General features: G+C 36.7%; 62 protein-coding genes, 4 pseudogenes and 1 other annotated feature. Of the genes and pseudogenes, 45 read left to right on the top strand and 21 right to left on the bottom strand.

All coding sequences use genetic code 11. The features are described from left to right. From AC0IXC_RS08355 to AC0IXC_RS08395, 9 genes are all read left to right on the top strand, one after another. Positions 1-1,823 (top strand): DNA translocase FtsK (locus AC0IXC_RS08355; protein ID WP_471652825.1); only part of this gene is annotated, 1,823 nt, incomplete at its 5' end. 61 nt (positions 1,824-1,884) lie between these two features. Continuing rightward, positions 1,885-3,003: a nicotinate phosphoribosyltransferase gene (locus AC0IXC_RS08360; RefSeq protein ID WP_002015597.1), complete on the top strand. Its 1,119-nt coding sequence runs from the start codon at positions 1,885-1,887 to the stop codon at positions 3,001-3,003. Positions 3,004-3,254: 251 nt separating this feature from the next. Next, a complete protein-coding gene (gene murC, locus AC0IXC_RS08365; RefSeq protein WP_002015598.1) occupies positions 3,255-4,565 on the top strand; it encodes a UDP-N-acetylmuramate--L-alanine ligase in 1,311 nt (436 codons plus the stop codon). A 121-nt stretch (positions 4,566-4,686) separates the two neighbouring features. Beyond that, complete coding sequence (locus tag AC0IXC_RS08370; protein WP_471652826.1) at positions 4,687-5,100, top strand: MerR family transcriptional regulator; 414 nt, start codon at positions 4,687-4,689, stop codon at positions 5,098-5,100. Continuing rightward, the gene (locus tag AC0IXC_RS08375) at positions 5,090-5,986 is read left to right on the top strand and encodes a DMT family transporter (RefSeq protein WP_372475028.1); all 897 of its coding nucleotides are present in this window, start codon (positions 5,090-5,092) and stop codon (positions 5,984-5,986) included. The genes AC0IXC_RS08370 and AC0IXC_RS08375 overlap by 11 nt, the downstream gene beginning before the upstream one ends. Before the next feature lie 64 nt (positions 5,987-6,050). Then, entirely contained in the window at positions 6,051-6,599 is a 549-nt protein-coding gene (locus AC0IXC_RS08380) for a GNAT family N-acetyltransferase (protein ID WP_137075984.1), read from the top strand. Continuing rightward, positions 6,596-7,087, top strand: a complete 492-nt coding sequence (locus AC0IXC_RS08385; protein WP_193652341.1) for a GNAT family N-acetyltransferase — start codon at positions 6,596-6,598, stop codon at positions 7,085-7,087. Before AC0IXC_RS08380 ends, AC0IXC_RS08385 begins: the two co-directional genes overlap by 4 nt. A gap of 77 nt (positions 7,088-7,164) precedes the next feature. Then, positions 7,165-7,569, top strand: coding sequence for a PH domain-containing protein (locus tag AC0IXC_RS08390; protein WP_002143426.1), 405 nt, complete (start codon positions 7,165-7,167; stop codon positions 7,567-7,569). Then, positions 7,566-7,748 carry a hypothetical protein gene (locus AC0IXC_RS08395; RefSeq protein ID WP_088293513.1) on the top strand — a complete coding sequence of 61 codons (183 nt, stop codon included), beginning with the start codon at positions 7,566-7,568 and terminating at the stop codon, positions 7,746-7,748. The genes AC0IXC_RS08390 and AC0IXC_RS08395 overlap by 4 nt, the downstream gene beginning before the upstream one ends. Before the next feature lie 50 nt (positions 7,749-7,798). Here AC0IXC_RS08395 and AC0IXC_RS08400 read toward each other — a convergent pair whose 3' ends face one another. After that, entirely contained in the window at positions 7,799-8,914 is a 1,116-nt protein-coding gene (locus AC0IXC_RS08400) for an aminopeptidase (RefSeq protein ID WP_002034367.1), read from the bottom strand. A 187-nt stretch (positions 8,915-9,101) separates the two neighbouring features. Here AC0IXC_RS08400 and AC0IXC_RS08405 point away from each other — a divergent pair, with 187 nt between their 5' ends. The 5 genes and pseudogenes from AC0IXC_RS08405 (at position 9,102) to ccpA (ending at position 12,997) form a co-directional block, all read left to right on the top strand. Next, positions 9,102-9,611, top strand: a complete 510-nt coding sequence (locus AC0IXC_RS08405) for a DUF948 domain-containing protein (RefSeq protein WP_012261840.1) — start codon at positions 9,102-9,104, stop codon at positions 9,609-9,611. A gap of 2 nt (positions 9,612-9,613) precedes the next feature. Further along, the gene (ytxJ, locus tag AC0IXC_RS08410) at positions 9,614-9,940 is read left to right on the top strand and encodes a bacillithiol system redox-active protein YtxJ (RefSeq protein ID WP_002067603.1); all 327 of its coding nucleotides are present in this window, start codon (positions 9,614-9,616) and stop codon (positions 9,938-9,940) included. A 113-nt stretch (positions 9,941-10,053) separates the two neighbouring features. Next, complete coding sequence (locus tag AC0IXC_RS08415) at positions 10,054-11,070, top strand: CamS family sex pheromone protein (RefSeq protein WP_002138665.1); 1,017 nt, start codon at positions 10,054-10,056, stop codon at positions 11,068-11,070. Between the two features lie 142 nt (positions 11,071-11,212). After that, positions 11,213-11,722: pseudogene (locus tag AC0IXC_RS08420) on the top strand (bifunctional 3-deoxy-7-phosphoheptulonate synthase/chorismate mutase). Between the two features lie 276 nt (positions 11,723-11,998). Continuing rightward, positions 11,999-12,997 carry a catabolite control protein A gene (gene ccpA / locus AC0IXC_RS08425; protein WP_002034370.1) on the top strand — a complete coding sequence of 333 codons (999 nt, stop codon included), beginning with the start codon at positions 11,999-12,001 and terminating at the stop codon, positions 12,995-12,997. Positions 12,998-13,031: 34 nt separating this feature from the next. Here ccpA and AC0IXC_RS08430 read toward each other — a convergent pair whose 3' ends face one another. Continuing rightward, entirely contained in the window at positions 13,032-13,394 is a 363-nt protein-coding gene (locus tag AC0IXC_RS08430) for a DUF4288 domain-containing protein (protein ID WP_002184820.1), read from the bottom strand. A gap of 15 nt (positions 13,395-13,409) precedes the next feature. Then, positions 13,410-13,517 (bottom strand): annotated as a pseudogene (locus AC0IXC_RS08435) (DUF3949 domain-containing protein); the annotation flags it as partial. Between the two features lie 111 nt (positions 13,518-13,628). Here AC0IXC_RS08435 and AC0IXC_RS08440 point away from each other — a divergent pair. Next, entirely contained in the window at positions 13,629-13,901 is a 273-nt protein-coding gene (locus AC0IXC_RS08440) for a DUF3917 domain-containing protein (RefSeq protein WP_000636592.1), read from the top strand. Between the two features lie 49 nt (positions 13,902-13,950). Here AC0IXC_RS08440 and mscL read toward each other — a convergent pair whose 3' ends face one another. The 3 genes from mscL to AC0IXC_RS08455 all read right to left on the bottom strand — a co-directional run bounded on the left by mscL (position 13,951) and on the right by AC0IXC_RS08455 (position 16,167). Next, complete coding sequence (gene mscL / locus AC0IXC_RS08445) at positions 13,951-14,352, bottom strand: large-conductance mechanosensitive channel protein MscL (RefSeq protein ID WP_002015591.1); 402 nt, start codon at positions 14,350-14,352, stop codon at positions 13,951-13,953. Between the two features lie 128 nt (positions 14,353-14,480). Then, positions 14,481-15,407 carry a Gfo/Idh/MocA family protein gene (locus AC0IXC_RS08450; RefSeq protein WP_002143411.1) on the bottom strand — a complete coding sequence of 309 codons (927 nt, stop codon included), beginning with the start codon at positions 15,405-15,407 and terminating at the stop codon, positions 14,481-14,483. Positions 15,408-15,486: 79 nt separating this feature from the next. Then, positions 15,487-16,167, bottom strand: coding sequence for an ankyrin repeat domain-containing protein (locus AC0IXC_RS08455; RefSeq protein ID WP_471652827.1), 681 nt, complete (start codon positions 16,165-16,167; stop codon positions 15,487-15,489). Between the two features lie 295 nt (positions 16,168-16,462). On the opposite strand from AC0IXC_RS08455, the gene AC0IXC_RS08460 reads away from it, so the two are divergent. The 3 genes from AC0IXC_RS08460 (at position 16,463) to AC0IXC_RS08470 (ending at position 19,001) form a co-directional block, all read left to right on the top strand. Then, on the top strand, positions 16,463-17,917 hold the full coding sequence (locus AC0IXC_RS08460) for a sensor histidine kinase (protein WP_471652828.1): 1,455 nt from the start codon (positions 16,463-16,465) through the stop codon (positions 17,915-17,917). 1 nt (position 17,918) lies between these two features. Continuing rightward, complete coding sequence (locus AC0IXC_RS08465) at positions 17,919-18,608, top strand: response regulator transcription factor (RefSeq protein ID WP_002034338.1); 690 nt, start codon at positions 17,919-17,921, stop codon at positions 18,606-18,608. 123 nt (positions 18,609-18,731) lie between these two features. Further along, complete coding sequence (locus AC0IXC_RS08470; RefSeq protein ID WP_088040250.1) at positions 18,732-19,001, top strand: hypothetical protein; 270 nt, start codon at positions 18,732-18,734, stop codon at positions 18,999-19,001. Between the two features lie 66 nt (positions 19,002-19,067). Here the strand turns inward: AC0IXC_RS08470 and AC0IXC_RS08475 are convergent, their stop codons facing one another. From AC0IXC_RS08475 to acuA, 4 genes are all read right to left on the bottom strand, one after another. After that, entirely contained in the window at positions 19,068-19,928 is an 861-nt protein-coding gene (locus AC0IXC_RS08475) for an alpha/beta fold hydrolase (RefSeq protein ID WP_471652829.1), read from the bottom strand. Positions 19,929-20,063: 135 nt separating this feature from the next. Continuing rightward, entirely contained in the window at positions 20,064-21,230 is a 1,167-nt protein-coding gene (acuC, locus tag AC0IXC_RS08480) for an acetoin utilization protein AcuC (RefSeq protein WP_341087249.1), read from the bottom strand. Further along, positions 21,227-21,871: an acetoin utilization AcuB family protein gene (locus tag AC0IXC_RS08485; RefSeq protein WP_000634567.1), complete on the bottom strand. Its 645-nt coding sequence runs from the start codon at positions 21,869-21,871 to the stop codon at positions 21,227-21,229. Before AC0IXC_RS08485 ends, acuC begins: the two co-directional genes overlap by 4 nt. A gap of 17 nt (positions 21,872-21,888) precedes the next feature. Continuing rightward, entirely contained in the window at positions 21,889-22,521 is a 633-nt protein-coding gene (gene acuA / locus AC0IXC_RS08490) for an acetoin utilization protein acetyltransferase AcuA (RefSeq protein WP_002138645.1), read from the bottom strand. 176 nt (positions 22,522-22,697) lie between these two features. On the opposite strand from acuA, the gene acsA reads away from it, so the two are divergent. From acsA to tyrS, 6 genes are all read left to right on the top strand, one after another. Beyond that, positions 22,698-24,416, top strand: coding sequence for an acetate--CoA ligase (acsA, locus tag AC0IXC_RS08495; protein ID WP_002034343.1), 1,719 nt, complete (start codon positions 22,698-22,700; stop codon positions 24,414-24,416). 100 nt (positions 24,417-24,516) lie between these two features. Further along, entirely contained in the window at positions 24,517-25,074 is a 558-nt protein-coding gene (locus tag AC0IXC_RS08500) for a maltose acetyltransferase domain-containing protein (RefSeq protein WP_002129424.1), read from the top strand. Between the two features lie 66 nt (positions 25,075-25,140). Next, positions 25,141-25,596 carry a hypothetical protein gene (locus AC0IXC_RS08505; protein ID WP_002143400.1) on the top strand — a complete coding sequence of 152 codons (456 nt, stop codon included), beginning with the start codon at positions 25,141-25,143 and terminating at the stop codon, positions 25,594-25,596. After that, positions 25,577-26,122, top strand: a complete 546-nt coding sequence (locus AC0IXC_RS08510) for an RNA polymerase sigma factor (RefSeq protein ID WP_002143399.1) — start codon at positions 25,577-25,579, stop codon at positions 26,120-26,122. The genes AC0IXC_RS08505 and AC0IXC_RS08510 overlap by 20 nt, the downstream gene beginning before the upstream one ends. Next, positions 26,103-26,348 (top strand): hypothetical protein, encoded by a 246-nt coding sequence (locus AC0IXC_RS08515; RefSeq protein ID WP_240380509.1) that lies wholly within the window; start codon positions 26,103-26,105, stop codon positions 26,346-26,348. Before AC0IXC_RS08510 ends, AC0IXC_RS08515 begins: the two co-directional genes overlap by 20 nt. A gap of 77 nt (positions 26,349-26,425) precedes the next feature. Next, positions 26,426-26,653, top strand: a binding site (T-box leader). A 70-nt stretch (positions 26,654-26,723) separates the two neighbouring features. Next, a complete protein-coding gene (gene tyrS / locus AC0IXC_RS08520; RefSeq protein WP_193652352.1) occupies positions 26,724-27,980 on the top strand; it encodes a tyrosine--tRNA ligase in 1,257 nt (418 codons plus the stop codon). A gap of 78 nt (positions 27,981-28,058) precedes the next feature. Here the strand turns inward: tyrS and AC0IXC_RS08525 are convergent, their stop codons facing one another. Next, a complete protein-coding gene (locus AC0IXC_RS08525; protein ID WP_341087256.1) occupies positions 28,059-28,361 on the bottom strand; it encodes a YjdJ family protein in 303 nt (100 codons plus the stop codon). A gap of 150 nt (positions 28,362-28,511) precedes the next feature. Between AC0IXC_RS08525 and AC0IXC_RS08530 the strand changes: the two genes are divergently transcribed. Beyond that, positions 28,512-28,640: a hypothetical protein gene (locus tag AC0IXC_RS08530; RefSeq protein WP_000050938.1), complete on the top strand. Its 129-nt coding sequence runs from the start codon at positions 28,512-28,514 to the stop codon at positions 28,638-28,640. A gap of 379 nt (positions 28,641-29,019) precedes the next feature. Here AC0IXC_RS08530 and rpsD read toward each other — a convergent pair whose 3' ends face one another. Continuing rightward, the gene (gene rpsD / locus AC0IXC_RS08535) at positions 29,020-29,622 is read right to left on the bottom strand and encodes a 30S ribosomal protein S4 (RefSeq protein ID WP_002015568.1); all 603 of its coding nucleotides are present in this window, start codon (positions 29,620-29,622) and stop codon (positions 29,020-29,022) included. Positions 29,623-30,020: 398 nt separating this feature from the next. On the opposite strand from rpsD, the gene megL reads away from it, so the two are divergent. After that, positions 30,021-31,199, top strand: coding sequence for a methionine gamma-lyase (gene megL / locus AC0IXC_RS08540; RefSeq protein WP_044442168.1), 1,179 nt, complete (start codon positions 30,021-30,023; stop codon positions 31,197-31,199). A 199-nt stretch (positions 31,200-31,398) separates the two neighbouring features. Here the strand turns inward: megL and AC0IXC_RS08545 are convergent, their stop codons facing one another. Next, positions 31,399-31,878 (bottom strand): GAF domain-containing protein, encoded by a 480-nt coding sequence (locus AC0IXC_RS08545; RefSeq protein WP_002138633.1) that lies wholly within the window; start codon positions 31,876-31,878, stop codon positions 31,399-31,401. A 147-nt stretch (positions 31,879-32,025) separates the two neighbouring features. On the opposite strand from AC0IXC_RS08545, the gene refZ reads away from it, so the two are divergent. After that, complete coding sequence (gene refZ / locus AC0IXC_RS08550) at positions 32,026-32,664, top strand: forespore capture DNA-binding protein RefZ (RefSeq protein ID WP_033709497.1); 639 nt, start codon at positions 32,026-32,028, stop codon at positions 32,662-32,664. 11 nt (positions 32,665-32,675) lie between these two features. Here the strand turns inward: refZ and AC0IXC_RS08555 are convergent. Further along, a pseudogene (locus tag AC0IXC_RS08555) lies at positions 32,676-32,753 on the bottom strand (EamA family transporter); the annotation flags it as partial. On the opposite strand from AC0IXC_RS08555, the pseudogene AC0IXC_RS08560 reads away from it, so the two are divergent. From AC0IXC_RS08560 to AC0IXC_RS08595, 8 genes and pseudogenes are all read left to right on the top strand, one after another. Beyond that, positions 32,752-33,045 (top strand): annotated as a pseudogene (locus AC0IXC_RS08560) (LysR family transcriptional regulator substrate-binding protein); the annotation flags it as partial. The pseudogenes AC0IXC_RS08555 and AC0IXC_RS08560 overlap by 2 nt on opposite strands. A gap of 248 nt (positions 33,046-33,293) precedes the next feature. Next, positions 33,294-35,003, top strand: coding sequence for a septation ring formation regulator EzrA (ezrA, locus tag AC0IXC_RS08565; RefSeq protein ID WP_033709498.1), 1,710 nt, complete (start codon positions 33,294-33,296; stop codon positions 35,001-35,003). Between the two features lie 274 nt (positions 35,004-35,277). Further along, entirely contained in the window at positions 35,278-36,420 is a 1,143-nt protein-coding gene (locus AC0IXC_RS08570) for a cysteine desulfurase family protein (RefSeq protein WP_033731427.1), read from the top strand. A 6-nt stretch (positions 36,421-36,426) separates the two neighbouring features. Beyond that, entirely contained in the window at positions 36,427-37,641 is a 1,215-nt protein-coding gene (gene thiI / locus AC0IXC_RS08575; protein ID WP_002034334.1) for a tRNA uracil 4-sulfurtransferase ThiI, read from the top strand. Positions 37,642-37,720: 79 nt separating this feature from the next. Beyond that, positions 37,721-37,915 carry an alpha/beta-type small acid-soluble spore protein gene (locus AC0IXC_RS08580; RefSeq protein ID WP_000168891.1) on the top strand — a complete coding sequence of 65 codons (195 nt, stop codon included), beginning with the start codon at positions 37,721-37,723 and terminating at the stop codon, positions 37,913-37,915. Positions 37,916-38,136: 221 nt separating this feature from the next. Next, the gene (gene mbcS, locus AC0IXC_RS08585; RefSeq protein ID WP_002034333.1) at positions 38,137-39,723 is read left to right on the top strand and encodes an acyl-CoA synthetase MbcS; all 1,587 of its coding nucleotides are present in this window, start codon (positions 38,137-38,139) and stop codon (positions 39,721-39,723) included. Between the two features lie 102 nt (positions 39,724-39,825). Next, entirely contained in the window at positions 39,826-40,257 is a 432-nt protein-coding gene (locus AC0IXC_RS08590; protein WP_088293498.1) for a VOC family protein, read from the top strand. An 87-nt stretch (positions 40,258-40,344) separates the two neighbouring features. Beyond that, positions 40,345-41,913 (top strand): amidohydrolase, encoded by a 1,569-nt coding sequence (locus AC0IXC_RS08595; RefSeq protein WP_215590248.1) that lies wholly within the window; start codon positions 40,345-40,347, stop codon positions 41,911-41,913. 221 nt (positions 41,914-42,134) lie between these two features. Here AC0IXC_RS08595 and AC0IXC_RS08600 read toward each other — a convergent pair whose 3' ends face one another. Beyond that, positions 42,135-42,938 (bottom strand): NAD kinase, encoded by an 804-nt coding sequence (locus tag AC0IXC_RS08600; protein ID WP_002015552.1) that lies wholly within the window; start codon positions 42,936-42,938, stop codon positions 42,135-42,137. Positions 42,939-43,142: 204 nt separating this feature from the next. Between AC0IXC_RS08600 and AC0IXC_RS08605 the strand changes: the two genes are divergently transcribed. From AC0IXC_RS08605 to ackA, 5 genes are all read left to right on the top strand, one after another. Then, positions 43,143-43,781: a DUF2953 domain-containing protein gene (locus tag AC0IXC_RS08605; protein WP_016106347.1), complete on the top strand. Its 639-nt coding sequence runs from the start codon at positions 43,143-43,145 to the stop codon at positions 43,779-43,781. Between the two features lie 12 nt (positions 43,782-43,793). Beyond that, the gene (ytfJ, locus tag AC0IXC_RS08610; RefSeq protein ID WP_000350005.1) at positions 43,794-44,189 is read left to right on the top strand and encodes a GerW family sporulation protein; all 396 of its coding nucleotides are present in this window, start codon (positions 43,794-43,796) and stop codon (positions 44,187-44,189) included. 134 nt (positions 44,190-44,323) lie between these two features. Then, on the top strand, positions 44,324-44,824 hold the full coding sequence (tpx, locus tag AC0IXC_RS08615; RefSeq protein ID WP_002015549.1) for a thiol peroxidase: 501 nt from the start codon (positions 44,324-44,326) through the stop codon (positions 44,822-44,824). Between the two features lie 211 nt (positions 44,825-45,035). Continuing rightward, positions 45,036-46,022: a class I SAM-dependent methyltransferase gene (locus AC0IXC_RS08620; RefSeq protein WP_002015548.1), complete on the top strand. Its 987-nt coding sequence runs from the start codon at positions 45,036-45,038 to the stop codon at positions 46,020-46,022. Between the two features lie 299 nt (positions 46,023-46,321). Then, positions 46,322-47,515, top strand: a complete 1,194-nt coding sequence (ackA, locus tag AC0IXC_RS08625; RefSeq protein ID WP_002015546.1) for an acetate kinase — start codon at positions 46,322-46,324, stop codon at positions 47,513-47,515. A gap of 28 nt (positions 47,516-47,543) precedes the next feature. Here the strand turns inward: ackA and AC0IXC_RS08630 are convergent, their stop codons facing one another. Beyond that, entirely contained in the window at positions 47,544-47,978 is a 435-nt protein-coding gene (locus AC0IXC_RS08630) for an NUDIX hydrolase (RefSeq protein WP_215590245.1), read from the bottom strand. Between the two features lie 71 nt (positions 47,979-48,049). Further along, a complete protein-coding gene (locus tag AC0IXC_RS08635; RefSeq protein ID WP_215590244.1) occupies positions 48,050-48,685 on the bottom strand; it encodes a DUF1796 family putative cysteine peptidase in 636 nt (211 codons plus the stop codon). Positions 48,686-48,822: 137 nt separating this feature from the next. On the opposite strand from AC0IXC_RS08635, the gene AC0IXC_RS08640 reads away from it, so the two are divergent. Then, entirely contained in the window at positions 48,823-49,656 is an 834-nt protein-coding gene (locus AC0IXC_RS08640) for an EcsC family protein (RefSeq protein WP_016102963.1), read from the top strand. Between the two features lie 30 nt (positions 49,657-49,686). On the opposite strand, the gene AC0IXC_RS08645 is transcribed toward AC0IXC_RS08640, so the two are convergent. Then, the gene (locus tag AC0IXC_RS08645; RefSeq protein WP_002015542.1) at positions 49,687-50,349 is read right to left on the bottom strand and encodes a YitT family protein; all 663 of its coding nucleotides are present in this window, start codon (positions 50,347-50,349) and stop codon (positions 49,687-49,689) included. An 855-nt stretch (positions 50,350-51,204) separates the two neighbouring features. Here AC0IXC_RS08645 and AC0IXC_RS08650 point away from each other — a divergent pair. Next, positions 51,205-51,399: a hypothetical protein gene (locus AC0IXC_RS08650; protein WP_002067549.1), complete on the top strand. Its 195-nt coding sequence runs from the start codon at positions 51,205-51,207 to the stop codon at positions 51,397-51,399. A 28-nt stretch (positions 51,400-51,427) separates the two neighbouring features. Here AC0IXC_RS08650 and AC0IXC_RS08655 read toward each other — a convergent pair whose 3' ends face one another. Continuing rightward, on the bottom strand, positions 51,428-51,745 hold the full coding sequence (locus AC0IXC_RS08655; protein WP_002034320.1) for a hypothetical protein: 318 nt from the start codon (positions 51,743-51,745) through the stop codon (positions 51,428-51,430). Positions 51,746-51,912: 167 nt separating this feature from the next. On the opposite strand from AC0IXC_RS08655, the gene AC0IXC_RS08660 reads away from it, so the two are divergent. Beyond that, the gene (locus AC0IXC_RS08660; RefSeq protein WP_002129394.1) at positions 51,913-53,118 is read left to right on the top strand and encodes an argininosuccinate synthase; all 1,206 of its coding nucleotides are present in this window, start codon (positions 51,913-51,915) and stop codon (positions 53,116-53,118) included. Beyond that, complete coding sequence (gene argH / locus AC0IXC_RS08665; protein WP_002143374.1) at positions 53,115-54,503, top strand: argininosuccinate lyase; 1,389 nt, start codon at positions 53,115-53,117, stop codon at positions 54,501-54,503. The genes AC0IXC_RS08660 and argH overlap by 4 nt, the downstream gene beginning before the upstream one ends. A 108-nt stretch (positions 54,504-54,611) precedes the next feature. Here the strand turns inward: argH and AC0IXC_RS08670 are convergent, their stop codons facing one another. After that, on the bottom strand, positions 54,612-54,791 hold the full coding sequence (locus AC0IXC_RS08670; protein WP_002034316.1) for a hypothetical protein: 180 nt from the start codon (positions 54,789-54,791) through the stop codon (positions 54,612-54,614). Positions 54,792-54,886: 95 nt separating this feature from the next. Between AC0IXC_RS08670 and AC0IXC_RS08675 the strand changes: the two genes are divergently transcribed. Then, on the top strand, positions 54,887-55,591 hold the full coding sequence (locus AC0IXC_RS08675) for a hypothetical protein (protein ID WP_326997478.1): 705 nt from the start codon (positions 54,887-54,889) through the stop codon (positions 55,589-55,591). A 41-nt stretch (positions 55,592-55,632) separates the two neighbouring features. Here the strand turns inward: AC0IXC_RS08675 and AC0IXC_RS08680 are convergent, their stop codons facing one another. Continuing rightward, positions 55,633-56,091 (bottom strand): universal stress protein, encoded by a 459-nt coding sequence (locus tag AC0IXC_RS08680; protein ID WP_001066676.1) that lies wholly within the window; start codon positions 56,089-56,091, stop codon positions 55,633-55,635. Between the last annotated feature and the right edge of the window lie 145 nt (positions 56,092-56,236).

Here is a 56,236-nt window from a genome sequence, read left to right on the forward strand (position 1 = left end):
TAGAACCACAAGCAGAAGAAAAGCCAATGCAGCAAGTGGTAGTAGAACCACAAGCAGAAGAAAAGCCAATGCAGCAAGTGGTAGTAGAACCACAAGCAGAAGAAAAGCCAATGCAGCAAATGGTAGTAGACCCGCAAGTGGAAGAAAAACCAGTGCAGCAAGTGGTAGTAGACCCGCAAGTGGAAGAAAGTCCAGTGCAGCAAGTGGTAGTAGAAGCCCAAGTGGAAGAAAAACCGATGCAGCAAGTGGTAGTGGAACCGCAAGTGGAAGAAAAACCGATGCAACAAGTAGTGGTGGCTGGACAAGTACAAGAGTCAATTTCAAGTACGGAAGTACAAGAGAAAGCATATGTTGTAAATCAAAAAGAGAATGATATGCGCAACGTACTACAAGCGCCACCGAAGTATGAACTTCCGCCATTAACGTTGTTGTCAATTCCACAGCAGGCAGCATTAGATAATACGGAGTGGCTAGAAGAACAGGAAGAATTATTAAATACGACATTTAATAATTTCCATGTTGGAGCACATGTTATTAATGTGTCACAAGGGCCGGCGGTAACTCGTTTTGAAGTACAACCAGACCCAGGTGTGAAAGTAAATAAAATTACAAATTTAAGTGATGATATTAAGTTAAGTTTAGCTGCGAAAGATATTCGAATTGAAGCGCCAATTCCAGGGAAGAGTGCAATTGGAATTGAAGTTCCAAACAAGGAAAGTAAGCCAGTATTCCTGCGTGAAATTTTAAGAAGTCCTGTATTTACAAAGAGTGAATCACCGCTTACAGTTGCGCTGGGGCTTGATATTTCAGGTGATCCAATTGTAACGGATATTCGAAAAATGCCACATGGACTTATTGCGGGTGCAACTGGTTCAGGGAAAAGTGTGTGCATTAACGCGATTTTAACGAGTATTTTATATAAAGCGAAGCCGCATGAAGTGAAGTTGATACTAATTGATCCGAAGATGGTTGAGCTTGCACCATACAATTCTGTTCCACATCTTGTAGCACCTGTTATTACTGACGTAAAAGCAGCTACAGCTGCGTTAAAGTGGGCGGTTGAAGAGATGGAACGTCGTTATGAATTGTTTGCTCATGCTGGTGCTCGTGATTTAACTCGTTACAATACGATTGTAAGTGGTAGAGAAATCCCAGGTGAGACATTACCTTATATTGTAATTGTCATTGACGAGTTAGCGGACTTAATGATGGTTGCTCCTGGTGATGTGGAGGAAGCGATTTGTCGTATTGCACAAAAAGCTCGTGCTTGTGGTATTCACTTATTAGTTGCGACGCAGCGTCCATCTGTAGACGTTATTACAGGTTTAATTAAATCAAACATTCCAACGCGTATTGCGTTTACAGTATCATCTCAAGTTGATTCGCGTACGATTATCGATATTGGGGGCGCGGAGAAGTTACTTGGTCGTGGTGATATGCTATTTTTAGGAAACGGCACATCTAAACCAGTACGTGTACAAGGTGTATACGTATCAGATGATGAGATTGAAAGAACAGTTGATCATGTGAAAAAGCAAATGAAGCCAAACTACTTATTTAAGCAAGAGGATTTATTAGCAAAATCAGAGCAGAGTGAGTCTGAAGATGAACTATTTTTTGATGCATGTCAATTTGTTGTAGAGCAAGGGGGAGCGTCCACATCTTCTGTACAGAGAAAATTCCGCATAGGTTATAATCGCGCGGCACGTCTAATTGAAGAGATGGAGTCGCAAGGGATTATTTCTGAAGGAAGAGGAACGAAACCGAGAGATGTCCTTATTTCTGAGGATGAATTCGCTGCTATGCAGGAAACAAATGTATAGGAAACGGTTTTGCTGTATACTAATAGAAAATGTTGGATAGTAAAGTAGGGAGTAAAGCGACATGAAAGAAATTGAATTAAAATTAAAAGGTGAAATAAATCGACTAACAAATAAAACATTTAAATTTGATGAACGTGTTGGAGAAGGCTGGTTCTCTGCCGTTTACTTTTTAAAAACTAGAGAAATCATTGAAGAATTTCGCCCGAAAAGTGTTGTAACAATGCAGTTTTTTCAAAAAGAACATGCAGTTCTTTGCGGAGCAGATGAGGTAATCGCATTGCTACAAACATTTGCCAAAAATCCTGAGGAATTAGAAATTCATTCTTTAAAGGATGGCGATAATATTAGTCCGTTTGAAACAGTTTTAACAATTCATGGTCCTTATGAATACTTCGGCTTTTTAGAAGGTGTAATTGATGGGATTTTAGCTCGTCGTACATCAGTTGCGACAAACGTATATAACGTTGTCCAAGCTGCACGTAGTGTAGATAAAGAAAAACCGGTTATTTTCATGGGAGATCGTGACGATCATTATACGCAACAAGCTGGTGACGGCTATGCGGCATACATCGGAGGTATGAGCGCGCAAGCGACGCATGCAATGAATGAATGGTGGGGCAGAAGTGGTATGGGGACGATGCCTCACGCTTTAATTCAAATGTTTAATGGTGATGTTGTTGAAGCTGCAAAGGCATATCATAAAAAATTCCCAGAAGATGAATTAGTCGTACTAATTGATTATAACAATGATGTCATTACAGATGCACTTCGCGTAGCGCGTGAATTTGGATCAACATTAAAAGGTGTACGTGTCGATACGTCTCGCACAATGATTGATCAATACTTCATTCGTCACCCAGAAGTACTTGGAACATTCGATCCACGTGGTGTAAATCCATCACTTGTATTTGCACTTCGTAAGGCTCTTGATGAGGAAGGGTTCCAACATGTAGATATCGTTGTAACTGGTGGGTTTGATGAGAAGCGTATTCGTGAATTTGAAGCTCAAAATGTTCCTGTCGATATATACGGAGTAGGAAGTAGCTTATTAAAAATGAATATTGGTTTTACTGGTGATAACGTAGAATTAAATGGAAAACCAGAAGCAAAAGCTGGTCGTAAATACCGTCCAAATTCACGTCTAGAGCGTGTTCAATTAGAAACAAAAGAAGATATGTAAAAGCGAGAAAAACTGATAGGTGATTGACCCTATCAGTTTTTCTGTTATCATAGTATAGCGGCTTGTTTTTTGCTATAATAAATGTGTTATGGACATAAAAGAAGTACGTACGAGTTTATCACTGATAAGTGAATATAAAAAGAAATTCACTGCATCAGAAATGTATGATGATTACCAAAATAAGAAAAGATTCATATACTGTCTTATAGATAGGCCGTTGTATTAGTTCGAAATGTTGGAGGTTCTTTAAGATGACAGTTTACCATTTTGTAGGAATTAAAGGAACAGGAATGAGTTCATTAGCACAAATTCTTCATGACATGAAGCATACTGTTCAAGGGTCTGATTATGAAAAGCGTTTCTTTACACAAACAGCATTGGAAAAGCGTGGTATTTCCATCCTTCCTTTTGATAAGAATAATATTAAAGAAGGACAAGTGATTATCGCAGGAAATGCATTTCCTGATACGCATGAAGAAATCGTAGCAGCAAAAGAATTAAATATCCCAGTACATCGTTACCATCACTTCTTAGGTGATCTTATGAATCAGTACACAAGTGTTGCTGTAACTGGTGCACATGGAAAAACATCAACAACTGGTTTGTTAGCCCATGTAATGCAAGGTGCACACCCAACATCATACCTTATTGGAGATGGAACGGGGCATGGGGTAGAAAATAGTAAGTATTTTGTATTTGAAGCTTGTGAGTATCGTCGTCATTTCTTGTCTTACTATCCAGACTATGCAATCATGACAAATATCGATTTCGATCACCCAGATTATTTTGCAGACATCAATGATGTATTTAATGCATTCCAAGAGATGGCATTGCAAGTGAAAAAAGGTATTATTGCATGTGGTGATGATGAAGAACTTCAAAAAGTTCAAGCGAAAGTACCTGTTATTTTCTATGGATTTGGAGAAGATAACGATTTCCAAGCACGTAACATTCAAAAGAGAACTGATGGTACTATATTCGATGTATTCGTTCGTAATACGTATTATGACACGTTCAAAATTACAGGATACGGCGATCACAGCGTATTAAATGCATTAGCAGTAATCGCGCTTTGCCATTATGAAAACGTTGATGTAGAAGCAGTTAAGCATCAGCTAACAACTTTTGAAGGCGTAAAACGTCGCTTTAATGAAAAGCCAATGGGAGAACAAGTTATCATTGATGACTATGCACACCATCCGACAGAAATTAATGCAACGATTGAAGCAGCACGTCAAAAACATCCAGAGCGTGAAGTTGTCGCTGTATTCCAACCACATACATTCTCACGTACAGAGAAATTTTTAGATGAGTTCGCGGAAAGCCTAAGTAAAGCTGACCAAGTATACTTATGTGATATTTTCGGATCAGCACGTGAAAACAAAGGTGAATTAACAATTGAAGATCTGCAAAAACGTATCGATGGCGCAGAACTAATTACAGATACAACAACGGATGTGTTAAAGAAACATAAAAACGGCGTTCTTATTTTCATGGGCGCAGGTGACATCCAAAAATTCGAAGCAGCTTACGTAAAAGAAGTTCAAGTTGCAGAGAAGTAATAGAAAAGACGCATAGCTTGGCTGTGCGTCTTTTTTTGTTGTGTCCGATTTTTATTTATGTATTGACCTAGAGTTAGCTCTAGGTTGTAAGATGAATATGTAAAAACAAGGGGGAGAAAACATGTATAAAATCGGTGAAGTAGCAGAGCTAACAGGGATGGGTATTCATACTTTGCGCTATTATGAGAAACTAGGTTTATTGCCACCACCAACGCGAAATAGTGGTATTCGTCAGTATACAGAAGGTGATGTGCGCCTGTTAAAATTTTTATATTCATTAAAGCAAACTGGAATGTCTTTAGAAGAGATGACTGAGTTTGCAAGTGACGGATGTATTATAGAGGAGATTAGACAGCGGGAAGAGGAAGTACCTGCGAAAATAAAAAAGAGGATTTCAATTTTAACAACACACTTAGATCGTTTAAGGGAACAGCAGGAGCAATTGCAAAAAGTAGTTTTGTTAACAGAGGAGAAGTTAGAAATTTATTATGGTTTTCTAGAAGAGAAAAACTCGGAGGCCAACAATGAAGAATAAAGTATACGCTCAGTTACTAGGGTTTGCGATTTTCACTGGCGGAACATTTAATGCTTCGAAATATGCGGTGCAATATTTCGAAGCGATTCATATAGCGGCATGGCGTTTTGTGATTGCTGCATTTGTGATGTTATGTCTGTTAAAAATACGAAAAGATTTTGAGGTGGAGGTATGGAGGCAGAATAGGGCTTATTACCTTTTGCTAGGTATTGTTGGTATATTTGGTTTTAACTTCTTTTTCTTTTTAGGTATGAAACATACAGAAGCTATTAATGGTGCACTTATTATGGCGACGAATCCGCTCGTTACGACGCTGTTAGCAAGTGTTATTTTACGAGAAAAAATTATAAAGCGCCAAGGTATTGGAATGTTACTTGCATTACTTGGTGTTGTTTTTGTACTTACACAAGGTTCGTTTACAATACTACAAAGCTTATCATTTTCAAAAGGGGATTTTTATATTTTATTAGGGAATATTTGCTGGGCGTTATACGGTGTACTAGGCAGAAGGTTTATTAAAACTGGTAGCCCAATACAAACTACGACATATACGATGACGATTGGTGCTCTTGCCTTTATTGTGATATCTGTCACTCAAAAAAGTATAGTACCAGTTTTGGAAATTCCTTTGTTAGCTTGGGGAGCGATTCTCTTTATGGCAATTGGAATGAGTGTGCTCGGTTACTTATGGTGGAATAATGGAATTGCTCAAATTGGGGCAGCAAGGACATCTTTATTTTTTAATTTAGTGCCTGTTGTTACAATGATTATTTCTTTTATTGAAGGAGTAAATATAACACCCGCACAATCTATAGGAATGATATTAGTTGTTACGGGAGTATTATATTCTTCTGGTTTTATACAAATAAAACCGAAAAAAGTGTGAATATTTAACATTTTGTATCTGTAAGTGTTAGAATAATAAGAAAAATAAAAAGGGGCTAAAAAACATGTTCACACTCCGAGTAGATGACGAAATCGAACTACAACTATTAGAAAAACATCATAAAGAGGAATTATATCAATTATTAGATCAAAACCGTAACCATTTAAGAAGATGGCTCCCTTGGGTAGATGGGACGAAATCAGCTGATGCGTATAATGAAATTTTTCCGATGTGGTTAAAGAAATTTGCAGAGGGAGATGGGTTTGAGGCTGGTATACGCTATAAAGGAAAGCTCGTTGGGATGGTAGGTATTCATCCGGTGAGCTGGGGTAAGAAAGCTACGAGTCTTGGATATTATCTTGCAGAAGATGCTGGCGCGAAAGGTATTATGACGCGAAGTGTGAAGACTGTGCTTCATTATGCATTTGATAATTTAAAGCTGAATAAAATTGAAATTCGTTGCGGTGTTGAAAATGCGAAAAGCCGTGCGATTCCAGAACGTTTAGGTTTTAAATTAGATGGTATTTTAAGAGATGAAGAATGGATATATGATCATTTCCAAGATATCGCTGTGTATAGTTTACTAGCTTCAGAATGGAAGAAGATTCGATGAACGAGAAGATTTGTATTATTCCGTATGAAAGTACGTTTCAAGATGAAGTAGTAGATCTTATCGTTCATATTCAGCGAAAAGAGTACAATGTCCCTATTACGAAAGAAGAGCAGCCGGACTTACTGGAAATAGAAACGTTCTATCAAAGGGACAACGGAAATTTTTGGGTAGCAACTTATGATGGGAAAGTAGTTGGAACGGTAGCTTTATTAGATATTGGGAAGCATCAAGTAGCGCTAAGAAAAATGTTCGTGAAGAAAGAGTTCCGCGGAAAAGAATGGGGCGCATCATATACGCTACTTCAAACGGCAATTTCTTGGGCGAAAGAAAAGAACTTGAAAGACATTTATTTAGGAACAACAGTTAAATTTTTAGCAGCGCATCGCTTTTATGAAAAGAATAATTTCCAAAGTGTGAGTATAGACGAGTTGCCAAAAAGTTTTCCAGTGTTACAGGTGGATAAGAAATTCTATAGATATATTGTTTAAGAAGGTCATGTAGAAATGGCCTTTTTTTATGAACTAAAATGGAAAAAGTGGTATAATTTGGGGTAGGGGGTGCGTGTATGAACATTCCGATTCAAAGAAGTAAATCGGTAGTAATTTTCGTTTGTCTCACGTTAGCTTTTATGTTTGTATATCCACTTGTCATGATTCTCACAAATAAAGAGCAGTGGATGTCAGCGTTAATTGGAATGGGTTTATGTTTCCTTGTAAATGTACCACTCGTTTGGGAAGTATTTATTAAAAAGCATAAAGTAGAAAATGGTGTATTAAAGTACGGCATTTTAAATGACGATATCGTATTGAAAGAGATAAGAATCATTCGTCAAGTGGGAAAATCTCTTGAAATTACGACGAATGCATACAAAGTACATATGGTTGCGATGCCGCAAGATATGAATGAATTTTTCGCGCTTATCGAGAAAGAGAACCCAAATGTGAAAATAGCAATGGTAGGTAAGAAATGAAATATGTAAAACCTTTATTCTGTTTAGAAATTTTGTTTGTGCTTGTTGGTTGCACTAGAGTATATATGAAATGGGATCTGCCCTTATATGTACCAATATTAATAGGTACCATCGCAGTTGCGCTTTTATTTTATTTTCATTTCCAGCAAACAAAAAGCGAGGAAAGTAGTTCGATATAGAGTGGAAATAATAACAAAACGCTCGGATACAATTCCGAGCGTTTTTATTATTATTTTAAGTTCTCTGGGTTTAAAGCTTCTAGTTCAGTTACAACGAAGCGTCCGTCTTTACGGATTAGTACGTCGTCGAAGTAAATTTCGCCGCCGCCGTATTCAGGGCGCTGGATGCATACTAAATCCCAGTGAATGTTAGAGTTGTTGCCGTTCCATGCATCATCATAAGCTTGTCCAGGTGTGAAGTGGAAGCTGCCATCGATTTTTTCATCGAATAGAATGTCACCCATTGGATGTAAGATGTATGGGTTTACGCCGATTGCGAACTCACCAACGTAGCGTGCGCCTTCGTCCGTATCGAAGATTTTGTTAATGCGCTCTGAATCGTTTGCAGTTGCGTCAACGATTTGGCCATTCTCAAATTTAAGTTGTACATTTTCAAATGTATAACCGTTGTAAGGAGATGGTGTGTTGTAAGAAACTGTACCGTTAACAGAATCGCGAACTGGTGCAGAGTATACTTCACCATCTGGAATGTTTAAATGACCCGAGCATTTAATAGCTGGAATGTCTTTAATAGAGAATGTTAAATCAGTTCCAGGGCCAGTTAAGCGAACCTTATCTGTTTTATTCATTAATGTAACAAGGCTATCCATCGCCTTATCCATTTTACCGTAGTCTAAGTTACAAACTTCGAAGTAGAAGTCTTCGAAAGCTTCTGTGCTCATTTTAGCAAGCTGCGCCATAGAAGCATTTGGGTAGCGAAGAACAACCCAGCGTGTTTTCGGAACACGGATGTCTCTATGAACTTTTTTGCCAACTGTTTGGCCGTGAACTTTCATACGTTCACTTGGAACGTCAGCTTGTTCGTTAATGTTATCGCCAGAGCGAAGGCCAATGTAAGCATCCATATCTTTCATTACACTAGCTTCATATGCAGCGATTTGTTCGAAATGTTCTTCAGTAGCACCCATTAATAAAGAGCGATCTACTTGATGATCTTTTAAAGAAACGAATGGGAAACCACCAGCTGCATATGCTTCTTTTACAAGTGCAGTTACAAGTTCTTTTTGTAAGCCAAAGTTTTCAATTAATACTTTTTCGCCTTTTTGTAAACGAATAGAGTAGTTAATTAAATTGTATGCTAACTTTTCAATGCGTGGATCTTTCATATGTAAAGCCTCCCTACTAATTATGTATCCTCTCCTATTGTAACCTACTTAGTGGAATTTGTTGAATCATTTATGTTAAAGTTAACGAATAAGTATGAAAATTCTAATGAAAAGATAGGGATTAGAATGAAACGGAAAATGATTGTATAATGGGAGAAAGTATGAAAAAGATAAAGGAAGTGATGAAATGCAAGTTCTTCTATATGTAAGTGCGGCTATTATCGCGGTTGCTTTCGCAGTATTAGTAGTGTATGTATGCAGAACGTTGTTATCGGTTCAGAAGACGTTAGAAAACGTTGCGAGCACGTTAGAAGGTTTAGAAAAGCAAATGCAAGGAATAAGCGTAGAGACGGAGCAATTATTACATAAGACAAATGCGTTAGCTGATGATATTCAACAGAAGTCACAGTCGCTAAATAAAGTAGTAGAAGGTGTGGATGGAATCGGAACGACGATCCACTCTTTAAATACGAAGCTTCGCAACGTTTCAGAGTCTGTTACGGACGAAATTGAAAATAATGCAGATAAAGTGGCACAAGTTGTACAGTGGAGCAGCGCAGCAATTGAAGTGTATAATCATTACCGTACTACGAGACAAGAGAAAAAGATTGAAAAAGAAGAGCGTAAACTTGAGAAAGCTGAGCAGAAGGCTGAAAAGAGAGAGAAGCGCTCTAGACTTCGCATGAGAGGTGAGTAATGATGAGTATGATGAAGATTGAAACGATTGAAGAACTTGAAGCGTTAGTAGAAAAGAACGAGCCTTACGTTCTTTTTAAACATAGTACGACATGTCCAATTAGTCACGGGGCATATACAGAGTTTCAAGCGTATTGCGGTGAAGAAAGAGAAGTGCCAGCATATTACTTATACGTACAAGAGGCGAGAGATGTTTCAAACCATGTTGCAGAGCAGTACAGCATTAAGCATGAATCTCCGCAAGTGTTATACATAAAAGATGGAATGGTAGTATGGCATACATCGCACTGGAATATTAAAAAAGAAGCTTTAGAAGAGAATGTAAAATAGGGAGAGGCAAGCGAAGGGCTTGCTTCTTTTTTATTTTGTTGCAATATATTTAATGGTACACTAGAGATACTTTAAAACTAAGTAAATTGACTTTTGAAAGTGGGTTTTAAGCAATGAAGAAAATGGCATTATGCATCGCAAGCTTAAGTTTATTACTGGGGGCTTGCAGCAATAATACTATTGAGAAGAAGGATGAAGTTGTACAGAAAGATACGAAAGAAAAAAGTATGATTCCAAGAACTGCTGTTTCTAAGGATTACTATAGAACTGTTATTCCTTTAAAAGAACAAAAGGTAATTAATACAGTTAATGTTAAAACTAATTCTAAACTAGATTTAGCAGAATATGAAAATGGTTTAATGGATATTGCTTCAAAACAATTCGATACAGAAAATTACGTATTACAATTAAATCAATATATTCCAGAGAAAACAATTGATGAATTAGTTACGAAACAAGAAGTACCAGTTTTGACTAATATTATAGAACAGGACTACTTCGGCAAACAAAATTCAAATGAACTAAGCTTATCTGGTGTTGTTATTGGTTTATCTATGTCTTCAAGTGTATCTAATGAGGAAGCTATTTCTAAAGGTACTGAAGTCGCTAAGGGGCTTATAGAAGCTATTAATAAAAATGATAAATATAACAAATCTCCAATTACATTTGCTATATTCAAGCAAGAAAGTACAAGTTCTTTAAAGAATGGTACTTATATTTCAAGCGCTACTGTTCAAAAGAACGAGACTAATCTTGGAAATTGGGATACTATTGATGAAAAGTCGTATTCGTATCCTTCTCAAGAATTTGAGGGGGCACATGGAGAAGATAATGATAAGCTAAAGAATTTTTCTAAAGCAATGAAGGCATTTTCTCCAGGCGATTATATCCCTGTTAATGCTAAGATTTCTTATAAGCAAAATAAGATGGATAAATTAAAGATGGATATTGTCGTAAAATATAACGGTAAGTCAGAATTAATGGCACTCTCTCAAACGGCTGCTCAAAGTATGTTAGAACAATTTCCTAAAGATGCTAAAGTTCAATTACAAATAAAGTCCGAGAATAAAATCGAGGCTGTTATTATAAAAGAGAAGAACAGCGATAAACCGTTTGTTTCTTTCCTATAATAAAAAAAGACAGTTTTTAAGCTGAGGCTACTGAAAAAGTGAATACTTCGAGAAAAACATTTCGAATTTCCTAAAGATGTTGAAAGAAGAAAGGAGGTCATTACCTGTACATAGTAGGGAATGACCTCTTTTTTCTTATGAAATAAACTCTTTCAGTGCCTTCTTTAAAGTGTCAGATTATGTTGATGTTATTCAAATTGGCGCTCGCAATATGCAAAACTTTGAACTGTTAAAGGCAGCTAGTGCTGTAAATAAACCAATATTATTAAAGCGTGGTTTATCAGTAACAATTGAAGAATTTATTAATGCAGCAGAATATAGTATGGCAGAGGGGAATGGTACTATCATTTTATGTGAGCGTGGTATTCGCACATATGAAACAGCAACGCGTAATACGCTTGATATTTCCGCTGTGCCAATTTAAAAGAAAGAAACACATTTACCTGTTGTTGTCGATGTAACGCATTCTACAGGGCGATGTGGCCTTCTATTACCGTTTGCAAAAGTGGCTATGGCAATTGGTGCTTTTGCTATTATGGCTGAAGTACATCCAGACCCAGCAGTTGCATTATCAGATGCAGCGCAGCAAATGGACATTCCAGAATTCAATGAGTTTATGAAAGAATTAAAAGCATTCGGAAGTAAATTATAAAAAGATTTCTTAGTCTATGTAGCCCTTGTTACATAGCTTTTTTACAAAAATTGACCTTTTTTGCATAAAAAATACGAAAATACGAGAAAAGAAGCGAATTTTTTCGAAACTTTTGCGGGAAAATATTGTATGACCCTGTGTTTTTAGCGTATCATTAGTAAAAGGAAGAACTCGGGACGATTGTTGGCATCTGCAAATAGAGTTGATGTCTTTTTTTCATTCAAGTGAACCGATACATAAAAATAGATAACATAAATAGAAGGAGTGTGCGAAGAGATGAACGTAACAATCTATGATGTAGCGCGTGAAGCAAATGTTTCAATGGCTACCGTATCACGCGTTGTGAATGGTAACCCAAATGTAAAGCCTACAACAAGAAAGAAAGTATTAGAAGCAATTGATCGTTTAGGATACCGCCCGAATGCAGTAGCACGTGGACTAGCAAGTAAGAAGACAACTACAGTGGGTGTTATTATTCCGGATATCTCAAATACGTTTTATGCAGAACTTGCTCGTGGAATTGAAGATATCGCAACAATGTACAAATATAACATCATTTTAAGTAACTCTGACCAGAACAAAGAGAAAGAGTTCCACTTATTAAATACGATGCTTGGGAAACAAGTGGACGGGATTGTTTTCATGGGTGAAGATATTACAGATATTCACGTTGAAGAGTTCAAAAAATCTCCAGTACCAATTGTATTAGCAGCGTCATTTGATGAACAAAATGAAACGTCATCAGTAAATATTGATTATACACAAGCAGCTTACGATGCAATGAAGCATTTTATTGAGCAAGGACATAAACGTATCGGTTTCGTCTCTGGTCCTTTCATTAATAAAGCAGGAAGCGCGAAGAAGTTACAAGGTTATAAAAAAGCTTTAGAAGAAGCAGGTATTTCATATGATGAAAATCTTATAATTGATGGAGATTACACATATGATTCAGGTATAGAAGCGTTTGAAAGACTTTGGGGCATGGATGAAAAACCAACAGCAATCTTCGTATCTTCTGATGAAATGGCACTAGGTGTAATCCACGCAGCACAAGACGCGGGATTAAACGTACCAACGGATATCGAAGTGCTTGGTTTTGACAACACACGTCTTGCATTAATGGTTCGTCCGCAACTTTCGACAGTTGTACAACCAATGTATGATATCGGTGCAGTAGCAATGCGTCTACTAACGAAATATATGAACAAAGAAAAAGTAGAAGATCACTCAGTTATCTTACCTCACCGTATCCAATTTAGAGATTCAACGAAGTAAGAATAAGAGAGCTCACAGCGATAGCTGTGAGCTTTTATTCATATTCAGGATAATGGTGTTTAACTACTGTATCTACACTTTCAGTTTTTTTAACATGTAAAAAGCGTGCATATAATTCTTTTCCTGTCTCAAATGGTGTGTCATCTAATTCGAAAACATGCAACACTTTTCTAAACGTCCATGTTACTTGCTCACCGTACATATTATCGTACGTATCTTCAGACTGTAGAGCTATCTTTTCACCTAGCTCATGAGCTTCCTCTAAACTGTTCGCCTTAACGAGAATGATACTTTCTTCAAAAAGTGTATCGTGATTCTCTTCATAATGTTCATCAATTTTACTAGGATTAGGTTTACCTGAATGGACAGATTCAAATAATAATTTTACAGCATACACATGAGATCAGTCTCCTTATGCTGAATGTTTTATTTTATAAACAATACTCGCGATAAGTGAAGCCGGTATTGTAAATACGTTACTTTGATAATGATAATGTATTTTGGATTCTTCATAAGATATTCGCTACAGTTTGGATTATTCCTTGTTATATGTCACACAAGTGCAAATTTAACTATTATAGGGCAATGTCATGTATAATAGAAAGAAAAGGCTTGTGAGGGGGGAGAAGAGATGATCGTTCTTTGGATAATTACGCTTTGCATGACCGCTATTTTTGCATATATGACGTTAAAACAAAATGGCTTAAAGCGATTTGTTCCAGGAAGTATTCTTGCAGGAATCGCCCTTATCACGTATGTAATTTCTATTTTTATTGAAAGTGTATCAGTGGACATGAGCACAAGTTTAATGTTTATGGGTATTACACTATTTGCAGGTAGTATTATGGTACTTATGGTTGCTGGTATTATTTTATTTATTCATATGAATTCGGAAACTTTATAGCATATAGAAAAGGCATGTCCCGAGGGGGCATGCCTTTTTATCCGTTCAATTATGCTCTATCTTTAGAAGAGTTTTGTTGTTTTAGTAAGTCGCGAATTTCGCCAAGAATTTCTTCTTCTTTTGTTGGTTCTGGAAGTTCTTCTTTCTTTTCTTCTTCTTCTCTTTTAGATGTTAGTTTGTTGAAAACTTTAACAAACATAAAGATAGCAGCTGCAATAATTAAGAAATCAAAAATAGTTTGGATGAAGTTACCATACATAATAGATGATTTACCGAATGTAAGTTTTAAATCTGTAAAGTTAACGCCGCCCAGTACCATACCAAGTAATGGTGTGATGATATCTTTTACTAAAGAACTAACGATTTTACCGAATGCAGCACCGATTACAACCCCGACAGCTAAATCGATTACATTCCCTTTGAATGCGAATTTTTTAAACTCGTTCCACATGTGTTAATCCCATCCTTTCCACGATTCATTATGAAATTTATAATTCCTATCAACATATTCTATAGAAATTTGTGAGAGAAATAAAGAGGAAATGGGAATGAAAGTAAATTCTGAAAAATGTATCCGTTTTAATTTTTAGTTGCATTCTCCAGTAGAGATTGCAACAGTTGCTGCGTTTTTAATCCTTCTAATCCATCTACAACAGGTTTTGTATCTCCGTGAACACATTCGATAAAATGATGAACAGCATCTTCAAAACCGCGCTGTTTTAACGTCGTATCCCATGATGGTGAACCGCTTTGCGAAACGGAGTTTTCTTGTTCAATTTCAAATGTGTTCATATTTTTTACGCGAATGATTTTCCCTGTTGTTACAAGTTCAATTTGTTCTAAGTTTGTACCGGCATGGCGATGCATCGCTGTTGAAAGTAACAGTCCATTTGCAGTTGTATATGTATGATGTCCGTAAAGAAGTTCATTCTTTTCATTAATTTGCATCATATTATGAACGACGTTAAGATCATCATTAGCTAACCAGCGAGCAGTATCTACAATATGTAAGTAATCATCTAACATAGTAAAGTCGTACGTATATGGCCCGACTTTATTTGTGCGGTGTTTTTCAATTCGAACCCATGAAATATCATGAGCTTGCTCTTTTGCAGCAACATACATAGGAACGAATCGGCGATTAAATCCGACCATTAACTTTCGGTTATGCTTTTCGCTCAACTCGACTAGTCGCTCAGCTTGTTCCACTGTAGCTGCTAGCGGTTTATCAACATAAACGTCGATTCCTTTTTTCAGAAGTTCAGAAACGATTTCATAATGTGTAGCAGTTGAACTGTGAACGAAGATTGCATCACATTCCGAAGCTAACGTTTCAATAGAATGGAAGTCTTGAATGCGGTATTGTTGGCAAACTTGTTTCCTTTTCTCTGCGTTAGGTGTAAACGCCCCTACAAAATTCCAATCTGTTTCTTTTGTAAGTGTTGGAAGATAGGCCTTTTGCGCAATACTTCCAAGTCCAATCATCCCAATTTTAGGTTTGTTCATGTTTATTCCCACCCTATTAATATTAATGTAACGGGTTAAATGTAGCATAGGGTGGGGGAGGAAGGCAAAAATTAGCTTTTTACTTACGCCCTTCTAACAAAATCTTCTCTATCTCTTCAAAGTTATGAGCGCGAGCATGCTCTAACGGGGTAACACCATCGTTGTCTGGAATATTTACATCTGCACCGTGCTCAATAAGAAGCTGAATGACTTGTTGCTGTGTTTCGTTTCCATTACTTAGTACGATGGCTTCCATTAAAGCGGTCCACCCGAGATTATTTACATGGTTAACATCAATAGTTGTTCGCGTAAGGAGTTCTTTAATAACATCAATATAGCCATGTTCTGAGGCGGGGATAAGAGCTGTTCCGCCGTAACGATTCGTAAGCGATGGATCTGCACCGGCATCAATCGTTAGTTTTAAAATATCAAAGTAACCTTCTGCACCGGCGTATAGAAAGGGATTGTTTTTCATATCGTCTTGGATATTTACGTCAGCCCCTGCTTCAATAAGCGCTTTTGCAGTTTTTACATCATTTTTGTATGTAGAAATCATAAGAGGGGTACGTCCTTTACTGTCCGTTATATTTATGTCAGCCCCTTTTTTGAGTAATGATATAACAGTATTCGTTGCTTGTTTCTCAGTAGCTGCTAGTAGCGCTGTCTCCATGTTTGTCATCTCCTTTTGAACCTCTTGTTCTTGCGAGCATCCTTGCAAAAAAATTACGCAACAGATCATGCTTAATGTTTTTTTGAACATGGAATTTCAACCTCCTCATTGCAACTGTAAAATAAGAACATTAAATTTTTATAAACTGACGCTAAAATTACTATAAAATCGCTTGAGTATTTGAACATATATTTTTATGCTTATGAGTAATAAGGTTTGATAAAGTGAAACTTTAATCAGTGGGGGGTACCCCCCACTGATTATTAGTTGAACCAATCGGGCTTTTATGGGCAGTTGATCCCTACCTAACTTCGTTGCTTTCTCTGAATTTTGAGGTGGGGGGTCTTACTGCCCGTTAATGCGGGATAAAGTGAGGATGTAACATATGTCTATTAAAACAAGGTTTTTATTCTCTTATATCGCTGTTATTCTCGTTTCCATTACGCTCATATTAGTCGCGGGATTTTTAATTGTTTTTTCCATAACAGGAGACTTGGAATCAGTGAAAAATTTCTATAAAAGTTCCTATATTCAAAAGCCGCTTACACCAGAAGAAGAGAATACGTATATTGAATTGAAATTAGCGGCAAAGAAAAATCAATCACAACTATTAGATGAATCGTTCGTTTCATCACTTGAAAAAGAAGGTGTGAAAATAGTTGTAAGAAAGGGAGAAACGATTTCTTATGCTACAAAAATATTTGAAGGTGTATCTTTAAAAGAAGCCATTCCGAAATTTGAATCAGCAAATATTAATAGTCGTGGTACAACGGAACTAGGCGATACATTTTATCGATATGTAAAATTTGATTTTTATTTTCCCGGAGATGAAGAAGGGAGTATATTTGTACTAAAAAGGCAAAGTTCATTTGTCGATCTCACACAAAAATTATTTCCAATTTTGTTCGGAGGGCTTTTACTGTTAGCCATTTTACTCATAGGGTTATTAAGTTATTTCGTCTCAAGAAGTGTGATAAAACCAATTTTTGTATTGAAAGATGCGACTGGGAGAATTAAAGAAGGGGATTTAGATTTTCAAATTCCAGTTACATCCTATGATGAGATTGGACAATTAAATCAAGGATTTGAGGAAATGAGGAAGAAGTTAAAAGGGTCGATTGAGATGCAAACACAATATGAAGAAAATCGAAAAGAGCTCATTTCAAACATCTCTCATGATTTAAAAACACCGATTACATCTATTATTGGATATGTAGAAGGCATAAAAGATGGAGTCGCAAATACGCCAGAAAAAATGGATAAGTATTTAACGACCATTCATACGAAGGCAAAGCATATGGATACACTCATTGATGAGCTCTTTTTGTTTTCGAAGCTGGATTTGAACCGAGTTCCATTTCAGTTTGAAACGATAGAGTTAAACGTGTTTATGCAAGAATTATTAGAAGAGATGCAGATGGATTTAAGTGAGGGAGGTATAGAAGTTTATTTACAATTACATTCATCACCACTATATGTAACGGCCGATTGTGAAAAGATAAATAGAGTGATATCAAATTTAATTCATAATAGTGTGAAATACATGGATAAAGAAGCGAAGAAAATTACTGTAACAGTATTAAGTGATAACAATAAAGTTATTGTAAAAGTGATGGACAATGGATCAGGTATAGAAGCTGATACGCTGCCGTATATATTTGAGCGGTTTTATCGTGCAGAGCAATCGCGAAATTCTAGCACAGGTGGAAGTGGACTTGGCTTAGCGATAGCGAAGCAAATTGTTGAAGAACATGGCGGGGAAATTTGGGCGGAAAGTAAGCTTGGGGAAGGTACAAGTATTTTCTTCTCATTGAAAAAAGTACAGGAATGTGGTGAGTAGAATGAAGAGAATTTTACTAGTAGAAGATGAAATAAGTATTGCAGAATTACAGCGAGATTATTTAGAAATTAGTGATTTTCAAGTCGATGTAGAGCATTCAGGTGAAATAGGTCTACAAATGGCTCTTCAGGAAGACTATGACTTAATTATTTTAGATATTATGCTTCCGAAAATGAATGGTTTTGAAATTTGTAAACAAATACGTGCTATAAAAGACATTCCTATTTTACTTGTTTCAGCAAAGAAGGAGGATATAGATAAAATTCGCGGACTCGGTTTAGGGGCGGATGATTATATAACGAAACCATTTAGCCCGAGTGAATTAGTAGCAAGAGTAAAGGCGCATATTTCTCGTTATGAAAGATTATCAGGAAATGTGAGTAAGCAACGCGATACGTTATACATTCATGGAATTTCTATTGACCAGCGAGCGAGAAAAGTTTTTATAAACAATGAAGAAATCGCGTTCACAACGAAGGAATTTGATTTATTAACATTCTTTGTAACGCATCCAAACCAAGTATTAAATAAAGAACAGTTATTTGAACGTATTTGGGGACTAGAATCAGCTGGCGATTTAGCCACTGTCGTTGTTCACATTAGAAAGCTACGTGAAAAAATTGAAAGAGATCCTGCTCACCCGCAATATATTGAAACAGTATGGGGAGCTGGTTATCGCTTTAACGTGTAATGTACCTGCCAAGTAATTGGTAGGTTTTTTATGTTATTCGAACAAAAAGGGAATAATAGGTAATTTATGTTAAAATATAAAGAGAGATAAAACATAGGAGAGCATGAGAGGGCGTGATACATTTTGGGAGATACATTAAAAGATAATAAATCAAACAAGGCTTTAAAGATTGGAACCAATATCATACTTATCTTATTAATTATCGGTGCAATACAAATGTTTTATGATGAAGATTCTACGAATGATCATTTCGGTTGGTTATTTATGATGGTCTTTTTTGGAATTAAAATAATTTCTAATTTTATGATGAGTATAAAAGCAGGAGATAAAAAGTCGATATTCATTGATGTAGGCTTAATGATTTTTTTGTTCTTCTTGTTGTTTCTAGTGTGAAATATTTCTTTTGAAAAAAGTTCATATTCTTATAGAGGCTGTGAGCTTTCCTTAGTAATAACGGTACTAGTGTAACGATTTATAAAATGTTTGAGTAGTAGAAGTAAACTGAGCAGCTTCTTCTAAAAAAGGATAATGGTTACTCTCCTCAAATATCACAAAGATAGAATTATGTATACCCTCATGCATCTCGATAGAATATTGGATCGGGCACTGTACATCATGTCTTCCGCATATAATAAGGGTCTTTGTTTGGATGGAAGGTAAATTCTCTCTTAAATCAAATGACGGATATTCATTGGCGAAAGTGTTCATCCGGCTAGGGGACATTGTTTTTTGGATTGGTTTACAAAAATAAGAGTTGAAGTTTTCTGGTTTATACAATGATAATTTTGTTCTCTTAGTAGATAATTCTTTTCGTTCTGCATTTGTAAGATGAGGGCTTTTCAAGTTTTCGATGAGTTGTTGCATATAATGAAACTGAGGATGTGCTGGGTGATAAATGCAAAATAGTGTTTCGGTATAGTTACTTGCTGCGGCTCCGGCCATGACTAATGATTGTAAGGAATTTGGATATGTAATGGTATATAAAAGTCCAAGCATACCGCCTGTTGAGTGGCCAGCGAAATGCCATGTTGGGAGTTGTAAAGCTTCTCGTATTGCTTCTAAGTCGTGAACGGTTTCAATCATACTTAATTCTTTTTCTGAATGGGCTTTTGCTGAGTTACCAGCGTTTCGTAAATTAATGAGCAATACACGATGCGTAGCAGTGAAAACATCCGCAAAGTAATCGCCAGTTTCATTAAATTGTGAATAGTGATGTGTAATGCAAAGCGGTTCGCCATTTCCTTTTGTAAAGATTTCAAATGTGCCACGTTTCGTGTTGATTATTTGTTGTGTCCACATAATATCACGACCTTTTCTCATAAAAGTTGGACCGGCTAATTCTTAAATAAAATATATCAGCGAATCTCAAAATATATCGACTTACCGACAGAAAACGACAATAATAGCTAGCTATAGATAAAAGGAGGCTGTTCAAAAAGCGAGCCTCCTCTCTGTTTAATATAAAGATTTTGTCATATTATTCCGAATAATTTCAAGAGATTTCGCTACAGTTAATGCATTTTTTTCTTCGATTTCTGGTTTTCTAGGGATAGGTTGATACATGTTGTTTGGATCTTCCCATGTAAGGGGAAGGTCGGTTTCTGCTTGTCCTTTCCAAGCGTCAATCCATTCTGGAGGGAGATAACCTGAGATGTTTTGGATGTTGTTCATTTCGAGCCAAATGAGTGCCCAAGCTCTTGGTACGACGCGCCAGTGATCATAGCCACCACCGCCGACAGCAATCCAGCGACCGTCGCAATATTCATTAGCGATTTCACGAGCGAGCTTCGGTATTTCACGGTAAATATTCATCGTTGCGCAAAGGTGTGTAAGTGGATCGTAATAATGTGCATCAGCACCATTTTGCGTTAAAATAATATCCGGTTTAAAGTATGCTGCCACTTCTTTTACAACTGTTCGATATGAATCTAAAAACGATTCGTCTTCTGTAAAAGCGTCGAGTGGAACGTTAAAAGAATAATTATATCCATTTCCTTGTCCACGTTCATTTACTGCGCCAGTTCCAGGGAATAAATAACGCCCAGTTTCGTGTAATGAAATGGTGCATACGTTAGGATCGTCGTAAAAAGACCATTGTACCCCGTCACCGTGATGAGCATCTGTATCAATATATAAAACGCGTAAACCGTATTTCTTCTGAATATATTTCATTGCGATAGAGCTATCGTTATAAATACAAAAGCCAGATGCTTTACCACGAAAGCCATGATGTAAGCCGCCGCCTAAATTGAGGGCGTGCTTTACTTTCCCAGAAATAACAGCATCGACAGCTGTTAATGTTCCGCCAACGAGTAATGCACTTGCTTCGTGCATATTTGGAAACATCGGTGTATCTTCTGTTCCAAGTCCGTATGTCATCGCAATTGATTTTTCTAACTTACCTTCTCCAGCAAGTTTTACCGCATTTATGTACTCCGCTGTATGAACGTAGGCAATCTCTTCATCTGTAGCCATCCGTGGCGCGATGACTTGAGAGGGAGAGATAAAACCGCTCTTTTGTAATAAATCATACGTGAGTGTGACACGCAGTTGGTTAAAAGGATGATCAGGGCTAAATGAATAGCCCCGAAAGTCATCCGAATAAATGAAGGCGCTACTCATGCTTGCATCCCCATTATGTTCGGCCATAAAACACGATAGCCTTCTGTTTCAAGTGCTTCAATCACCCTTAAAGGATTCATCGTTTGAATGCGGAAAACGAGTACTTTATCATTCTCATCTTTTGCTGGGTAGACGAGAACGCTCACAATATTTATTTGTAAATCACTAAAAATAGCAACGACTTTTCCGAGAATACCAGGTTCATTTTTCACTTGAATTTCAATTTGTGAACTCGGTTGATGAGCTCCTGTTAATTTTACTAACGTGTGCAGCACTGTAGATTCAGAAATGATACCTACGAGTTTTCCAGCTTTCGTAACAGGAAGACAGCCTATTTTATTTTCAAAAAATAAAGTCGCAATTTCCTCAACGAAATCGAGAGGGTGACAAGTCATAACAGGGTGTTTCATTATGAGTTCAAGCGGTTGCTTCAGCATATCGAGTGAAACTTGTTCATCTAAAATAGACGGACTTGCATCTCTTACATCCCGATCAGAAATAATACCTACGACATGATTATTTTGATCGACAATTGGAATGTGCCGAATGCCTTTCGTACGTATCGTTCGGATTGCTGTTTCAATTGTATCGTTTGGATGCAGTGTCACTACATCTTGATTCATAATTTCTTCTACAATCATTCCAGTTTCCCCCTTTATTAATACATAAAACGATTGTGAAAACGTAGACGATCGAATGCTTGAATGGAATCCGTATCAACACGTTTACCGATGCGGACCATTAAACAGTTGGCAGGATGTGAACAAATTTCAGGATCATCTGTAGCCATCCATTGTAAACCACCAGCATTCATCATTTTTTCCATTACTTTTCGGTATTCCCAAACATTTAAGCCTGTTTGTTTTAAATCCCAGTGCCAATAATATTCAGTCGTTAATATAATGTAATCTTCCATATGATTGTCCATCATTGAAACTTCTAATAAATTTTTTCCGACAGAGCAACCACGAAAGGCTGGGACAACTTCAATCGCCCCGAGTTCAATTAAGTTTTCAATCTTTCCTTCTGACCATCGCTCGAGCGGATCAGGATATAAGTATGTAACATACCCAACGATCGTTTGGTCATGTCTAGCAATAATGAGACGAGCTTCTGGTAATTTAGAAATTTCGACAATTGCTTTATATTGCTGCTCGGCAGGACGAAACGCAATTAAGTCTGGATGAAATTCATACATTTCAAGATTATGTGTAGAGACAGGACCTTCAATAATTAAAGTGCCTTTCGCTGTTTTTAAGTTTCTGGCATTATATATTTTTTTATGAATCAATTTATTGCTCACCACCTTGAGGGTTTGTGAATCTATTAATATCGTACTTTATAATATATGCGATGTGAATCGAATTTTGTCATTAAAAATTTGTCTAAAAATCAACAAAAATACTGAAAATTTTAAATAATGTCATTATAATAGATAATAGAATACATAGGAGGGGGATGTAAAGTATGAAAGTGGAAACGCTTCCTGTCATTAAAGGAGAAAATAATTTGCCGAATTATGAAGAGGCATACGCGAATTTTAACTGGGAAGAGGTTAATAAAAATTTTACTTGGAATGAAACAGGACGAGTAAATATGGCGTATGAGGCAATTGATAAGCATGCGAAATCAGATCGAAAGAATAAAGTAGCACTTTATTATCAAGATGGATCGCGAAAAGAGAAATATACGTTTAAGGAAATGAAGGATTTTTCTAATAAAGCAGGAAATGTCCTGAAAAACTATGGCGATGTTGAGAAAGGCGATCGCGTTTTTATTTTTATGCCGCGTTCCCCAGAATTATATTTCGCACTTTTAGGTGCAGTGAAATTAGGGGCAATTGTTGGACCATTATTTGAAGCATTTATGGAAGGCGCAGTTCGCGATCGTTTAGAAGATAGCGAAGCGAAGGTGTTAATTACAACTCCTGAATTGTTAGAGCGCATACCATTAAATGATTTACCTGCTTTAAAAACAGTCTTCCTTGTTGGAGACAATGCAGAAGAAGGCGGTAAAACTGTAGCGTTCAATCCTTTATTTGAACAAGCTTCAAAAGAATTACATATCGAGTGGTTAGGCCGTGAAGACGGTTTAATTCTACATTACACATCTGGTTCTACTGGTAAGCCAAAAGGCGTCCTTCATGCTCAAAACGCAATGGTTCAGCACTATCAAACAGCGAAATGGGTATTAGATTTAAAAGAAGATGATGTATATTGGTGTACAGCTGACCCAGGCTGGGTAACTGGAACAGCTTACGGTATTTTTGCACCGTGGTTAGTGGGAGCATCAAATGTTATTTTAGGCGGGAGATTTAGTCCAGAGGCATGGTATGAAGCACTGCAAGATTACGGTGTAACAGTTTGGTATAGTGCACCGACAGCGTTCCGTATGTTAATGGGAGCTGGACAAGACGCAATTAAAAAATATGATTTATCACAAGTGCGTCACGTATTAAGTGTTGGTGAGCCATTAAATCCAGAAGTAATTCGCTGGGGTATGAGCGCATTTGGACTTCGTATTCATGATACGTGGTGGATGACAGAAACAGGCGGACAAGTTATTTGTAACTATCCTTGTATGGAAATCCGTCCAGGTTCAATGGGGAAACCAATTCCGGGTGTGAAAGCAGCGATTGTTGATAATGAAGGAAATGAAGTGCCTCCATACACAATGGGGAACTTAGCGATTGGTAAAGGTTGGCCATCTATGATGCGTGCGGTTTGGAATAACCCACAAAAATATGATTCTTACTTTATGCCGGGAGATTGGTACGTATCAGGTGACTCTGCTTATATGGATGAAGATGGATACTTCTGGTTCCAAGGACGTATTGACGATGTAATTATGACGTCAGGTGAGCGTGTTGGTCCATTTGAAGTAGAAAGCAAATTAATCGAGCATGCTGCTGTTGCAGAGGCTGGTGTAATTGGTATTCCTGATCCAGTGCGCGGAGAAATCATTAAAGCATTTATCGCGCTTCGAGCAGGATACGAACCATCTGATGAATTAAAAGAAGAGATTCGTCAATTTGTAAAGAAAGGCCTAGCAGCTCATGCAGCGCCAAGACAAATTGAATTTAGAGATAAATTACCGAAAACGAGAAGTGGTAAAATTATGCGCCGCGTATTAAAAGCGTGGGAGCTAAACTTACCAACAGGTGACTTATCAACGATGGAAGATTAAAAGAGGAAGGGTCTGAACAAGTAATATGTTCAGACCTTTCTTTTTTTATGTTATGATGTAGTTGTTCAACTTATATATATGAGTTAAAGGGGATAGTATGATGAAAACAGAAAAGGAAAAGATGATACAAGGGGAAATGTACATACCGGCTGATCCCGTTTTAGTAAAGGACAGGGAGCAAGCTCGTATATTAACGAGAAAATTAAATGAAACACCAGAAGTAAAACTAGAAGAACGTAGTGCAATCGTAAAAGAATTATTCGGAACGACTGGAGATAACATTCATCTTGAATCTTCTTTTAGATGTGATTACGGTTATAACATTCACGTTGGTGAAAACTTTTACGCAAACTTTGACTGTACGATTTTAGACGTATGCCCGGTGACAATCGGAGTGAACTGTATGTTAGCTCCAGGTGTTCACATTTATACAGCAACACACCCGCTTGACCCAGTAGAGCGTATAAGCGGATCAGAATACGGAAAACCAGTTACAATTGGTGATAACGTATGGATTGGCGGAAGAGCGATTATTAATCCTGGTGTCACAATTGGAGATAATGCTGTCATCGCATCTGGTGCTGTTGTAACGAAAGATGTGCCGGACAATGTAGTAGTTGGCGGGAATCCTGCGAGAATCATAAAAAAAATAAAATAATATTTGAACGAAGCGCCTTCCTCGTCTGTATACATTTATGAAAGAATAGATGAGGGAGGCTTTTTTATGTCTAATAAATTACTTCTTGCTTTTGCCGTAATTGGAATTATCGTCGTATTTTCTTGTGGTTTGCTATTACCGATGCCAATCGGATTTAAAGTATCAATGATTACAGCCGGTGTCATGATGATTGTTATGTTTTCAATCATTATTCCGTTTGATAGAAAACATATAGTACGGAAAAAAGGATATAAAATTGATTTTACAAAAACAAAAGTGTATTTTCGCTGGAATGTATTTGATACGATTTCGGCTTGTTTGGCAGTGTATGCGTGCGTATGTGTGCAAGCATTAAATATTTTAGTTTCAACCGGACAGACAATTCAAAACCCGTATGTTCAATTTTTTACGAATCAATCGCAAGTATGGATTATTGTCGCAAGTTGCTATTTAATTTCCCGCATTTCATTAACGTTAAAAGGAATAAAGGAGATCAAAAATCATGGCGCAGATTGGGATTGAGGAAGAGCTCATGCTTGCGTATCAAAGTGGAGATAAGCAGGCAGGAGAAAAACTATATGTTTTGATCAAACCAGCGCTATACACATTTTTATATCGATTTAACCGAGATGAACAATTAAGTATCGATCTCGTGCAAGATACATTTTTGACATTAGAACGAAAGAAACATATGTATGAACCTGAAAAAGGTAAAATAAAAACGTATTTATTTCAAATTGGTTATCGTCTTATGATTAATAAATTAAATAGAAGAAAAAAGTGGCGTACGCTTTTGCCATTTTTAGTGCCGATTCAGGAAAAAGAATTTTCTCACGAAGATCGGCTCACAGTAAGAGCGGCAATTTTGAAAGTTCCTGAAGAACAGCGAGCTGTCCTTATTCTTTCTTATTATCATGATATGCAGCAAAAAGAGATTGCGGAGATATTAAACATTCCGGTTGGAACAGTGAAGTCGAGACTCCATAACGGGATAAAGAAATTGAAACAATTGCTGGAGGTGGATGAAATTGAGCGAAAATCCCTTTAAGAGTGAATATAAATTAAAGCATCATTTAGATAGTGATCATGTAGAAATACCAAATTTTCCAAAAACGGTAAGTCGCTTCGATCGATTAATCGGATTTCTTGGTTCTCCAGCGAAAGATCCTGTGGAGGCGACGATTGGCAATGATTTATCGGTTATATTTCATGTGTCGTTATTAGTTGGGGTTCCAATTCTTTCTCTTATTACGATACTCTTTGCGACGTTGTAAAGGATTGGAAAGAAGAGAAACTCGACCTCTATTTGACACGCCTATATAAATGATGGTATAAAGAAAAGTATATGAATAATTGAGCGTGGAAAGGGAGAAGTAGTGATCATTTCCCTGTTATAGAGAGCTGATGGTCGGTGAAAATCAGCACATAGATGATCGCGAATTACGCCCCTAGAGCATCTTTTTTCGATTGAGTTATATTCAAAAGGGAAAAGACGGTGCTAAGCCGTTATGTAAATAAGGTGGTAGGCTTTTTTGTCTGCAACTAGGGTGGTAACGCGATGATCAAAATCGTCCCTTATTTAAAGGGGCGATTTTTTTATGTTTTCAACCTTCACGCCAGTAATGAACTTAAAGGAGAGTATGTAGGATATGGGTATTTTACAAGATCTTGAATTTCGCGGTCTAATTAACCAGCAAACAGATGCTGAGGGCCTTGAGCAATTATTAGAAAAAGAAAGCGTTAAATTATACTGTGGTTTCGATCCGACAGCGGATAGCTTACACATCGGTCATATGTTACCAGTATTAATGTTACGTCGTTTCCAATTAGCTGGTCACCAACCAATCGCACTTGTTGGCGGTGGTACTGGTATGATCGGTGACCCAAGTGGTAAAAAAGCAGAGCGTACATTAAATACGAAAGATACAGTTGCTTACTACACGGAAAGCATTAAAAACCAACTTTCAAACTTCTTAGAGTTTGAAAACGTGAACAACCCAGCAACGATGGCTAACAACTATGACTGGCTTGGTAACTTAGATGTAATTTCATTCTTACGCGATATCGGTAAAAACTTCGGTTTAAACTATATGTTAGCAAAAGATACAGTAGCATCTCGTTTAGAAACTGGTATTTCATTTACTGAGTTTAGTTACATGATTTTACAATCATACGACTTCTTAAACTTATACCAACAACACAATTGCCGTCTTCAAATCGGTGGTAGTGACCAATGGGGTAACATTACAGCTGGTCTTGAATTAATCCGTAAATCAGAAGAAGACGCGAAAGCATTCGGTTTAACAATTCCGCTAGTTACAAAATCTGACGGTACGAAGTTTGGTAAAACAGAGGGCGGCGCAATTTGGTTAGACCCAGAGAAAACAACTCCTTACGAGTTCTACCAATTCTGGATCAATACAGATGACCGCGATGTAGTTAAATACTTAAAATACTTCACATTCTTATCTCATGAAGAAATTCTTGAGCTTGAGAAGCAAGTAACTGAAGCACCAGAAAAACGTGCAGCACAAAAATCATTAGGATCTGAAATGACAAAACTTGTTCACGGCGAAGAAGCGTTAGAGCAAGCAATTAAAATTTCAGCTGCACTATTCAGTGGCTCTGTAGCAGAACTTACTGCAAGCGAAATCGAGCAAGGATTCAAAGACGTACCATCTGTAGAACGTACTGCAGAAGATACAGTATTAATCGACTTACTTGTAGAAAGCAAAATTTCACCATCTAAACGTCAAGCACGTGAAGATGTAACTAACGGTGCAATCTACGTAAACGGTGAGCGTACACAAGCGTTAGACTACGTTGTAACAGAAAACGACCGCATCGAAGGTAAATTCACAATCATTCGCCGCGGTAAGAAGAAATATTTCTTAATTCGTTACTAATCAGAAACGAATGTAAAACAAATAGTACCCCGAATGGTAGGCTGAAAAGTCTATCGTTCGGGGTTTTTATGTATGCATTTAAATTGCCTCATGATTTCTTTTAAATAGAATATGAAGAATTAATACGAGCATGTAAAGTAAGCTAATTAGCATAACGACAAATGCCCCGGGATAAAATTTTGCCGCATATATAAAGAAATCGATTTGATAAATATCGTCATAATGTGAAACGTACCCTTTAAAATAATTCGTAAACTTAGCGCTATATTTCCATTCATCAGGATAATCTATTAAATTACTCCCTTGATACCAACTAATCAAAGCTGAAGTAATAAACAGCATAAATGAACTACCTAATTGAACCATTTGGTTTATTGTCAAAATGAATCAACCTCCTATATTATGGATATTGTAGCGTGCATTCACATTCCTGGAACCTTTTTGTTGTAATCTCCTTTTCGAGTTCATACGGAAATCACATGTAAGCGGTATGATAAATGTATAACAAATAGAAAGGAGTGGTAAAACAAAATGTCACTAGAAGCGCTCATTATTTTTTCTTTGCTAAACGCTGGTCAGCTTGCAGAGCATTCGAAGGTTGATGTACATAAAGAGCAGAAAGATGCTTATGTATATGTTCAAAAAGAGGAAAATAAATAATTTTAATATATAAATAAAAGCTACCAGAGAGAACGTTTTAGTTTCTTTGGTAGCTTTTTCTATTGAGATATAATTTGGAAGTAATGAAAAAAGGAGTAGTCTGAAAATGAAATGATTATATGTTTAAGGGAATAAGTATAACAGCATGTAATGAAGATGGATTATAAAATTTTGCACAATAAACGGAGATAGTATTAAAGAGAATCCAATCGTTGGAATGAATAAAAGAGAAGTAAGGATGATTATCCATAACTCATGAAAAAACTTCCTTGAAGTATCTTACTATACATACGACATTTATATAAATAAAAAAAGCCCAGGCCCCTTGATAAACAAGGTTCCTAAGGCTTTTAATAATACTCTTTGCAGAGTACCGAGATTAACGAGAGTAGAACTCTACGATTAATGCTTCGTTGATTTCAGCTGCTAACTCAGAACGCTCAGCGTGACGAGTGTAAGTAGCTTCTAACTTATCAGCATCGAAAGTTAAGTATTCTGGTACGAAGTTGTTAACTTCGATCGCTTCTTTAACAACAACAAGGCTGTTAGATTTTTCGCGAACGCTGATAGTTTGGTTAGGTTTAACGCGGTAAGATGGGATATCTACGCGAGCGCCATCAACTGTGATGTGACCGTGGTTTACTAATTGGCGAGCTGCACGACGAGTGCGAGCTAAGCCCATGCGGTAAACTAGGTTGTCAAGACGAGCTTCAAGAAGGATCATGAAGTTTTCGCCGTGCTTACCAGGCATTTTACCTGCTTGGTCAAATGTGCGACGGAATTGACGTTCAGTCATGCCGTACATGTGACGAAGTTTTTGTTTCTCTTGTAATTGTAAACCGTATTCTGAAAGTTTCTTACGTTGGTTAGGACCGTGAGGACCTGGTGCGTAAGGGCGTTTTTCTAATTCTTTTCCTGTGCCGCTTAGAGAGATTCCAAGACGACGAGACAGTTTCCATGCTGGACCTGTATAACGAGCCATAGTTGACTCCTCCTTTAAAAATGTTTTTATTTTCGTAAAATAAAAACAGACGTAATCGATATTTACGGGTATTTTGTTTTCATGTACCTTCGCTCCAGCAGCAGGGAGTTACGAGATACACCTCCGCAGAGGAACAAAATACAAACGATAAACTCACATTACAAGGCTGCCTTTTTATTTTACACAAACGCTATTATATCTTTTACTTACAGTTTCGTCAAGAGACTCCCTTTTTGTTTTATGCAGATAAATTTTGGAAATTAACAAGAAGGAATTTAAAACAATATAAAAGAAATGATAGAAACACAAATAAAACGCTTACATAAAATGTAGTAAAGACGTTCATCAGATTTTTCCTGGTGGATATGTGGAAATAAAGACATGAGGGGGATGTTTTTATGAAAAAGAAACATATAGAGACAGCATTAATTCATCACGGATATGAATCAAATGAAAATAAAGGGAGTTTAACACCACCTTTATTTCAAACTTCTACATTTACGTTTGAGACAGCACAGCAAGGAGAAGCGAGTTTTGCGGGAGAAGATCCATCTTATATTTATTCAAGGCTTGGGAATCCAACTGTGAAATTATTTGAAGAACGTATGGCTGTTTTAGAAGATGGAGAGGAGGCGCTGGCGTTCGGTTCAGGTATGGCAGCCATTTCAGCAACTTTAATCGGTTTTCTAAAGGCTGGAGATCATATTATTTGTTCAAATGGATTATATGGATGTACGTACGGTTTTTTAGAAGTATTAGAAGAGAAATTTATGATTACGCATTCGTTTTGTGATATGGAGACAGAGACTGATATTGAAAATAAAATTCGTCCAAATACAAAGCTCATTTTCGTTGAAACACCGATAAATCCAACGATGAAATTAATTGATTTAGAAAAGGTGATCGGGGTAGCGAAGCGCAATGATTTGCTTGTTATTGTCGATAATACGTTTTGTTCACCTTATTTACAAAGACCTCTTGAACTTGGTTGTGACGCCGTCGTTCACAGTGCGACAAAATATATTGGTGGTCACGGGGATGTTGTAGCGGGTGTAACAATTTGTAGAACGAAAACGTTAGCTGATAAAATTCGTCCGATGCGAAAAGATATCGGCGGTATTATGGCGCCGTTTGACGCGTGGTTATTGTTACGCGGATTAAAAACATTAGCAGTAAGAATGGATCGGCATTGTGATAATGCGGAAAAAATTGTATCGTTTTTGAAAAATCATGAAGCAGTAGAAGGTGTTTGGTATCCGGAGGGAGAATTAGCATCCCGCCAAATGAAACGAGGCGGGGGCGTTATTTCTTTTTCAATTAAAGGCGGGAAAGAGGAAACACAGTCGTTTATCAATGACCTCCATTTTATTACAATTGCCGTAAGTTTAGGTGATACAGAAACGTTAATTCAGCATCCAGCGACGATGACGCATGCAGCTATTCCAGCTGAACTAAGAAAAGAAATGGGTATTTTCGATAATTTAATACGCCTATCTGTCGGCTTAGAATCATGGGAAGATATCGTTTCTGATTTAGAACAGGCGCTAAAGAAGATATCTACTGTTAGTAATCAATAAAGTGAAACTGTAATCAATGGGGGTTTTGTCCATCCCCTGCTGATTATTAGCCCTCACAAATCGGGCTTTTACGGGCAGTTATCTCCCACCTAACTTCCTTGTATTCGCCGAATTTACTGCCCGTTAATGCGGGATAAAAAAGAGTGAGCTATCGGTTTCGTACGTTACGTACGTAATCGATAGCTCACTCTTTTCTTTATTAAATATGTTTTAGGAGTGTTTCCACAAACTTTTCTAAATAGTGCTGATCTACTTCATCGAAACGATTTTTTTCAGGACTATCAATATCAAGCACACCAATGATATTTCCTTCTTTCATAATCGGTACAACGATTTCAGAATTAGAGGCACTATCGCAAGCGATATGTCCTGGGAATTGGTGAACATCTGCTACAAGTTGCGTTGTTTTTGTTTCAGCTGCAACGCCGCAAACACCACGTCCGAACGGAATACGCACGCAAGCTGGCATCCCTTGGAATGGTCCAAGAACAAGTTGATTTCCTTCTGTTACATAAAAGCCAACCCAATTAACGCGATCTAAAAATTGATTTAATAGTGCGGACGCATTTGATAAGTTTGCGACTACGTTCGGTTCGCCAGTTAATAATGCATCCAGTTGTTTAATTACTGTCTCATATTGCTCTTCACGAGATCCTGCATAACTTTCTTTTGTAAACATGGAAACAACTCCCTTTTTAGCGAGATATGTAAAACGATAGCAAAATACGATGTATTTCACATGACTTTGTCGATAGAAAATTAAAGGAATTTGTCTTAAAAGTCAAGAAATTTAAACTATAGCTGTTCAGTGAGAGGAAGTGAGCGCATGAAACAGACGAAACAAAAAGTAATTGATGCGGCAATATCGTTGTTTAACACGAAAGGTTATGATGGAACGTCGGTGCGAGAAATTGCAAAGCGAGCGGATGTGAATGTAGCGAATATTTCATATTATTTTGCTGGAAAGCAAGGGTTATTAGAACAGCTTATTACTGATTTTTTAGAAGGATATATTCACGTAATTGAAACGTCATTTGAACAGAGAGAATATTTACCGGCTAAAGATGTGATGGTGCAAATGGTGCGCGGGATTTTACGATATCAATTTGATAATAGAGAACTGACACGTTTTTTTTATAGAGAGCTTTCGCTTGATACGACATTAATTCGTGAAGTGATGACCGTTTATTTTTCTAGAGAAAGATATTATATAGAGCAAATCATTAAACAAGGACAAATGAAGCAAGAATTTAAAAAGGTATCTTTTACAATGTTTATGACGCAATTAAAAGGCATGATGAATATGCCGTTTTTATATCCACAATATATATCAGAGGTGCTACACTCATTTCCGTCTGAGACGTTTTTCTTAGAAATGTATACGAAGGAAATTGAGCAATGGATGGAACGAACATTATATAAAGCGAGTATGTATTATGAACTACCAAGAGCTGTTCATATGTGAAAAATCCCCACCTAACGAACTGAGGTGGGGATTTTTATATGTTGTTTTCTTTGCCATAAATTGTTGCATACTAGCGCAATAATTATTAATGAACAGCTAATTGTATACCTAGAAATATGTGATGTAAGGAAAATGATTATGAATGTGTTTCAATGTATGGGCGCGAAACCAATAATTGCGGTTGAAACATCTTATGCAGAACCGATGATTGCGATGGTAGGAGCTGGACTTGGTATAACATTGCTTCCGGAAACCGCGTTACAGTAAGCCGTAATGCAAGGTAACGTACGTGCGATTTCTGTAGAACCACCACTAATGCGAAAGATTTATTTCGTCTCTCATATAAAAGAGAGCTCGTTATCTTGCATTAACTGCCCGTAAAAGTCTTACCTTTATTGCATTCATTTGAGGACGGATAATGGAATAAGTGGAATATTAAGAAATATTACAATCACATGTAAAGAAACATGAAATTTTAAAAAAAACTAGGTCAAAAACACGTCATTACATGGTATGATTAGAACATTGTTAGTTGTTAAATATAGGGGAATTCCCTTTTTATACATAATGCCTTCCATTTCATAAACGGAACGGACAAAAAAAGAGATATAACTAGGAGGCTTTTTTGCATGGATTCTATCCTGACGATCGTTATCATTGTAGTAAGCTCTATTCTAGTGCTGCTCATGATAGAGCTTGTGATAAGAAATCGTTCATATAAAGATATTGAAGCACTGGAGCAGTGGAAACAAGAGATAAAAGATAAACCTGTGGCAGATGAACTAAAGCGGGTAAAAGATTTAAATATGACAGGTCAAACAGAAGAGCTGTTTGGTAAATGGCGTGAAGAGTGGGATGAAATTGTATCAACAACTCTTCCGAAAGCTGAAAAAGATTTAGGGCAAGCGCGAAAATTCGCCTCGCAATTCTCCTTCCGCAAAGCAAAGCATGCGATGAAAGAATCCATAAGTGGTTTAGATGACGCTGATAATCGTATTACAGACATTTTAAATGAATTACAGCAACTGTTAGAAAGCCATGAGAAAAATAGCGCGGAAATTGAAGGGTTACGTGATACATATCGTAGTATGAAAAAGAGCGTTCTTGCTCATCGACACATGTATGGAGCAGCTGAGCAAAAAATTGAAGAGATGTTAGATGTTGAATCCGAGAAGTTCAAAACTTTTGAAGAGGCAACAGATAATGGTGATTATTTAAAAGCGAGAGAAATTGTTATTAGTTTAGAAGAAGGTTTAGCAAGTTTAGAAATCGTTATTCATCAAATTCCGGATTTATTGGTAGAGTGTCAAGCGACATTACCAGTTCAGCTGGAAGATTTATTACAAGGCCATGATGATATGATAAGACAAGGCTATGTATTAGAGTATTTGGAAATCCCTAAAGAAGTCCGCGATATGACGACACAACTACACACATGTTTAATGGATATACAGGAACTTCATATAACAGAAGCAGCAGAAAAAGTAGAGAACTTAAAAACTCGTTTAGACAGTTTTTATGATCAACTTGAACAAGAAGTGCATGCGAAACATTATGTGGAGCAAAAAACACTGTCTGTTTATGAAGATTTAGAAGAAATTCGTACAGAAACAATTGAAACGAAAATAGAAACACAACTTGTGAAACAAAGTTATCAATTACAAGACAAAGATATTGAGTCACAAAAAGTAATTGAAAAGCAAATGCATATTTTAATGAAACGTTTTGAAGTGTTACAAATACGCGTTGCTGAACAAGATATTGCATTCTCTATCATTCGTGAGGAACTAGAAGAGGTTTATGAGCAATGTGAAACTTTAAAAGTACTTCATGCAGAATATAAAGAAATGCTGCAAACGATGCGCAAAGAAGAATTTGAAGCACGTGAGAAGTTACAAGAAATGCGAAATACAATTTTTGAGACGAAACGTTTTATGCAAAAGTCGAATTTACCAGGTCTTCCAGAGAGTATTATGGAAGATTTACAAAAAGGGCAAATGGCGATGCAAGCTGTATATGAGCAATTAGAAGTAAAGCCGTTAAATATGAATACTGTAAATAGCAGTTTAGAAGAAGCATACACAGTTGTGAATGGTGTATCTGAAATGACAGAAGAAGTAATTGGACAAGCTTATTTAGTTGAAAAACTAATTCAATACGGTAACCGATACCGCAGTCATGATGAGAATCTTGCAGAAAGCTTAAATTATGCGGAGAAATTATTCCGTGAATATCAATACGATGCAGCTTTAGAACAAGCGGCTTCTATATTAGAGCAACTTGAACCTGGTGTTGTTCAAAAAATAGCTGAATATGTAGACAATGAGCAAACCCTTTAATAAAGGGTTTGTTTTTTTGTGTAATTTTGAAGTCGATGTTGCTATAATGAATAGCGGAATACAGTAAGGTTGTTCGTTTCAAAATAAAGTGAAACCATAAGTGATGGGGTTTCATCCACCACTGATTATTAATCTTCACCACTCAGTATGCCTGCAAATGGCCGGGGGAAATGTACACTTTTATATAAAAACGGAACCTTTGAGTAGTCTTAGCGTAATTACACGTATTTGTGATATGATTATATGATGTGATAGCGCTGAAAGGGGAAGAACGATGATCTATTTTGATAATAGTGCGACGACGAAGCCATATCCAGAAGCGCTTCAATCGTACGTAACGGTTGCAGGGAAATATTTTGGTAATCCTTCTTCTATTCACTCGCTTGGAGGAGAGGCAGAGCGTCTATTAACACAATCGAGAACGATTGCGGCACAGCTCCTTCACGTTAAACCTTCTGAAATTATTTTCACATCAGGTGGAACGGAAGGGAATAACCTTGCGATTAAAGGGATAGCGATGAGGAATCGTTCGCGCGGCAAACATATCATTACAACAAATATTGAACACGCGTCTGTGTTTGAAGCATATAAACAATTAGAAGATCTCGGTTTTGATGTAACGTATTTACCGGTTAACGAGCACGGTGTTGTATCGGTAGAAGATGTAAAACGAGCACTTCGTGAAGATACGATTCTTGTGTCAATTATTCACGTGAACAACGAGACTGGAGCGATTCAGCCCGTTGCTGAAATTGGAACATTATTAACGAACTATCCGAAAATAAGATTCCACGTGGACCATGTACAAGGGATAGGAAAAGTACCACTTGATTTATACGCTTCTCATATTGACCTTTGTTCAATATCTGGACATAAATTTCATAGCGTAAAGGGGACAGGTCTTCTTTACGTACGTGATGGTGTAAGATTAGATCCAATCTTATCAGGTGGTCAACAAGAGCTCAAGTATCGTTCAGGTACAGAAAATTTACCTGGTATTGTAGCGATGGTGAAAGCACTTCGTATGACGATGGAACAAGTGAAAGAAAAGATAGTTCATTTGCAAAATTTACAAACAGAGCTGGTCCGTTTCTTTAAAGAGATGGAAACTGTAACGATTAATACATCACTTGAATATGCGGCACCGCACATTTTAAATGTATCATTTGTCGGTTTAAAACCAGAAGTAGTCGTTCATGCTTTAGAAGAGCATGGTGTATATGTATCGACGAAGTCTGCTTGTTCTTCAAAAGCAAATGAAGTGAGCAGAGTACTAGTGGCAATGGGAGTACCGCACGCCGCAGCTACAAGTGCGATTCGCATTAGTCTAGCACCAGACAACACGATGGAAGAAGTAAAACAATTTGAAGGTATTGTTAAAGAGACGATGCCAAAATTATATGAAGTGATGAGGTAAAGAAATATGATGACATATGAATATATTTTAGTTCGTTATGGAGAAATGACGACAAAAGGAAAGAACCGTTCTAAGTTTGTAAGTACGTTAAAAGATAATGTGAAATTCAAATTAAAAAAATTCCCAAACATTAAAATTGATGCAACACATGATCGTATGTACATTCAGTTAAATGGTGAAGACCATGAAGCAATTTCTGAAAGATTGAAAGATGTATTTGGTATTCATAAGTTTAACTTAGCAATGAAAGTACCATCAGAATTAGAAGATATTAAAAAAGGTGCATTAGCAGCTTTCTTACAAGTAAAAGGTGATGTGAAAACATTTAAAATTACAGTGCACCGCTCTGATAAGCGCTTCCCAATGAAGACGATGGAGTTACTTCCAGAAATCGGTGGGCACATTTTAGAAAATACAGAGGATATCACAGTAGATGTTCATAATCCAGATGTGAATGTACGTATAGAAATTCGCAGTGGTTACAGCTATATTATGTGTGGTGAGCACATGGGAGCTGGCGGTTTACCAGTTGGCGTTGGCGGAAAAGTAATGGTACTTCTTTCTGGTGGTATCGATAGCCCGGTAGCAACTTACTTAACGATGAAACGCGGCGTATCTGTGGAAGCAGTTCACTTCCATAGTCCACCTTTCACAAGCGAGCGCGCGAAACAAAAAGTAATCGATTTAGCACAAGAGTTAACGCAATACTGTAAACGTGTAACACTTCATCTTGTTCCATTTACTGAAGTGCAAAAAACGATTAATAAAGAAATTCCATCTAGCTATTCTATGACAGTTATGCGTCGTATGATGATGCGTATTACAGAGCGTATTGCAGAGGAGCGTAATGCACTTGCAATTACGACTGGTGAAAGTCTTGGACAAGTAGCGAGCCAAACGTTAGATAGTATGCATACGATTAACGAAGTGACAAACTATCCTGTTATTCGTCCGCTTATTACGATGGATAAATTAGAAATTATTAAAATTGCAAAAGAAATTGGAACGTATGATATTTCAATTCGTCCATATGAAGACTGCTGTACAGTGTTTACACCAGCAAGTCCATCGACGAAACCGAAGCGTGAGAAAGCAAATCGTTTTGAAGCGAAGTACGATTTCGCGCCGTTAATTGAAGAGGCTGTAGCGAACAAAGAAACAATGGTATTACAAACAGTAGAAGTAGTGGCTGAAGAAGAAAAATTCGAAGAACTTTTCTAAACCCATAAATTACCACATTCAAATGTGCATGAAGTCATGTTGTTTATCACACTCTATACTCACAAGGAGGTGATACAACATGGCAAGCACAAATAAATTAGCAGTATCTGGTGCTCAAGCAGCATTAGATCAAATGAAATACGAAATCGCTCAAGAGTTTGGTGTTCAACTTGGAGCTGATGCAACATCTCGCGCTAACGGATCTGTTGGTGGCGAAATTACTAAACGTCTAGTTTCACTAGCTGAGCAACAATTAGGCGGTTACCAAAAATAATCCCATATACGATGGCTTAGAAAGAGCGGGTTCTCCCGCTCTTTCTTTTTGTCGTTTTCGTCGTTATTTGCCGATGAATCGTTATGTTAAAAACATCGTCGCTATACATTCATACATCAATTCGACATAAATATAAAAAAATTGTCAAAAGAAGAGGGTTCAAAATTTACTGAAAATTCTTTATTATATAAGGGAGGCATAGAAATAAAGGAGGATGTTATATGAAGAGAGAGGAATTGTTAGCGCCGCCGTCTTATAATTTAGTTTCGGAAATAGAGAAATATACGAGTGATAAAGAGAAGCTTGCTTTAATTTGGCAAGATGATAAAGGGAATAGACGAGAGATTACATATTTTGAATTAATGCAAGGTGCGAATAGAATTGGAAACGCTTTTATAAAAAGTGGTTTACAAAAAGGGGACAAGCTCCTTATTATGATGCCGCGCTTAATTGAAGCTTACATGACGTATATTGCTGCGATTAAAGCAGGATTTGTCGTTATTCCAAGCTCAGAAATGTTGCGTAAAAAAGATATTGAGTACCGTATTGGGCACGGAGAAGTGAAAGCAATTGTAAGTTACGAACCGTATATTGGACAATTCGACGGCGTAGAAGCGGTGGAATCTCTTCAAAAATTCGTTTTGAGCGAGCGTTCAGTAGATGGTTGGAAAAATTTAAAAACAGCATTAGAAACAGAAAGTGACATGTTAGAAATGGCGAAGACAGATAAAGAAGATATGGTCTTTTTATCTTATACGTCAGGGACGACAGGAAATCCAAAAGGAGTTGTTCATACGCATGCATGGGCATACGCTCATTTACGTACAAGCGCTCCGAACTGGCTCGGAATTGAAGGAAATGATGTTGTATGGGCAACGGCTAGTCCAGGTTGGCAAAAGTGGATTTGGAGCCCGTTTGTAGCGACTCTCGGTTCAGGTGCAACAGGATTTGTATACAATGGTAAGTTTGAACCAAAAACGTATTTAAATTTATTAGGCGATAATAAGGTGAATGTGCTTTGTTGTACGCCGACTGAGTATAGATTAATGGCAAAGGTAGAAAATTTAAGTGAGTACAATTTAGAAGCGTTACATAGCGCTGTATCAGCTGGTGAGCCGTTAAACAGGGAAGTTATTGAAACGTTCCAAAGGCATTTTGATATTACGGTAAGAGACGGCTATGGGCAAACGGAAAACACATTACTCGTTGGGATAATGAAAGGGATGGACATTAGACCAGGATCAATGGGAAAACCGACGCCGGGAAACCATGTTGATATCGTAAATGAAGAAGGAACTCCTGTACAGGTAGGAGAAGTTGGTGATATCGCAGTTCACATTGAAACACCAGCCCTCTTTAAGCAATATTATAAAGATGATGAGCGCACAGCGATGCAATTCCGTGGTGATTATTATATTACGGGTGATAAAGCGAAAAAAGATGAAGAAGGCTATTTCTGGTTTGAAGGGCGCGGTGATGATATTATTATTAGCTCTGGCTATACAATCGGCCCGTTTGAAGTCGAAGATGCGCTTGTAAAACATCCATATGTAAGAGAATGTGCGGTTGTTGCAAGCCCTGATGAAATTCGCGGAAGTGTCGTGAAGGCATTTATCGTATTAAGAGAGAATATAGACAAGAACGAAGAAACATTAATTCCAGTGCTCCAACAACACGTCAAAGAATTGACTGCACCATATAAATACCCTCGCAAAATTGAATTTGTAGATGAACTACCAAAAACGATTTCCGGAAAAATTCGCCGTATTGAACTTAGAAAACAAGAAATGGAGCTTCCTTCAAAATAATTTTGAAAATAGGGGAGTAAATAGTTGAATGAAATGTAAAACGATGATATTATAAAAACGAACACAAGTTCGATTTTATAAACTAAAAAAAGAGGTGTCCGTATGATTTTAGGTATTAATCCGTACTTAGTTTTAGATGGTAGTGGGCAAGAAGCTGTACAGTTTTACAAAGAGGCGTTAGACGCAAAAGTAGAAGTAATGCAAACTTTTGGTGACATGCCTGAAAATCCAGAATACCCAATTCCAGCTGAAGCGAAAGAGCGCGTTTTACATGCTACTTTAAAAGTTGGTAATACGGACCTTATGATTTCTGATACATTCCCAGGTCAAGGGCATGCAATCGGATCTCAAGTAACAATCGCAATTCAAATTAATAATGCAGAAAAAGCGAAAGAAGTATTTGATAAGTTACAAGAAGGTGGAGAAGTTATTATGCCACTTCAAGAAACTTTCTGGAGCCCAGCATACGGACAATTAAAAGATAAATTTAACATTGAATGGCAAGTTACAACGAACCCTACTGAACAAAATTAATTTTTGGAAAAGCACCATTTTTAATCGAAATGGTGCTTTTTTTATACGCTCTAATTTCGTAGACTAAAGGAAAAGGGGGACGAGTATATGGGAGAAATTTGGTATGGCGGCACCATTTACACTATGCGAGAAGAGAATGAAAAAGTAGAAGCTATTTACGTTGAAAATGGCGTCATTGTTCATATAGGGAATAAAGAAGAGTTAGAAAACCGATATTCAGAAGTGAAGTTATATGACTTAAAAGGGAAAACGATGATTCCAGGTCTTGTTGATAGCCATATGCATCTTATTGGGCATGGGGAGAGGTTGCTTCGTCTAGATCTATCAAATTGCAAATCTTATAGCGAAGTACTTACTCTTGTTCAGAAGCGCGTAGAAGAAGCGCCAAAAGGATCTTGGATTATCGGAGAAGGATGGAATGAAAATAATTTCACAGATACAAAACAAGTTCATGTACGTGATTTAGATGAAATCTCTAAAGAACATCCGATTTTATTAAAGCGTGTTTGTCGTCACGTGACATGGGTGAATTCATACATATTGCAAGAAGCGAACATAACAGAAGCGACGCAAGATCCAAAGGGCGGAAAAATTGGTCGTGACTCATTAAATAATTTAACAGGACTTTTATATGAGCAAGGACAAGAGTTAATTAAACATGTTCAGCCCGAAATAGATGGAGTGTATTTGCAAAGTGCTCTGCAAACAGCGATTTCAGACTGCTGGCAATATGGACTCGTTGGCGGACATACGGAAGACTTAAATTATTATGGCGGCTTTCAAAAAACGTACAATGCGTTTTCACACGTTATAAAAGAAATGCGGTTTAAAGCGCATTTACTCGTTCACCATGAAGTAGCGAATGAACGAAAAGAATATGAAAATGAGCACTATATTGAATTTGGTGCGATGAAAATTTTTTCTGACGGCTCTTTCGGCGGAAGAACAGCTTTATTAAGTGAACCGTATGAAGATGAGAAGGAAACAAATGGAGTTGCCATTTTCTCACGTGAAGAGCTTGCAGGTTTAGTGAAAAAAGCACGAGACTTACATATGCCAGTTGCCATTCATACAATTGGTGATTTATCGCTTGAATATGTCATTGATGCGCTTGAATTACATCCACCAGCAGAAGGATTACGTGACCGTATTATTCATTGTCAGCTAGCTCGTGAAGAGTTGATTGAAAGAATGAAACATTTGCCAGCTATTATTGATATTCAGCCAGTCTTTGTTTCGTCAGATTTCCCGTCAGTGATTGAAAAACTAGGAGAACGCCGTCTTCGTTATGCGTATGCTTGGAAGACGTTACTGGATGCAGGATTACACTGTAATGGAGGCTCTGATGCTCCAATTGAACAAGTGAATCCGTTTTTAGGTATATATAGTGCTGTTACACGTAGAAGTTTTATTAACGGCGTATGCTATATGCCAGAGGAAAGATTAACGGTATATGAAGCTGTCTCTTTATTTACAACAGGAAGTGCGTATGCAATTGGAAAAGAAGCGAAGCGAGGACAAATCGCAAAAGGATATGAGGCAGACTTTACGATATTAGACCGCAATGTTTTTGAAATTGAGGCGGAAGAAATAAAAGAAGTACAGGCAGAAATGACCGTCATTGATGGGAAGATTGTTTATAGAAAAGACGTCTAAAAATTTGAGGGAGCGGCTCCGAAAATACATTTTGGTGCTGCTTCCTCTTTTTAGATAGGTTGATGATGTCGGTAAATTGATATTTTGGGTAAAATCGTTGATATAATTTCATATACTGTTGTCCTGTTCCAAAATGTTTTGTGAAACAGCGTCAAGTTGCATTTGATAAATAAAAAACCCTCGAATTATGGAAATCCCATAATTCGAGGGTTTTTTGATTACTATAAAAACGTTCTCTGTACTTTTTCCCAGAAAGAGTTGTTTTTTAATTTAACAGTTTTAATTTGTTTATCGCTTAAACGAACAACGGCTTTTTCCACTTGTTTAATGCTAAGTGCTTCGTTATCCATTCCGATAACAGGATAATCATTTCCATCTGGTTTAAGTGTTAAAGTTAACGTACGCTCGTGATTTAAAAGGAACGGTGACCCGAGTGTACGGTATGTGTTGTTATTTAAAGATGCTAGTTCGCTTACTTGGAAACATGGGATAAGTGGATCGACAACTGCACCATGTAATGATTTATTGTAAGCGGTACTTCCTGTTGGTGTGGAGATAACTAATCCATCACCTCTAAAGGTTTCGAAATGTAAATTGTCGACGTGTACATCTACGACAAATGTTTTAATGATGCTAGAGCGTAATGTGAATTCATTTAAACAATGGAAAGATGTACCGTGATCTACATCTACTTTAATTGTTGGATATTTTCGCACTTCAATTTCGTTTTTTGTAATTTCTTGAAGGGCTGTATCAACGTGATCGATGTGGAAATCGCAGTAGAAAGAAATTTCATCTTTCGTAGAAATCCCTGCGTATAAGCAATCTTCTCTAAAGCCGGTTTTACGAACGGCTTGTAAGAAAGTCCCATCATCTCCAACGCTGACGATAGCGTTTGCATTTTTTGGATGATCTAATATGGTAAATCCATTCTCCTCTAAAATACGATATACTGGTTTCATTTTTTCAACGAGCGTTACTTTGTCATCACCATAAAAGAAAAATAAATTGCGACGATTTGCCATTATGTATCCCTCCACTGCAGTTAAGTTTTCTAGTCTTAGTGCTGCATATCATCAAAATTTATTCTGAATAATATGCTCAAATAGTATATTTCGATATAAAATGTCAAAATCCCTTTTTATTTTTAGAAAAATTTTTATATTCAATTTTATCAAAGGTTGTTTAATGATGAATAAACTTGTCGATAATGGGTATGGAGTGAAAGGATGGTAAGAATGAAATGGCTTGTAATTGGAATGATAATTCTTCTACTTTTTATTTTGCTTATACTATTATCGAAAATATCGCTTAAGGTGACGTTTTTATATTCAGAAATGGAAAAACAATGTTTATTTCAAGTGAAAATATGGATGATTCGATATACGTTTGATGTATTGGAAAGAATTGAAAAACAACAGAAAAAAACGGGGCAGAAAATCGAAAAAGCTGAGAAAGATGGCGGAATAGATAATAAAATTATGGCACAACTTGATAGCATTGGAGAACTGATAAAAAAGCTTCAAGAAGTTCATACTATTGTTAAAGATTTTCTCAAACGAGTGAAAATCAATAGTTGGAAGTGGCATTCACAAATTGGAGCAGGCGATGCGGCTAGTACTGGAATTGTCACTGGGTATGCATGGGGGACAAAAGGAATGGCTGCTGGAGTTGTAGGACAATATATGCATATTGTCGACGTACCAGAATTTGAAATTACCCCTGTTTTTCAAGGGAAAGGATTTGCATCAAGGTGTGAGTTAACAGCATCTTTTCGTATATTTCGTGCTATAAAAACGGGTATCAAATTACTCACGTTTATGAGAAGACAAAGATCTGGTACGAACGAAAAATCAGTTCAATCATAGGGGGGATATAAAGTGGACCATCCAATTCAAGGTTTAATGACAACCGCAATGCAGCATTTAAAACAAATGACTGATGTAAATACAATTGTTGGTGACCCAATTAAAGCGGCAGATGGAAGTGTAATTCTTACAGTTTCGAAAGTCAGTTTTGGATTTGCTGCTGGTGGAAGTGAATTTGGTAAAGTAGAACATTCAGGCCGTCATCCATTTGGCGGGGGAAGTGGTGGAGGAGTTTCTATTAATCCTGTTGCCTTTCTTGTTATAAATGGAGAAGGTGTGAAAGTATTACACTTAGATAAGCAAACACACGTCATCGATAAAATAATTGAATTAGCGCCACAAGCTGTTGATAAAGTGAAAGAAATGATGGATAAACGAAAAGAAGATGATCCTGAATTTCAAATTTAACGAATAAAGAAGCTGATCAATGGATTAGCTTCTTTATTTTTTTGTAAATAAAGCGATTTTATTTGCATTATTGATAGGGACAAACTATCATTTACATTGTACATATTTTGTTTAAAATAAGGGAGGATTTTTAAGTGGCAAATGTAACTTTTAAAGGTAACCCAATGACTTTAGTTGGAACAGAAGTTAAAGTTGGCGATCAAGCGCCTAACTTCCAAGTATTAGCAAATGACTTATCTCCAGTAAGTTTAGAGACATACAAAGGTGAAGTGAAATTAATTAGTGTTGTACCTTCAATTGACACAGGTGTGTGTGATGCACAAACTCGTCGTTTTAACGAAGATGCAGCAGGTATTGAAAACGCGAAAGTATTAACAATTAGCGCTGATTTACCATTCGCTCAAAAACGCTGGTGTGCAGCAAACGGTTTAGAAAATGTTGTAACACTTTCTGATCACCGTGACCTTTCATTCGGTGAAGCTTATGGCTTAGTAATGAAAGAACTTCGTTTACTTGCTCGTGCAGTATTCGTAGTAGATAGCAATGACAAAGTAGTTTACGCAGAATACGTAGGCGAAGGTACAAGCCATCCAAACTATGAAGCAGCATTAGAAGCAGCTAAATCTGCGAAGTAATGTAAATGAAGACGACCTCTCATTAAAGTTTTACTTTAGAAGAGGTCGTCTTTTCTCATGTATTGTTAACTGAACCAATATATGAGAAAAGACGTTACATCATAAACAACTTGAAGGGGAGCTCTTTGCAAGAGGTCGCTTTTTCTTTTGGGAAAAATTTAGATTATGGTATGATATAAGTTATGTGTAAAAGAGAGAAGGAGGAATGTACGTGAGTCAGGCAGTAGAAACATTATTTTCTATTTTTGATTCTTCTACGGTAGTTTTACGTAAAGAATTAGATGTAACATATTTAGAGGCGCTTGTAGAAACAGGTGATAACTTGTTTGAAGGAGCGATTTTACAAGAGGAATTATCCGAATCAACAATTGAACGGTTGAATCGTGAATATAGTACGTTTAATGAAGAAACATATAAAGGGGAAGAAATTCGTAAAGCATTTCAGCTAGCCATTTTAAAAGGAATGAAAGAGGGCGTACAAGCGAATCACGAAATGACGCCAGATGCAGTTGGAATGTTCATGAGCTACTTATTCCATAAGTTTATGCAAGGTCAAAAAGAAATTACTGTTTTAGACCCTGCAATTGGAACTGGTAACTTAATGACTACATTGTTTAATAGCGCCAAAGAAGAACTAACAATGAGTGGATTTGGTGTAGAAGTGGATGAGGTGTTAATTAAACTTGCTTTAGTAAATGCAAATTTACAAAAGCATGCAATCGAATTCTTCCACCAAGATGGACTAGCACCACTTTATATTGATCCAGTTGATGCAGTCGTTTCAGATTTACCAATTGGTTATTATCCAAATGAAATTGTTGCAAGTGAATATACATTAAAAGCAAATGAAGGAATGTCATATGCACATCACTTATTTATTGAACAAAGTGTGAAACATACGAAAGAAGGCGGGTATTTATTCTTCTTAGTACCAAACTTCATTTTTGAAAGTGATCAAGCGCCAAAGCTACATGCATTCATTAAAGAGACATGTTTTATTCAAGGATTATTACAGCTTCCTGTTTCCATGTTTAAAAACGAGAAAAATGCAAAAAGTATATTTGTTCTCCAAAAGAAAGGCCAAGGTGTAACAATGCCGAAACAGGCACTACTAGTGGAATTACCTAAATTCTCTAACATGAAGGCTATGGAGAACATTATGGATCAATTGAATACTTGGTTTGCAACACATAAATAATACGATATATATGTAACAGGGTTAGTAATTAATGTAGTACAGTTTTATAGGATATGTAATGTTTTTTAATATATACAAGATTTAACTGAATTTTTTTGAAATCTGTAATATATTTTTTTTCTTGGTGTTACAATTTTTTCACTTGAAATATATGTCGGACGATGTTTAAATTAAAATCGTGAGTATAAAATTTACTAATGATGAAACGTTTTCATCATTAGCGAATTTAATTAGATAAAATCGAGCGGTTTGTGGAATGATCCACACAACTACCAAGAGAAAAAGGGGCGAAAGACTAGATGTCAAAAATCATCGCGATTAACGCAGGAAGCTCTTCGTTAAAGTTCCAATTATTTGAAATGCCAAGTGAAACAGTATTAACAAAAGGTTTAGTAGAACGTATCGGTTTAGAAGATAGTATCTTCACAATTACTGTAAATGGCGAAAAACAAAAAGAAATTACAAACATCCCAGATCATGCAGTAGCAGTTAACATGCTTCTTAAGAAATTAACTGAAAACGGAATCGTAAAATCTCTTGATGAGATTGGCGGTATCGGTCACCGTGTTGTACACGGCGGCGAAAAATTTGCTGATTCTGTTTTAATTGATGCTGAAGTATTAGCTGATATCGAAGAATTAAGCGATTTAGCACCACTTCACAACCCAGCAAACCTTGTTGGTATTAAAGCATTCCAAGAAGTACTACCAAACGTACCAGCAGTAGCAGTATTCGATACAGCATTCCACCAAACAATGCCGGAATCTGCATTCCTATACAGCTTACCATATGAGTACTATGAGAAATTTGGCATCCGTAAATACGGTTTCCACGGAACTTCTCATAAATATGTAACTGAGCGTGCGGCTGAATTATTAGGTCGTCCAATTGAAAGCTTAAGCCTACTTTCTTGTCACTTAGGTAACGGTGCAAGTATCGCAGCAGTAGAAGGCGGTAAGTCTATCGATACTTCTATGGGCTTCACTCCACTTGCTGGTGTAACAATGGGTACACGTTCTGGTAACATTGACCCTGCGTTAATTCCATACATCATGGAAAAAACAGGCCAAACTGTAGAAGAAGTAGTTAGCGTATTAAACAAGAAGAGTGGTATGTTAGGTCTTACTGGTTACTCTAGTGACCTACGTGACATCATTGCGAAAGAAGAAGAAGGCGACCACCGTGCGAAAGTAGCACTTGATGTATTCGTAAGCCGTATCCACAAATACATCGGTTCTTACACTGCTCGTATGAAAGGTGTAGACGCAATCATCTTCACAGCTGGTGTAGGTGAAAACAGTGCAATTATTCGTGAGCGCGTATTAGAAGGCCTTGAGTACATGGGCGTATACTTCGACGTAAAACGTAATAATGTATTCGGTGAAGAAGCATTCATCAGCTTCCCGCACTCTCCAGTAAAAATTATCGTAATTCCAACTGACGAAGAAGTTATGATCGCTCGTGACGTACTACGTCTTGGAGATATTGGTTAATATACTATATGAAAAGAAAGACGAGATCCTATAGGATTTCGTCTTTTTTCTTTTGGATATATTTCGAAATTCCATCCGGATATAGTAATTTTTCCTTCTGAATGAAAGCTGTAATGGGAATCCATTTCGCATACGATACGGTTTGCTCATCTTGTATATTCATTTTTTCCATTTCATATAGTGACATGTCTAATAAGCGTAAAGAATATAGCTGAATGATTTCATGACCAATTTCTCCATCTAGATGAAAGATGTTTTCTAAGCAGCCTAAATAATTGGTGATTTCCACTTCTGTGTGAAGCTCTTCTTGAAATTCGCGAATAACAGTATGTGCTGATTTTTCACCAAGTTCAATTGATCCGCCAAGAGGTCGGTAATATGTTTCATCGCCTGTATGATATTCTTGTACAAGAAGGCGACCGTGATGTATAGCAATGCCAAAAGCTTTTGCACGTGGATACATATATAATCACTCCTTATTTATTTTGTATAAGGATGATTATAAGGCAGGGTGTGATAAAAGGTGACGTGTATTTAAGCGTTTGGCCGAATTGTGATGCCATTAAATAAGTCATTCCAAAATGCTTCATTGTACTGGTATATATCCATCACTGGGCATTTTATAACACAAATATTTTGTAATCCCCAATCTTCTTGGGCGATAGTTGGTACATCTTCAGGAATGAGTAATAGGACAGAGAATGTATGTTTAACTATTTGAGATAAAATTTGTTCCAAGGAACGTGCTTCTTCGTATGTTCCTCCCGTTCGAATAAACAATGTGGATTCTGCCGTTTCGATTGTAGTTAGAAAACGATTAATTCGATGCTCATAGTTTAACTTAATTTCTGTATAAGAAGGCCAGGATGTTGGTGTGTTTACATCGGTTTTAAAATCATGGCAGGAGTCGATTTCATAAAGATTGTCTCTTAGTCGTAACTTAGCATCATCATCCCAAAATGAGATGAAAGACAAATTTTCTAATCCTAAAAAACGGTCAAATCGATTTTGTAATAATAAATTCACTTTTTCTAATGAAGGGCTTAGCATAAAATCGATAACACCAAAAAATGGTGATAATTCGAATTGATATAAAGCCCAAGCAGGCCAGCAGTTTTGTCCTAAGCTGAATACTGCATTATAATTTTGTTTTATATTGGATAAATTCATGTGAGGCATCTTATCCTTTTTGCTAATATTTTATGTCATTAAAAAATGGTATGTGAATAAAGATAGACAAGCATATTTGCAAAGAACAAGCGGAAATATGTTACAATAGGAAAAAATCGAACGAGGTGGTTGTTGTGATGCGATCGAAGCGAGAACAAGCCATTTTAGACAATATAAAAGAGTGGGAAGGGCAATTAGTAGAGCAAGAAGCGACCGATTTTCAAAAGATGTTTGATAAGTGGTTGCATACTACAGTTGCAAAACTACCTGAGAAAAAACGAAAAGACTTTTTTACAAAAGCAGATGGATGGCTCTTTCATTTGCATGCACTTATTCAAAGTTCACAATCACAGTTAGATGCACGTAATCGTATTTTAGGAACATCGAGATTATTTGATGAATCAATTGAGCAACTTGAAGATTTGAAGGCGTTATCTATTGATCAATTAACATACATAGCAGAGCAGCAAACAGCACGTCATCGTCTATATTCATTCGTACAAGGTGGAGCAACTGGTGCTGGTGGTTTATTATTATTAACGGCTGATTTTCCGGTTATGATTGCGTTAAATGTGAAGGCTGTCCAACTTGTTGCGACATCATTTGGGCATGATGTGAACAAGCCGTATGAAATGATGCTTGCGTTAAAGGTATTCCATGCAGCATTATTGCCGGCGAGACTTCAGCAATATGCATGGTACAATTTACTGAGAGAACTCGAACAAGAGGATTCATTCTTCTATGAAGGAGACGAAGCAGTATTAAAGCCAGCTTCTACTGAGGTTGTGTTAAAACAAATTTTGAAGACATTTTCGATTTATGCTCTCCGTCGTAAAGTATTCCAAGGCATTCCTGTACTTGGAATGGCAATTGGCTCTACAGTGAACTACCGCTTAACGAGGAATGTTACTGAATTTGCAAATAAGTTTTATCAAGTACGCTACATATTAGAAAAAGAAAAGAGAGCATGAAAAAAGCGAGAGGCCGAAGCCTTTCGCTTTTTAGTTTGTCGCATGTTTTTTGGATATTGGAATAGAAACGGGTTGCTTTGCTGCTTTCTTTTCTGTTTTTGGATAGTAAATTAAATCCAATGTTTTTGCCTGTACGGCAATCGAAAGAATAGTAAAAGCAATTTCTGTCCAATTTAAATAATATAATGAAAGCGCAAGAACAATCGCGTCAAAGACGAAGAAAATTTGCCCAATTGTAAACCGAGTTCGTTTACTTAATATAATTGTTAAAATATCGTCTCCACCGGTTGCACCGCCAAATCGCAATATAAAACCGAGTCCAATACCAGCTAACGCACCGCCAACTACTGCAGCTACAAATAAATTATTTGATAAATCTACCGTAAAAGGAGAATAATTTTCCATAAGGGAATAAAATACTCCGAATGAAAGTGAACCTAAGAATGAATAGCCAACCATTTTTCTACCTAAAAATGAAGCACATAGTAAAATAATAGGGATATCCATTACTACAGTTGAAATAGATGGTGAAATATCATAAAAATTTTGGATGAATAGTGCAATACCTACAAAGCCACCTTCTGTTAAGTGGTTTTGGAAGTGAATGTGATATAGCGCTGCTGCTAATATAAATGAACCGATTAAAACCATAAAAACTTCTTTAATAATTTGTCGACTTTGGATGTTCCTCATCGTTATTCCTTCTTTCCGTAGTTAGTAGTCCTTTGGTGTTGTAAACTAACTACGAGCTCACATGTAGCTTTCAGTTAGTTTACGAAAAAAACTAACTACGCTATATGTCGCTGAAGAAATAACGAATAATCCTCTCGTCCATCAATTCTCCCTACCTTCGTTTTAGTTTAAGTCTTAAAGCGACTAAACAAAACGGGGAGTAGGATTCTTCATTTAGCAATCCTGCTCTTCTTTGTTTTGTTTAGCTAGTAACAATTAAGTCCTAAACAAAACGCTATGTGTAAGAAGAGTCTTTTTTTTGCCAAATTATCCTTCGGGCAATCATAATTTCCCCACTCTCGTATTTTTTTCGCTAGACTAAAGTATCTGAGCTGAAAAATACGCTACGTGTATGATTCGTCAATACGATGCCACATGCTCCTTCGAGCGATCATGATATCAAAATCCCTTCCTTCAAGATTTATATTATTATATCATACTTTCAAAAAATACATGCGGATGGAAACCGACAATAACCGGAGAGAATCTACAAAAGATGTTATGTTTAAATATTTTTGTAGAAAAGCCTAAGTTATTTCGTAGAACTGGACAACTTTTAGAAGTTTGTCCAATAAGTAAGAAAAGAAGGGTTTTTATTCAATTGTATTATTCTCATCACTTTTATCTTTAAAAAATGCATCCCAGCTAATGATACTTAAAAAAGTTAAAGCGATAATAATGAAAGCTCGCATAAGTTTGAGACCTCCTTTTGTACATAGTATATGAATAATTTGTTTCGGAATGTGTCATTTTTTTACAAGCTCTAACTATTATGAGAGTATATTAATATAGATAGATGAGGGGGAGAATGGAGATATGCTAAAAGACATGTTTAAAAGAAAAGAATTAAAATGTGTTTCATGTCAGAAAAAGATTCAATATGAAGAAGAGCTAGTTGCTTTTGTAAAGTTGCCAAAAGAAAGAAGTATATTAGTTGGTCCGTTTGATGTGTGTTTGGCGAAAACAGCACAAGAAATATATTGTAAATCGTGTTACGACAAAAAAGCATGACCCGAATTAATTGAGGGGCATGCTTTTTTCATTGGTGTGCTTTTCCCTCAGATACGTTTTGGGTTAGACGATACCAAAGCCAAAGATCGTTAATAATTGAAGCAAGATCGGCAATTTCTGAATTTAGCCTGCAAGAAATTTCGAAGTCTTCTTCGTTATTTAAGTGGTGTTGTTTAGCGTTAATATGGTGCTCAAGTTCCTTTATGCGATCAGGTATTTTTCCGCGAACTTGCTCCCATTTTAATAAAATAGAATGCTGCGCTTGTTCAGAGATGTCTTCCCATTTTTTTTGTATGTTCGGTACTTCAATTCCTAGATGTTCATTGTATATAAAATACTTTTTCATAGACACCCCTCCATTTTCCTTCCTCTATTTTACATAAAAAAAGAAAGAAGTTCGACGAAATTGTTTGAAAAAATTTTATAAATTCCCCTTGATTCATTTTATGAAAGGTGATAAAGTTTGGATTATTATAAGAAAAGATGAATATTTATTCTTTAGGGGGATGCAAAATGGAGAAGAAAAAAGTTGTATTAGCATATTCCGGAGGTCTTGATACTTCCGTTGCAATTAAATGGTTACAAGAGAAGAATTATGATATTATCGCGCTTTGCTTAGATCTAGGGGAAGGTAAAGACTTAGCGTTTGTAAAAGAAAAAGCACTTTCAGTAGGTGCAATTAAATCATATATGATTGATGTTCAAGAAGAATATGCGAATGAATATGCATTGATAGCGATGCAAGCTCACACGTTATACGAAGGGAAATATCCTCTTGTCTCTGCATTATCTCGTCCGCTTATTGCAAAAAAATTAGTAGAAATTGCAGAGCAGGAAGGTGCAAGTGCAGTTGCGCATGGATGTACAGGAAAAGGGAATGACCAAGTTCGTTTTGAAGTTTCTATTCAAGCGTTGAATCCATATTTAGAAGTTATTGCGCCTGTACGTGAATGGAAATGGTCACGTGAAGAAGAAATTGCATATGCAAAAGAAAACGATATACCGATTCCAATTAATTTAGATAGCCCGTTTTCAATCGATCAAAACTTATGGGGACGTAGCAACGAATGTGGAATTTTAGAAGATCCATGGGCAGCGCCGCCAGAAGAAGCATACGAGATGACATTAGCATTAGAAGATACACCGAATAAACCAGAGTTTGTAGAAATCGGATTTGAAGCAGGAGTACCGACGACTTTAAACGGCACTGCATATTCACTTTCAGAACTAATTAAAACGTTAAATGCACTTGCTGGCAAACATGGCGTGGGACGTATCGACCATGTAGAAAATCGCCTTGTCGGTATTAAATCTCGTGAAGTATATGAATGCCCAGCAGCAATGACATTAATAACAGCGCATAAAGAACTTGAAGATTTAACACTTGTGAAAGAGGTTGCTCATTTCAAACCGATGATTGAGCAAAAACTAACAGAATTAATTTATAACGGTTTATGGTTCTCACCTTTAAAACAAGCACTCAATGCTTTCTTACAAGAAACGCAAAAAAATGTAACAGGTACAGTGCGTGTGAAATTATTTAAAGGTCATGCGATTGTAGAAGGGCGTAAATCTGAGTACTCTTTATACGATGAAAAATTAGCAACGTATACTGCCCAGGATGAATTTAATCATGATGCAGCAGTTGGATTCATTTCATTATTCGGTTTACCTACGAAAGTATACAGCCAAGTGAATCAAAAGAAGGTGGAAGCGTGAGCAAACTTTGGGGCGGACGTTTTACAGAAGAAGCGGAAGCGTGGGTTGAAGAGTTTGGAGCATCCATCTCCTTTGATCAACAATTAGTAAATCAAGATATAAAAGGGAGTATCGCACACGTAACGATGTTAGCAAAGCAAGGCATTGTTACGAAAGAAGAAGCAGAGAAAATAAAGATTGGGCTTCAATATTTACTAGAGGAAGCGAAACAAAATAAATTGAATTTCTCAGTCGAGGCTGAGGACATTCATTTAAATATTGAAAAGATGTTAATTGAAAGAATCGGTGAAGTAGGAGGGAAACTTCATACAGGCCGAAGCCGTAACGATCAAGTAGCGACAGATATGCATTTGTATTTAAAAGAAAAAGTAGAAGATATTATAAAAGCTACAAAACAATTGCAAACTGTTCTTGTTCATCAAGCGGAAAATAACATCGAAACAATTATGCCCGGCTATACGCACTTGCAACGTGCACAGCCGATTTCATTTGCGCATCATATTCTTGCTTATTTTTGGATGTTAGAGCGCGATGTGAATCGTTATGAAGATTCGTTAAAGCGTATTAACATTTCACCATTAGGAGCAGGAGCACTAGCTGGTACAACATTCCCGATTGACCGAGAATATAGTGCGGAGCTTCTTGGATTTAATGGAATCTATGAAAATAGTTTAGATGCGGTAAGTGATCGTGATTTCATACTGGAGTTTTTAAGTAACTCATCTATGCTTATGATGCACTTATCACGCTTTTGCGAAGAACTTATTTTATGGAGTAGTCAAGAATTTCAATTTATTGAAATGAGCGATCAATACGCAACAGGAAGCAGTATTATGCCGCAGAAGAAAAATCCGGATATGGCGGAACTTATTCGTGGTAAAACTGGCAGAGTATACGGTAATTTATTCAGTTTACTTACAGTAATGAAAGGATTGCCGCTCGCTTACAATAAAGACTTACAAGAAGATAAAGAAGGAATGTTTGATACAGTGAAAACAGTAGAAGGATGCCTTCATATTATGGCAGGCATGCTTGAAACGATGACGGTAAACAAAGAAAAAATGGGGCAAGCTGTGACGCAAGACTTCTCTAACGCAACAGAAATTGCCGACTATTTAGCAAGCAAGGGACTGCCGTTCCGTCAAGCTCATGAAATTGTCGGGAAACTAGTTCTTCATTGTACGCAAAAAGGAATCTATTTATTAGATGTACCACTTGAAACGTATAAAGAAATGAGTCCGTTATTTGAAGAAGATTTATATGAAGTTCTTTCACCTTATGCAGCTGTAAAGCGTCGTAACAGTGCTGGCGGGACAGGATTTGAGCAGATTGAAAAGGCTTTGGAGAAGGCGAAGGGGTTAGCAATAGAGTTTGTTGGAAGTTAAATGATATATGATATAGAAGGTAAGGTGCTTTTTTAGAAAGTACCTTACCTTTTTGTATGGATTTAATTAGGCCTAGAACAATATGTTCTAGGCCTAAAGCTTCATTGATTAATCATACTTGTGTCGATCTTCCGTAATCCGAATGTATTCAATATCCATTAAATCTCGAAGCAATGCACCGTGACTTAGTTCAACACCATGTTTTTCTTTAAAATGCTCGCGAATCGTATTTAACATTTCGAGTTCTGTACCGTTCACATCTAAAATAATACGTTCATAATCATCCATGTAGCATCCTCCTTTTCTAAACACATATATTTTGTCCGTCTATTTCTAAAAAATGTATGTTAATGTAATGTTAGGAAATAAGAAAGGAATGGAAAATGAGACGTATTTATTTTGTAGGGTTAATTTTGTATACGCTAATTGTATTACACGCTGCATTCCCAAAAATATTTTCATTTGAGAATGTGGAAACAATACATATAGCAATATTTATCTTTACTTTATTTGTAGTAGATTGCTGTATTTCTGTATGGCTTTCTAGAAAAAAGAAAGTACAAGAAGTAAAAGATAAAAAAGAAATAGAACGGAAAAAGAGAAAACGTTCATTTTGGATGACAACGTATTGTTTTTCTTTAGTGATTGCTGCTGCATTTTTTAGTGAGCATATTCCACTAGAAAGATTGGATATTGAATTTTGGGCAATTGTATTTGCATGTTATTTTTTTATGCATTTTCTTCCTTATATGAAAGAAAGGCGAGGAGTAGAGGAAGATCCGATTGAAGAAGAAGTGAGAGAACAAGAGAGTAAGAGAATAGAAGAAGACATAAAGAAACTTGGCGAACAAAAGTGGTATTTAAAATCAAAAATTATATATGTTCTTTGCTTCATTACGCCGCCAATCGGTTATGTGTATGTTTTCTTACTTCGTAAAAAAATGACAGAAGATGCAAAGCAAACGTACTTAACTGTTGCGACGATAATGATGGCGCTATGGTCTTTGAAATTCCTTCCGCCGTATGTGTTGGCAGTTGCAGTTGTTGTTGTGGCTTGTCTCGTATTTATAGTGAAGTATGTGAAATGAAAAACACCAAGCCTATGTGGACTTGGTGTTTTATTTATAAATTAAAGATCACCTTGCTCCTCATCACCACGAACAACAAGGACATCGCATTTCGCATAGCGAATAATATGTTCAGAGACGCTACCAATTAGGAAACGTTCTACAGCATTTAAACCAGTTGCACCACACATAATTAAATCCACTTTATGGTTTGGAGCGATTTCTTTTGAAATTTTAGATTTAGGATTACCAAATTCTAATACAGTTTCCACTTTTTCAAGACCAGCTTCAAGCGCAGTTTTTTTGTAGTCTTCTAATAAGTCTTCTGCAAATAGATTTGCACGTTCAGCAATTGCGCGGCTATAAGCCTCTACTGCTGAGTATGCTTTTACATCAACGATATGAGCAATTGTTAATGTTGCGTTGTTTCGTTTTGCAACTTGAATTGCTTTTTTAAAGGCTTTTTCTGCTTCTTTAGAACCGTCCACCGCAATTAAAATATTTGTATATGTATTATTCATAGTAAATTCCTCCCAATCATTTTTATTACCGTTTACAACTTTATTATAAAACAAATTTTGGTAATGTGCTTGTCGGAAACGTTACAGAATTTTGAAAACTTTGCCTTAATTCATTTTAGTTGTAATTGAAGCTAGAACTTGTTAC

The sequence above is a fragment of the Bacillus sp. AC266 genome (assembly GCF_979253805.1).

What these genes read in the sequence shown, in the direction of transcription:
- AC0IXC_RS08530 (WP_000050938.1), top strand. Translation starts at nt 28,512, where the DNA reads ATGTCACTAGAAGCGCTCATTATTTTTTCTTTGCTAAACGCTGGTCAG.
- AC0IXC_RS08415 (WP_002138665.1), top strand. Translation starts at nt 10,054, where the DNA reads ATGAAGAAAATGGCATTATGCATCGCAAGCTTAAGTTTATTACTGGGG.
- AC0IXC_RS08390 (WP_002143426.1), top strand. Translation starts at nt 7,165, where the DNA reads ATGAACATTCCGATTCAAAGAAGTAAATCGGTAGTAATTTTCGTTTGT.
- AC0IXC_RS08500 (WP_002129424.1), top strand. Translation starts at nt 24,517, where the DNA reads ATGAAAACAGAAAAGGAAAAGATGATACAAGGGGAAATGTACATACCG.
- mbcS (WP_002034333.1), top strand. Translation starts at nt 38,137, where the DNA reads ATGAAGAGAGAGGAATTGTTAGCGCCGCCGTCTTATAATTTAGTTTCG.
- AC0IXC_RS08645 (WP_002015542.1), bottom strand. Translation starts at nt 50,349, where the DNA reads ATGAGGAACATCCAAAGTCGACAAATTATTAAAGAAGTTTTTATGGTT.
- AC0IXC_RS08635 (WP_215590244.1), bottom strand. Translation starts at nt 48,685, where the DNA reads ATGAATTTATCCAATATAAAACAAAATTATAATGCAGTATTCAGCTTA.
- rpsD (WP_002015568.1), bottom strand. Translation starts at nt 29,622, where the DNA reads ATGGCTCGTTATACAGGTCCAGCATGGAAACTGTCTCGTCGTCTTGGA.
- AC0IXC_RS08400 (WP_002034367.1), bottom strand. Translation starts at nt 8,914, where the DNA reads ATGAAAGATCCACGCATTGAAAAGTTAGCATACAATTTAATTAACTAC.
- thiI (WP_002034334.1), top strand. Translation starts at nt 36,427, where the DNA reads ATGATGACATATGAATATATTTTAGTTCGTTATGGAGAAATGACGACA.
- AC0IXC_RS08460 (WP_471652828.1), top strand. Translation starts at nt 16,463, where the DNA reads ATGTCTATTAAAACAAGGTTTTTATTCTCTTATATCGCTGTTATTCTC.
- AC0IXC_RS08675 (WP_326997478.1), top strand. Translation starts at nt 54,887, where the DNA reads ATGAGACGTATTTATTTTGTAGGGTTAATTTTGTATACGCTAATTGTA.
- AC0IXC_RS08640 (WP_016102963.1), top strand. Translation starts at nt 48,823, where the DNA reads ATGCGATCGAAGCGAGAACAAGCCATTTTAGACAATATAAAAGAGTGG.
- AC0IXC_RS08600 (WP_002015552.1), bottom strand. Translation starts at nt 42,938, where the DNA reads ATGGCAAATCGTCGCAATTTATTTTTCTTTTATGGTGATGACAAAGTA.
- tyrS (WP_193652352.1), top strand. Translation starts at nt 26,724, where the DNA reads ATGGGTATTTTACAAGATCTTGAATTTCGCGGTCTAATTAACCAGCAA.
- AC0IXC_RS08360 (WP_002015597.1), top strand. Translation starts at nt 1,885, where the DNA reads ATGAAAGAAATTGAATTAAAATTAAAAGGTGAAATAAATCGACTAACA.
- AC0IXC_RS08655 (WP_002034320.1), bottom strand. Translation starts at nt 51,745, where the DNA reads ATGAAAAAGTATTTTATATACAATGAACATCTAGGAATTGAAGTACCG.
- AC0IXC_RS08650 (WP_002067549.1), top strand. Translation starts at nt 51,205, where the DNA reads ATGCTAAAAGACATGTTTAAAAGAAAAGAATTAAAATGTGTTTCATGT.
- AC0IXC_RS08510 (WP_002143399.1), top strand. Translation starts at nt 25,577, where the DNA reads ATGGCGCAGATTGGGATTGAGGAAGAGCTCATGCTTGCGTATCAAAGT.
- AC0IXC_RS08370 (WP_471652826.1), top strand. Translation starts at nt 4,687, where the DNA reads ATGTATAAAATCGGTGAAGTAGCAGAGCTAACAGGGATGGGTATTCAT.
- AC0IXC_RS08385 (WP_193652341.1), top strand. Translation starts at nt 6,596, where the DNA reads ATGAACGAGAAGATTTGTATTATTCCGTATGAAAGTACGTTTCAAGAT.
- refZ (WP_033709497.1), top strand. Translation starts at nt 32,026, where the DNA reads ATGAAACAGACGAAACAAAAAGTAATTGATGCGGCAATATCGTTGTTT.
- AC0IXC_RS08590 (WP_088293498.1), top strand. Translation starts at nt 39,826, where the DNA reads ATGATTTTAGGTATTAATCCGTACTTAGTTTTAGATGGTAGTGGGCAA.
- AC0IXC_RS08680 (WP_001066676.1), bottom strand. Translation starts at nt 56,091, where the DNA reads ATGAATAATACATATACAAATATTTTAATTGCGGTGGACGGTTCTAAA.
- AC0IXC_RS08475 (WP_471652829.1), bottom strand. Translation starts at nt 19,928, where the DNA reads ATGAGAAAAGGTCGTGATATTATGTGGACACAACAAATAATCAACACG.
- AC0IXC_RS08630 (WP_215590245.1), bottom strand. Translation starts at nt 47,978, where the DNA reads ATGTATCCACGTGCAAAAGCTTTTGGCATTGCTATACATCACGGTCGC.
- AC0IXC_RS08670 (WP_002034316.1), bottom strand. Translation starts at nt 54,791, where the DNA reads ATGGATGATTATGAACGTATTATTTTAGATGTGAACGGTACAGAACTC.
- AC0IXC_RS08485 (WP_000634567.1), bottom strand. Translation starts at nt 21,871, where the DNA reads ATGATTGTAGAAGAAATTATGAATCAAGATGTAGTGACACTGCATCCA.
- AC0IXC_RS08570 (WP_033731427.1), top strand. Translation starts at nt 35,278, where the DNA reads ATGATCTATTTTGATAATAGTGCGACGACGAAGCCATATCCAGAAGCG.
- acuC (WP_341087249.1), bottom strand. Translation starts at nt 21,230, where the DNA reads ATGAGTAGCGCCTTCATTTATTCGGATGACTTTCGGGGCTATTCATTT.
- acsA (WP_002034343.1), top strand. Translation starts at nt 22,698, where the DNA reads ATGAAAGTGGAAACGCTTCCTGTCATTAAAGGAGAAAATAATTTGCCG.
- ytxJ (WP_002067603.1), top strand. Translation starts at nt 9,614, where the DNA reads ATGAGTATGATGAAGATTGAAACGATTGAAGAACTTGAAGCGTTAGTA.
- AC0IXC_RS08395 (WP_088293513.1), top strand. Translation starts at nt 7,566, where the DNA reads ATGAAATATGTAAAACCTTTATTCTGTTTAGAAATTTTGTTTGTGCTT.
- megL (WP_044442168.1), top strand. Translation starts at nt 30,021, where the DNA reads ATGAAAAAGAAACATATAGAGACAGCATTAATTCATCACGGATATGAA.
- AC0IXC_RS08465 (WP_002034338.1), top strand. Translation starts at nt 17,919, where the DNA reads ATGAAGAGAATTTTACTAGTAGAAGATGAAATAAGTATTGCAGAATTA.
- murC (WP_002015598.1), top strand. Translation starts at nt 3,255, where the DNA reads ATGACAGTTTACCATTTTGTAGGAATTAAAGGAACAGGAATGAGTTCA.
- ccpA (WP_002034370.1), top strand. Translation starts at nt 11,999, where the DNA reads ATGAACGTAACAATCTATGATGTAGCGCGTGAAGCAAATGTTTCAATG.
- AC0IXC_RS08660 (WP_002129394.1), top strand. Translation starts at nt 51,913, where the DNA reads ATGGAGAAGAAAAAAGTTGTATTAGCATATTCCGGAGGTCTTGATACT.
- ackA (WP_002015546.1), top strand. Translation starts at nt 46,322, where the DNA reads ATGTCAAAAATCATCGCGATTAACGCAGGAAGCTCTTCGTTAAAGTTC.
- AC0IXC_RS08545 (WP_002138633.1), bottom strand. Translation starts at nt 31,878, where the DNA reads ATGTTTACAAAAGAAAGTTATGCAGGATCTCGTGAAGAGCAATATGAG.
- ezrA (WP_033709498.1), top strand. Translation starts at nt 33,294, where the DNA reads ATGGATTCTATCCTGACGATCGTTATCATTGTAGTAAGCTCTATTCTA.
- AC0IXC_RS08380 (WP_137075984.1), top strand. Translation starts at nt 6,051, where the DNA reads ATGTTCACACTCCGAGTAGATGACGAAATCGAACTACAACTATTAGAA.
- AC0IXC_RS08450 (WP_002143411.1), bottom strand. Translation starts at nt 15,407, where the DNA reads ATGAACAAACCTAAAATTGGGATGATTGGACTTGGAAGTATTGCGCAA.
- AC0IXC_RS08375 (WP_372475028.1), top strand. Translation starts at nt 5,090, where the DNA reads ATGAAGAATAAAGTATACGCTCAGTTACTAGGGTTTGCGATTTTCACT.
- AC0IXC_RS08505 (WP_002143400.1), top strand. Translation starts at nt 25,141, where the DNA reads ATGTCTAATAAATTACTTCTTGCTTTTGCCGTAATTGGAATTATCGTC.
- AC0IXC_RS08580 (WP_000168891.1), top strand. Translation starts at nt 37,721, where the DNA reads ATGGCAAGCACAAATAAATTAGCAGTATCTGGTGCTCAAGCAGCATTA.
- AC0IXC_RS08595 (WP_215590248.1), top strand. Translation starts at nt 40,345, where the DNA reads ATGGGAGAAATTTGGTATGGCGGCACCATTTACACTATGCGAGAAGAG.
- AC0IXC_RS08605 (WP_016106347.1), top strand. Translation starts at nt 43,143, where the DNA reads ATGGTAAGAATGAAATGGCTTGTAATTGGAATGATAATTCTTCTACTT.
- AC0IXC_RS08455 (WP_471652827.1), bottom strand. Translation starts at nt 16,167, where the DNA reads ATGTTCAAAAAAACATTAAGCATGATCTGTTGCGTAATTTTTTTGCAA.
- mscL (WP_002015591.1), bottom strand. Translation starts at nt 14,352, where the DNA reads ATGTGGAACGAGTTTAAAAAATTCGCATTCAAAGGGAATGTAATCGAT.
- AC0IXC_RS08440 (WP_000636592.1), top strand. Translation starts at nt 13,629, where the DNA reads ATGATCGTTCTTTGGATAATTACGCTTTGCATGACCGCTATTTTTGCA.
- AC0IXC_RS08405 (WP_012261840.1), top strand. Translation starts at nt 9,102, where the DNA reads ATGCAAGTTCTTCTATATGTAAGTGCGGCTATTATCGCGGTTGCTTTC.